Genomic DNA, 56,934 nt, shown 5'->3' with positions numbered 1-56,934 from the left:
GTCCGAGGTGCCGCTCGTCAAGGTCAAGCTGCCGGAGTACAAGACGGGCTGCGACGCCGACGCGGAGAAGATCGCCTGCGACTACCCCGTCTACGAGCTGGACAAGATCGTCAGCGCGAAGTTCGCCAAGTCGGGCAGTCCCGCCTATGACCTGGTCAAGAACTTCACCTGGACCAACGAGGACCAGAACGCCGTGGCGAAGTACATCGCGGTCGACAAGATGACCCCCGAGGCCGCGGCCAAGAAGTGGGTCGAGGCCAACCGCGACAAGGTGGATGCCTGGGTCAAGTAGGCCCTCGGCAGGCCCTTCACGGATGCCCGGTGGGCGGTGCGAGCGGGATGCGCACCGCCCACCGGGCATCGCCGTGTCCGGGCGTGTTTCCCGAGGTCGCGGACCCCTTGACACCCACCTGCACGACGGGCACATTGAGTTGCGCAACCTGAACCAAGTTGCGTGAGCAGCAACTGGATCGGATCGACTGGTTAGCCAACCGGAGGTGCGGCGATGGCGGGTCCCCGAGTGGTCATCATCGGAGCGGGAGTCGTCGGTGCGGCGCTCGCGGACGAGATCTCCGCGCGAGGCTGGACCGAAGTGACCGTGGTCGACCAGGGCCCGCTCCCCGCCACCGGGGGCTCCAGCTCGCACGCCCCGGGCCTGGTCTTCCAGACCAACTCCTCCAAGACCATGACCGAGCTGGCCCGCTACACGGTCGAGAAGCTCTGCTCCCTGGACGTCGACGGCCGGCCGTGCTTCCTCCAGGTCGGCGGCCTGGAAGTGGCGACCACGCCCGAGCGGCTGACGGAACTGCGGCGCCGCCACGGCTGGATCACCGCCTGGGGCATCGAGTCCCGGCTGCTGAGCGCCGAGGAGTGCGTCGAGCAGCACCCCCTGGTCAACCCCGACCGGGTCCTCGGCGGGCTCCTGGTCCCGACGGACGGGCTCGCCAAGGCCGTGCTCGCCGTCGAGGCGCAGATCCGCCGGGCCACCGAACGCGGCGTGCGCTTCCTCGCCCGCCACGAGGTCCTCGACGTCCGGCAGGCCGACGGCCGCGTCACCGGCGTCCACACCGACCAGGGCGAGATTCCCGCCGACATCGTGGTGTGCTGCGCCGGCATCTGGGGCCCGAGGATCGCCCGCATGGTCGGCATGAACCTGCCGCTGACCCCGCTCGCCCACCAGCTCGCCTGGACCGGCCCCGTCCCGGCCCTGGCCGGCCAGGCGGCGGAGGCGGTCCGCCCGATCCTGCGCCACCAGGACGCCGACCTCTACTACCGCGAACGTTTCGACGGCATCGGCATCGGCTACTACGGCCACCGCCCGATGCCGATCTCCGCCGACGACATCCTCTCCGTCGACGAGGCCGACGACATGCCCTCGGTCCTGAAGTTCACACAGGAGGACTTCGAGGACGCCTGGACCGAGACCCGGTCCCTGCTGCCCGCCACGAAGGACGCCAAGGTCGAGGAGGGCATCAACGGCCTGTTCTCCTTCACCACCGACAACTTCCCGCTCCTCGGCGAGTCCCCGGACGTCAAGGGTTTCTGGGTCGCCGAGGCCGTCTGGGTCACCCACTCCGCGGGCGTGGGCCGGGCCATGGCCGAGTGGCTGGTCGACGGGTACTGCTCCTCTTTCGACCTGCACGAGTGCGACGTCAACCGCTTCGAGCCGCACCAGCTCGCCCCGGAGTACGTCCTGGCCCGCGACTGCCAGAACTTCGTCGAGGTCTACGACATCCTCCACCCCCTGCAGCCCTCGGGCGACCCGCGCCCGATCCGCACCAGCCCCTTCCACACCCGTCAGCGCGAGCACGGCGCCTTCTTCCTGGAGGCGAACGGCTGGGAGCGCCCGCACTGGTACGAAGGCAACGCGGCGCTGACCGAGGGCCGTTCAGTCCCCACCCCCAACGACTGGGCCGCGCAGTACTGGTCGCCCATCGTCGGCGCCGAGGCCCAAGTGACCCGCGAGACGGTCGCGTTGTACGACATGACGGCCCTCAAGCGGCTGGAGGTGACCGGCCCCGGTTCGGCGGCCTTCCTGGAGCGGCTGTGCACCGGCAAGGTCGCGAAGTCGGTCGGCTCCGTGACGTACACCCTCCTCCTGGACCACGACGGCGGCATCCGCAGCGACATCACCGTCGCCCGCCTGGCCCGTGACCGGTTCCAGGTCGGCGCCAACGGCAACCTCGACCTCGACTGGTTCACCCGCCACCTGCCCGCCGACGGCACGGTCCAGGTCCGCGACATCACCCCCGGGACCTGCTGCATCGGCCTGTGGGGCCCGCTCGCCCGCAAGGTCCTGCAGCCCCTGACGGACGAGGACTTCTCGAACGACGGCCTGAAGTACTTCCGCGCCAAGCCCGCCTACGTCGGCAGCGTCCCGGTGACGGCGATGCGCCTGTCGTACGTCGGCGAACTCGGCTGGGAGCTCTACACCACCGCCGACCAGGGCCTGAAGCTGTGGGACACCCTGTGGCAGGCGGCCGAGCCGCTGGGCGGCATCATCGCGGGCCGCGGCGCCTTCAACAGCCTCCGGCTGGAGAAGGGTTACCGCTCCTTCGGCACCGACATGACCTACGAGCACGACCCGTACGAGGCCGGCGTCGGCTTCGCCGTCAAGCTCGACAAGGACGACTTCATCGGGAAGGCGGCCCTGGAGCGCCGCAAGGCGGCGGTACGACGGAAGCTGACCTGCCTCACCATCGACGACCCGCAGTCCGTCGTCATGGGCAAGGAGCCGGTGTACGACGGCGACCGCCCGGTCGGCTACGTCACCAGCGCGGCCTACGGCTACACGATCGGCAAGGGCATCGCATACGCGTGGCTGCCGAGCGAACTCACGGCTCCCGGTACGGCCTTGCACATCGGCTACTTCGACCAGCGGGTCGAGGCGGTCGTGGCCGAGGAGCCGTTGTTCGATCCGTCGATGTCCCGGCTCCGCGGGTAAGGGTGTTCAGTCCGGAGACCCCATCCGGTGGCTGATCTCGTCCGCGCCCCTCATCAGCACCGGGGCGAGCTCGTGGATGCGCTCCTCGGTGAGGCGGTACGCGGGGCCGGAGGCGCTGAGGGCGGCGACGACGTCGCCCTCGCGGGACCGGATCGGGGCCGCGACGGCGTGCAGTCCGATCTCGAGTTCCTCCAGCGTCACCGCGTATCCGCGCTCCCGGGTCTCGGCCAGGTTCTTCTCCAGCTTGGTCTTCGCGGTGAGCGTGTGCGGGGTCATCTTCTGCATTCCGGACGCCGCCAGCACCTCGGCGCGCTCCTTCGCCGGCCGGTGGGCCAGCAGGATCTTGCCGCTCGACGTGGCGTGCACCGGGGTCAGCCGCCCGACCCAGTTGTGCGCACCGACCGCTCCCGGGCCCCGTACCTGATAGAGGTTGACGGCGTAATGCTCCTGCAGGACCGCGATGTTGACCGTCTCGCCGATCTCCTCGCTGAGCCGCTCGCACACCGGCCGGCCCTGCTGCGTGATGTCCAGGCGGCTCGTGACCGCGCCCGCCAGCCGCACGATCCCGAAGCTGAGCCGGTACTTGCCCCGCTCGGCCGTCTGCTCGACGAGACCGCGCGACTCCAGCGCACCGAGGAGGCGGAACGCGGTCGACTTGTGGACTTCGATCTCGGCGGCGACCTCGCTGACACCCGCCTCACCGCGCTGAGCGAGGATCTCCAGGACGCTGACAGCACGGTCGACGGACTGCACGCCACTCACCGCGGGACCTGCTGTTTCTCCATCTGCCGCGTGGTTGCTCATAGCGCAACTATACGGCGGCCCCCGAAAGCTGCCCCAAGAATGTGGCCGCGGATGTCGAGAACCCGCGACCTGCTCCGTCCCCGGGGTGAACGCGACCACAATGGGTCGCACCAGCACCGAGGAGAACATCATGGCCAAGTACCTGCTGCTCAAGCACTACCGCGGCGCTCCTGCGGCGGTCAACGACGTGCCGATGGCCCAGTGGGCGCCCGAGGAGATCTCGGCGCACGTGCAGTACATGCAGGACTTCGCGGACCGGCTCGAGAAGTCCGGCGAGTTCGTCGACAGCCAGGCGCTCGCCCCCGAAGGGAGCTGGGTCCGGTTCGACGGTGAGGGGCGCCCGCCGGTCACCGACGGCCCGTTCGCCGAGACCAAGGACCTCATCGCCGGGTGGATGGTGATCGACGTCGACAGCCACGAGCGCGCCGTCGAACTGGCCGGGGAACTGTCCGCCGCCCCCGGCGCGGGCGGCAAGCCGATCCACGAGTGGCTGGAGGTGCGCCCGTTCCTGGGCGCGGCGCCCACCACCACGGAGTGCTCCTTCAAGTGACCTCATCGATCGACGAGGCCCTGCTCAGGAGCCTCACGCCGAGCGTGCTCGCCATCCTCGTCCGCCGCGGAGCCGACTTCGTGGCGGCCGAGGACGCCGTACAGGACGCGCTGGTCGAGGCGTTCCGCGTCTGGCCTGCCGACCCTCCGCGCGATGCGAAGGGCTGGCTGGTCACCGTGGCCTGGCGCAAGTTCCTCGACGCGACCCGGTCGGACGCCGCCCGCCGCCGGCGTGAGGACCTCGTGGACGAGGAGCCCGCGCCCGGGCCCGCGCCCGCGGTCGACGACACGCTCCAGCTCTACTTCCTGTGCGCCCACCCCTCGCTCACGCCGTCGTCGGCGGTCGCGCTCACCCTGCGCGCCGTCGGCGGGCTGACCACGCGGCAGATCGCCCAGGCCTACCTGGTGCCCGAGGCGACCATGGCGCAGCGCATCAGCCGCGCCAAGCGCACCGTCTCCGGCGTGCGGTTCGACCAGCCCGGCGACGTCGCCACCGTGCTGCGCGTCCTCTACCTCGTCTTCAACGAGGGCTACTCCGGCGACCTCGACCTCGCCGCCGAGGCCATCCGGCTCACCCGGCAGCTGGCGGCCGCGATCGACCACCCCGAGGCGGCGGGGCTGCTCGCCCTCATGCTGCTCCACCATGCCCGGCGCGCGTCGCGGACCGGGCCCGACGGCAGCCTGGTGCCGCTGGCCGAGCAGGACCGCGGCAGGTGGGACACCAAGTCGATCGCCGAAGGCGTCGACATCCTGCAGGCGGCGCTCGCCCGCGACCGGCTCGGCGAGTTCCAGGCCCAGGCCGCGATCGCGGCACTCCACGCCGACGCGCCCGTCGCCGAGGAGACCGACTGGGTGCAGATCGTCGAGTGGTACGACGAGCTCACGCGTCTGACCGACAGCCCGGTCGTCCGCCTCAACCGTGCGGTGGCCGTGGGCGAGGCCGACGGACCGCGCGCGGGCCTCGCGGCGCTCGCGGAGCTGGACGGCTCGCTGCCCCGCCACGCCGCGGTGGCGGCGTATCTCCACGAGCGCGACGGCGACCTGGCGACGGCGGCACGGCTCTACGCCGAGGCGGCCCAGCAGGCCCCCAACCTCGCCGAACGCGACTACCTGACCCGCCAGGCCGCCCGCCTCAACACCCGCCGACGACGCTGACGCCCGCGGTGGGCCACCGCCGGCTCACGGCGGCGCCGGGTGCGTGGACTCCGCCGTGGCCTGGCTCTCGTGGTCCCGTTGGGCGCCGACGGTGAACTCGTGGCTGTACGCGGCCTCGTCGATCGTGGCACGCAGCCGGCCGGAGATGCGCTCCACGTCGCCCTGCTCCGCAGGGGGGTGCGGGGCCCCGGCCCGCTCCCTGGTCGCCGCCGCCGTACCGAGCAGACGGATCGCCCGCTCCGTGGCCCCGGCCAGGGAGTGCGCACCCGCCAGGCCCTCGAGGGCCAGGGCGACCGAGCGGGGATCCTTGGTCGTGGCGGCGGCCGCGAGGCCGTCCCGGTGGTACGCGAGCGCCCGTCCGGCGTCGCCGCGCTGCTCGGCGATGAAGCCCAGCTCGGCCAGGACCAGAGCGAGGCCCGGTCCGTCGCCGCGCCGGCGGTTCCAGGCGAGCCAGGGCCGCAGCCACTCCTCGGCGGCGTCCAGCCGGCCCTGGCGCCGGGCGCTGAGCGCGAGGCCCAGCGCGGCGAACTGCTCGGCGGGCTGATTGCCCTGTTCGACCGCGAGCCGCAGGGCACGCGTGTGCAGGTCGTCGGCCTCGTCGTAGCGCTGGGTGAGCACCGCGATCCTGCCGAGGCCCGACAGCTTCGTGGACATCTCCGGCCAGGTCTCCAGAGCCTGGGCGATCCGCAGACTCTCCCGGTGCAGCCGGCCCGCCCGGTCGTAGTCGCCGTTGATCTCGGCGAGCCTGCCGAGCACATCGGTCGTCTTCAACCGGCCCCACAGGTCACCCAGCTCCGCGAACTGGGCGCGCGCCTCCTCGGCGTTGCCGCGCAGCGACTCCAGGTCACCTCGGGCCAGGGCGAAGCAGGCACGTGTGGTCAGTGCGGCGGCGATGCCCCACGCGTCGCGCAGGGTGCGGAAGCGGACCAGGACGCGCTCGACGCGCCGCTCGCCCGCGGCCAACGCCCCCACCGTCCACTGCGCGTGCGCCAGGAACCACTGAGCCCTGGCCGACTCCGGGGTGGACGCGGGATCGTACGCGTCCAGGGCGTCGCACTCCCGGTCGTGCTCGCCGAGCAGCAGGCGGATGCCCGTGTACCAGAACTCCGCCTCCCCGCGCTCCTCGGGCGCGGCCTCGCCCGGTGTGTCCAGGGCTGTGGCCAGCGCCCTGCGGGCCTCACCCAGCCGGCCCCGGACGTACCAGTACCAGGTCAGCGAGTTGACCAGGCGCAGCGCCTCCCGCGCGGCCCCGGCCCGGGCGGCCTCGGCCAGCGCGCGCTGCACATTGCCCGCCTCCAGGTCGAGGTACTGGAACCAGCGGGGCTGCTCCCGCCCGTGCAGGTGCGGCCGGGCGCGCTCGGCCAGGCGGACGCAGTGGCGCAGGTGCCGGGTCGCGGTCTCGGCGTGCTCACCGGACTCGGCGAGCCTGTCACGCGCGTAGACCGCGACGGACTCCAGCAGCCGGTAGCGCGGACCCTGCGGTCCCTCGGTGCGCACTGCCAGTGAGCGCTCCACGAGCAGGCTCAGCGCATCGAGGACGTCGGCGGGGGACACACCGCCCCCGGAACACACGTCCTCGGCCGCCCGCAGGCCGCATCCCTCGCTGAACACCGACAGCCTGCGCAGCACGGTCTGCTCCCGGACGTCGAGCAGGCTCCAGCTCCAGTCGAGCGTGGCCTGAAGGGTCCGGTGCCGTGAAGGGGCGTCCCGGTAACCGCTGTTGAGCACCTTGAAGCGGTCGTCGAGACGGTCGTGCAGCTCCCTGATGCCCAGCGATCGCACCCGGGTGGCGGCCAGTTCCAGGGCGAGCGGGATGCCGTCGAGGCGCCGGCACACATCCGCGACGAGCGGGGCGGTGGTGGCGTCGAGCACGAACTCCGGGTCCGTGGCCCTGGTCCTGTCGACGAAGAGGCGTACGGCGCCCGCGCTCGTCAGCGCGTCGAGGTCCGGCCGGCCCTCCGCGGGGAGCGACAGCGGCGCCACCGGGTACACCGTCTCGTCCCGGGTGCGCAGCGGTTCCTGGCTGGTCGTCAGGATGTGCAGGTGCGGGGCCCGACCCAGCAGCAGGCCGGCCAGCTGCGCGACGGCCTCCACGACGCGTTCGCAGTTGTCCAGCACGAGCAGCAGCCGCCGGCCGGCCAGCGCGCTCGCCAGGCGTTCCGTCGGGTCCTTGGCGTCGTCGTCCGAGGTGTTCTCGCGGATGCCCACCGTCGCCATGACCTGCGCGGCCAGCGACTCGGCGTCGGCGAACCGCTCCATGCCCCCGGCGTCCGCGAGCTCCACCAGCCAGGTGCCCTCGGCGAACGCGCCGGCCAGCTTCTGCGCCGTGGCCTGGGCGAGACGGGTCTTGCCGACCCCGCCAGGGCCCGTCAGCGTCACCAGACGGCGCCGTAAGAGCAGCGTCCGGATCGCCTGCACATCGTGCTCGCGGCCCACCAGGGGCGAGGCCGAACCGGTCGGCCCAGGACCGGCCGGCACCCCCGCGGCCGACTGCGCGGGCGGCGCCGGCCGTGCCAGAACGGGGTCGTGGCGCAAGATGGCCCGCTGCAGTGCCTCCAGGGACGGTCCGGGGGTCAGCCCCAACTCCTCGTCGAGCCGGCGCCGCAGGTCGTTGAAGCAGTCGAGCGCGTCGGAGGAGCGTCCCGCCTGGTACAGCGCCCACATCAGTGCGCCCCGCAGCCCTTCGCGCAACGGATGCTGCTCCACCAGCTCCGTCAACTCGCCCACCAGCAGGCTGTGTTCCCCCAACTCCAGCCGGACCCCGGCGTGTTCCTCCACCGCCGTGAGGCGCTCCTCCTCCAGGCTCGCCGCCGTCGGCCGCACGGACGGCTGGTCCGCGAACTCGGCGAAGGCGGGGCCGCGCCACAGACCCAGCGCCTCGGTGTACAGCGCCGACCGCGTCACCGGGTCCTCGCCGGACCTGGCCCGGGCGACCAGTTCGCGGAACCGCCCGGCGTCGAGCGCTCCGGCAGGGATGTCCAGCACGTATCCGGGTGGCCGGTGCGCGACCAGTGCACGGCCGCCAGGCTCCGCGTCCTCCAGCGCGCGCCGCAGCTGGGACACCTTGGCCTGGAGCGACGCCGTGGGCCGTGCCGTGAACGTCGAGCCGCCCCACAGGCCCTCGATGAGCCGGCCCGCCGGGACGACCTGCCCGTGGTGGGCGAGCAGATCGGCGAGGAGCATCCGCACCTTGACTTCGGGTACCCGCACGACACGTCTGCTGTCCGTGCGCACCTCCAGCGGCCCCAGTACCCCGAATTCCATGATCTCAGCGTAACCGGCTGCCGCCCGCCGCGACTTGCGACGAAAAGGGCTCGGCCACCTGCCCGAAGTGCCTGCACGCAGCGTTTCCGAAGCCGTCCGAAGTGAATCCGAAGGGGCATGCACCAAGGTTCCCCGAGGATGCGGTTCGGCGTCCTGGACCACCGCGTTCCCACCGCAACGCTTTCGCGTGCCGACCCGGTCAGCAAGACCACTTCGTACTGGAGGAACCAATTCATGTGCAGCAACCACACCTCGGTGTCGGTGTCGGTTTCCGTTCTCGGCCTCGGCCTGATGGGGCAGGCTCTGGCCGCCGCCTTCCTGAAGGCGGGTCACGCCACCACCCTGTGGAACCGTTCGGCGGACAAGGCCGACGGCCTCGTCGCGGACGGCGCGGTGCTCGCCGCGAAGCCTGCCGACGCCGTCGCCGCGAGCGACCTCGTGGTCGTGTGTGTGTCGACGTACGACGTGGTGCACGACGTCATCGGCTCACTGGGCGACGCCCTGCACGGCAAGACCGTGGTCAACCTGACCACGGGCTCCTCCGAGCAGGCCCGCCTGACCGCCGAGTGGGCGGAGAAGAACGGCGCCAAGTACCTCGACGGCGCCATCATGATCACCCCGCCCGGCATCGGCGCCGAGACCTCGGTCCTCTTCTACGCCGGCGACCAGGCCGTCTTCGACGCCCACGAGCCCGTGCTGAAGCTCCTCGGCGGCGGGACCACCTACCTGGGCACCGACCATGGCAAGCCCGCCCTGTTCGACGTGTCGCTGCTGGGCCTGATGTGGGGTGCCCTCAACAGCTTCCTGCACGGCGTCGCCATCGTGGAGACCGGCGGCGTCAAGGCGCAGGAGTTCCTGCCGTGGGCACACATGTGGCTCGACGCCATCAAGATGTTCACGGCCGACTACGCCGCCCAGATCGACGCCGGCGACGAGAAGTTCCCGGCCAACGACGCCACCCTGGAGACGCACCTGGGTGCCCTCAAGCACCTCGTCGAGGAGAGCGAGGCGCTCGGCGTCGACACCGAACTGCCCAAGTACTCCGAGGCGCTGATGGAGGGCATCATCGCCCAGGGCCACGCCAAGAACAGCTATGCCAGTGTCGTGAAGGCGTACCGCCGCCCGCAGCGGTGACCGAGTCGGGGTGGCGCTTCACCCCCTGACGAAGGGGCCGGTTCTGAATCCCCCTCGGAGCCGGCCCCTTCCACATGCCCGAACACCTGCGACGCCCTGGCGGGCTCTCCTGCGCCACTTCCAGGCCCCGAGGAACGACGGGGGCCTGGCGAGGGCGTATGCCTCGACAGGCGCGACGCGTTCCGGTATGTCAGTCTGCGTCGGTGCCCCTGGCTCTGACCGTGATCCGCGCGTAGTCGTACCCATCAGGCTCAGGCGACGGGTTGTAGGTGACCGTGAACGTTCGCCGTACGTCGCCGAAGCGGTCGGAGTACGTCACCACGGACGGGCTGGTGCGCTTCGGCTGGGCCGTGATGTCGTACGTACGGAGAAAGTCCTTGACGCTCGAGTCCTGGCTGTTGCCCACCTCGTACCGGAGCACGGCGGCGCCGTCCTTCTCCACCTTGGCGTATGTCGGTATGTAGTAGCGCCCCGCGGGCTGATGCTGATCGTGGTGCATCCCCGCCCTGCGCTCCACTGCCTCCTCCGGACCGTCACCGGCCGGCGTGAGCCACGCGATGGCCGCCCAGGCGATCACACCGAGCGTCCACACCACGCACAAGGCCAGGAACCACACCAGCCACCTGCGCCGGCGCGGCCTCGTGGGGCCCGTACGCGTACTCACCCGTTCCATGTGCGTACTTCGCTCTGTCCGCCCATGTCGTACTCCCTGGCCTGCCCCGACTGGTGGAGCCTGGCCATCTGGGCATCGGACACGTTCCCCATCGCGGGTACCGGAGTCGCCTTGGTCGCGTCCCAGTTGTAGCGGTCGTACACGTGGGTCTGGTAGCGGATCGTGGTCCTGGGCTCGCCGTCCGGGCCCGGGACGACCTCGACCTGGGCGACCGTGTTGTAGTGGAAGGAGCCGACCGCGTGATACCAGTCGGGGTCCTTCTCGGCGGTCCAGCCCTGCCAGCCGGTCTGCTGGACGAACTTCACGGGCTTCCCGGTGCGCTCGTATTCGGCGAGGGCCTGCGCCTCCCAGTTGGGGGCGTTCTCCGCGAGCTGGGCTTCCACGTTGCGATTCATGTCCGGGAGGTCGCCCATCAGCGCGTCCACGTCGATGTCCAGCGGTTCCCCGGTGTTGGAGAGGTAGTGCAGCATGTGCTTGGCCGAGTGGGGGCCACCGAGTACCGCGGGGGAGCCCATGGCGAAGAAGCCCATCTTGTTCTTGATGGCACGGTCCTCGTCGGTGGCCTCGCGGGTGTTGTAATCGCCGGAACCCTTGTCGGGCGCGGGCGGCGGGAGCAGCACTCCGCCCGCACCGGAGAAGACGCGGTTCAGATTCTTGGCACCCTCGGTGTCGGCCTTGACGGCGGCCTTGGTCCGCTCGTCCAGGACGGTGTACGCCACCGCCTTCTTGATGCGTTCGAGTTCGTAGCCGGTGTGCTCGTTGACGTCGGCGGCGTAGCTGAGGGCGGCGGTCGCGTGAGTGAGGAGGCTGTCAGCGTTCTCCTGATCCTGCCGGGCCGCCCCCGCGCTGTCCGGGTCGTTGGGCGGGTAGTCCCGCTCCGGGACGGTGACGCCTCCGCTGTTGTGCAGGGTCAGGTCCTTCGACCGGGCCATCTCCTGGGCCTCGTCGAGCCAGGTGCGAGCGAGCTCGAACCCGCGCTTCGCCGCTTCGAGCGTGGTTGCGGCAGCCTTTGCCTCGCGGTGGGCGATGGTCAATTCGTCATGCAGTACGGACAGTTGGATGCGTGCTGTCATCGCGGTCGGTCCCGCCCAGACGAAGGGCAGCTTGAGCAGGACGTTCTGGACGTGGTCCCGGGCCTCGGTGGCCGCCGCGGCCAGGTCGCCCCACTCGCCCGCCGCCCGCGACCAGGCCTCCGGACGTACGTGTTCCAGTTCCCCGACCGTGATGTCCTGCCGCTCGACCGCATCGGCATGCTCGTGATCCTCGCCCTCGGGCCGGTCGGTGAGCGATGCCATTACGCGTCCCCCTCGAGCGAAGCAAGGATCGCCTGGAAATCCCGCGCCGTACGGTTTTCCTGCGTCGTGTAATTCGTGTGCGTCTGGCGCATCTTGTCGGCCATTGAGCGGCATTGCTTGGCGAGGCGGGTGATTTCGTCGTCCCAATCGCCCGTTGTCGATTTGAGCATGCGTCCGCTGGTGAGCATCTTGTGGACCCGCGCTGTGGTGTCGGATTCCGCCAGGCCCTTGTCGGCCTTCTCGAGGATCTGCGCGGCCAGGTCCAACTCATAGGCCATCTTGCCGAGTTCGGCGTTACTCACTCCGTACCCGTTGTCGTCGGCGCCGTCGGCCTGGGTGGCGGGGGTGCTACTCGGGCCGGCGGCGGCCGACATGGCCCGGATGCGGGGATCCGGGCCGGTGAGCGGGGTCGTGGGTGCCTGGAATCGCGGGTCGGGCGCGGTGTCCGCCCCCGGCATCGGCTGCGGGCCGCCGTGCCGCTCGGGGCCGGGGTAGGTGCCCGGGGACGGGTCGAGGGTGCGGACGTTCGGGCGGGCGTCGGGTGCGGGCATGTCCAGGCGGTGACTGTTCCGGGGATCCGGGCCGGTGTTCGGCGCGGATATGGGCACCACGGAATCGGGCTCAGTACTCACAACTTCCCCCTGTGTCGACGCGGGCCCGCTGCGGGGCAGCACGCTTCAACGGCTCAGCGATCACTCGTGGTTGGACCCTAGCCGCTAGGGGCGGGAACTGCATCGATGCCTCGGCGTACGGCACTACCTGGGGGCGGTCGTGTTAGGTCGCCCTGCCCTTGAGGGGCACGTCCTTGAGCTGGCGAAGCGCCCCTACGAACCAGCGCCACCGAGTGGCCTTGTACTGACCGCCCCCGCCCGCAGCCAGCTGTTCCAGGAACAGCCGCCGAGTGCTGCCGAACAGGTCTGGGAACGACAGGAGCCGAGCACGGTCGGCCCCGCTCGCCCCCACCGCCACCGGGGCCGGTCAGCCCGTCAGGGCCGCGTCCTCCTTCTCCCGGTCCTGCGCGATCGTCGCGATGCGCAACGCTGCCACCAGGTCCCGGTACAGGTCGTCGGTGACGAGCAGTTCCTCGTGCGTTCCGGTGGCCCGGCACATGCCGTCTTCCATGACCAGGATCCGGTCGGCGTCCACGACGGTGGAGAGGCGGTGCGCGATGGTGATCACGGCGCCCCGGGAAGCGACCCGCACGACCGCGTCGTGGATCGCGGTCTCGGTCAGACCGTCGAGCTGGGCGGTCGCCTCGTCGAGGAGAAGGATCTCCGGCTCGCCGACCAAGGCCCGCGCCAGCGCGATGCGTTGCCGCTCGCCGCCGGAGATCACCGTGCCGTCGAGCGGGGTGCCGAGGCCGTTCTCCAGGGTGCGGACACGTTCGTCGAGGCGGACGTCCCGCAGGACCGCCCACAGCGCCTCCTCGTCCGCCTCGGGGTGGGTGTAGAGCAGGTTCTGTCGCAGGGTGCCCGGCACGAGGGGGGTGTCCTGCTCGACGTAGACGATCCGTTTGCGCAGCTCGGACAGGGCGTACTGGTCCAGAGGCACGCCGTCGAGGGTGATGACCCCGCTCTCCGGTTCCAGGAAGCGGAGCACGAGCGAGAACACCGTGGTCTTCCCGGCACCTGACGGGCCGACGACGGCGGTGTGCCCGCGCCGGGCGATGTCGAGGCGGACCCCGTTCAGCGCGCGGGGTGCGTCGGGAGCGTACCGGGCGTGGACGTCGTGGAAGGCGAGCACCGGAGAACCGCTGTCGGCCACGGGGGCCACGGTCCGCTCGGGGATCGCCCTGGTGTCCTCGACCGGCAGGTCCTGGATCTCCCGGATCCGCGCGGCGGCGGCGAGACCGGACTGGAGCAGTGAGGCCGACTGGCTGAGCTGGGTCATCGGATCGACGATCAGGAAGGCGTACAGGAGGAAGGTGACCAGGCCGGAGACGGTCAACTCACCGAGGCTCACCCGCCAGGCTCCGACACCGAGGATCGCCAGGATCGCGCCCTGGAAGCCGACACCGGTCAGCGTCCAGGTGAGCGCCTCGATCCTGACCGCTCGCAGGCGCTGGCGGAAGGACTCCCGTGCCTCGTCGAGGATGCGGTCGTTCTCCCACTTCTCGGCCCGGCTGGACTTCACCGTACGGATGGCGCGCATGGCGCCCTCCAGGACGCCGCCGAGCCGTCCGATCGCGGCCTGCGCTTCCTGTTGGGCCGCCGCGAGCGGGCGCATGACCAGGCCGATCACACCGGCGATCACGACGATCGTGACGAACATGACCAGCAGCAGGACCCAATCCAATGAGGCCATCAGCGCCAGCGAGCCGATGACCGTGATCACCGCGCCGAAGAACTCCAGCGCGGTGGAGGAGGCGGCCTCCCGCAGCAGCAGGGTGTCGGAGGTGACACGGGTGACCAGTTCGCCGGGGGAGCGGCGGCCGAAGCCCCCGATCGGGACGTGCAGTAACCGCTCCACCATGCCGATGCGGGCGTCGAGCACGATCTGCTCGGCCAGTCGGCCGAGCATGATCAGTCGGATCCAGCCCAGGACCGAGCCGACGGCCAGCAGGCCGACCAGCATCCAGATGGCCCGTGCGAGGGGGGAGTCGTCGGCGAGTCCGTCCAGGATTCCCTTGGTGGCCATTGGGGTGGCCAGCGTGGTGCCGGTGGTGATGGCGGTCAGCACGAAGGCCGCCAGCAGGGTCCACCGGTGCGGGCGCACGAACGACCAGAGCACTCGCATGTTGGAGAAGCGCTCCGGCGGCTTCACGGGTGGCGCGGTTACCGCCACCGTCGTGTCCTCCACGTTCACTTGCAGACCCCTTCTGTAGGACAGCGCGTGCAGTACATCCAAGATCCTAAATGGAACATTGATGTCCCAAAATAGCATGTCGGGTGCCTAGGTTGGATGATGATCTGCTACGTTCGGCACATGAGAAGCGCATCTGTGGAGTCCGGAACGCGTGGTCGTACGCGTCGCGCCATCCTTGGGGCGGCCGCCGAGGTGCTCGCCCGGGACCGCGCCGCGACGCTTGCCGACATCGCCAAGGCCGCCGAGGTCGGACGCAGCACGCTGCACCGCTACTTCCCCGACCGGGACGTACTGGTCAGGGCGGCCGTGGCCGACGCCTACCTGGTGATCCAGCAGTCGATCCAGGACGCGGCGGTGGACGAGGGGCCGCCCGCGGAAGCCCTGCGCCGACTGGTTGCGGCGATGGTGGACACGGGTGACCGGCTGCTGTTCCTGTACGGCGACTCCACCGTCCTCGAAGGCTTCGAGGCGGGCGACGAGGAGGCGGGCGCCGGGCCGGATTCCGTGGCCCGGATGATGACCGGCCTGATCAAGCGCGGCCAGATGGAAGGGGTGTTCGACCCGAGCCTCACCGTGCAGTGGATCCAGGACACGCTGTGGGCGTTGGTCTACACCGGCTGCGACTCGGCCAGCCGCGGCGTTCTGCCGCGGCACGGCGTCGCCGCTGCGGTCATCCGCATGCTCGAGAACGGCATCCGAGGGACAGAGTTGAACGGACGTGAAGTGCAGTGACGATCTTGGTGACCGGCGCGACCGGGAACGTGGGCCGGCATGTGGTCGGGGAGTTACTGAAGGCCCGTGAGGATGTACGGGCCCTGACCCGCAGGCCGGACAGTGCCGGACTGCCCGCCGGCGCGCGGGTCGTCGCGGGCGACCTGGCGCGGCCGGGGACGCTCCCGGACGCCCTGGCCGGCCTGGAGAAGATGTTCCTCTTCCCCGTACTGGAAGCGGCCCAGGAGGTGATCGACCTGGCCGTGAAGGCGGGGGTTCGCCGGATCGTGCTGCTCTCCTCCGCCTCTGTCACCGCCGGCTGGGACACCGAGTACCACCTGCCCGTCGAACAGGCCGTGGAGGCGTCCGGCGTGGAGTGGACCCACGTCCGGCCCGGCGAGTTCGCCGTCAACTCCCTGCATATGTGGGGGCCTTCGGTCCGTACGCGCCGCGCCGTCGTCGAGCCGTACCCCGACCGCGTCGGTGTCCCGATCCACGAATGGGACATCGCCGACGTCGTGGCCGCCGCGCTCGTCGAGGACCGGCACGTCGGCACCGCCTACACCCTGTCGGGACCGCAGAAGGTCACCGTCCGCGAGCAGGTGGCCGCGATCGCCGAGGCCATCGGCGAAGAGGTCCGCATCGAGACGGTCACCCCGGCCGAGGCCCGTGCCTTCTACCACGAGCAGGGCGGCTGGGCTGCGGCGAACGCCGACTTCCTCTTCGGCTACGAGGACTACTCCGGCGTCGAGTCGGACCCCGGCACGCCCGGCGACGCGGATCAGGCGGATCAGGCGGAATCCGAGACAGCCCCGGGGGCGGTCACCGCCGAGGTGGTCACCGGCCGGCCCGCGCGCCCGTACACCACATGGGCGCACGACCATGCCGACGACTTCCGCTGACCGCACCCGCGCGGGGGCACCTCCACCGTGATTGAGTCGGTTCCACCGGTACCCGGGAGCCGGACGCGAGGCCGCCCGCCGGGCCGTACGCAGCCAGTCCGCCCCTGCCTTGGCATCTAACGGAAGCCATCGGCGGAGGAATTGGGGACGCGGGCACCGGGTTCGTTCTCGTGGGAGTGCCCAGTCGAGCTCCCGAACCACCACCAGGGCGGCGAGCCCACGCGGGTGGGACACGTTGTAAGGCCCTCCGGTCACGGGCCCGCCGATCCGCGGCGCCGCCTGTGCGGCCCGCGGATGAAGACCGCACGGGTCCGCTGCCTGCGGCTCGGCTTGTCACACAGCTGTCCGCCGCGAAAGGCGCCTGACTAGCATTTCGCAGGTCAGGCGCCCATTTCTGGCGCCTAGAAGAAGCCCAGCTTCTGCGGCGAGTACGACACCAGCAGGTTCTTCGTCTGCTGGTAGTGCTCCAGCATCATCTTGTGTGTCTCACGCCCGATGCCCGACCCCTTGTAGCCACCGAACGCCGCGTGCGCCGGGTAGGCGTGGTAGCAGTTCGTCCACACGCGGCCCGCCTGGATCGCGCGGCCCGCGCGGTACGCGGTGTTGATGTCGCGGGTCCACACGCCCGCGCCCAGGCCGTACAGCGTGTCGTTGGCGATTTTGATGGCGTCGTCGAAGTCGTCGAAGGACGTCACCGAGACGACCGGACCGAAGATCTCCTCCTGGAAGATCCGCATGCGGTTGTCGCCCTCGAAGATCGTCGGCTGGACGTAGTAGCCGCCCTTCAACTCGCCTTCGTGCTCGATGCGTTCGCCGCCGGTGAGAACCCTGGCACCTTCCTGCCGGCCGATGTCCAGGTAGGAGAGGATCTTCTCCAACTGGTCGTTGGAGGCCTGCGCGCCGATCATCGTGTCCGTGTCGAGTGGGTGGCCGCTCTTGATCTGCTCCGTGCGGGCGACCGCCGCCTCCATGAACTCGGCGTACTGGCCGCGCTGGACCAGCGCCCGGGACGGGCAGGTGCACACCTCGCCCTGGTTGAGCGCGAACATCGTGAAGCCCTCGAGCGCCTTGTCCCGGAAGTCGTCGTTCGCCGCCCAGACGTCGTCGAAGAAGATGTTCGGGGATTTGCCGCCGAGTTCGAGGGTGACCGGGGTGATGTTCTCCGAGGCGTACTGCATGATCAGCCGGCCGGTCGTGGTCTCACCGGTGAACGCCACTTTGGCCACCCTGGGGCTCGACGCCAGCGGCTTGCCCGCCTCCACGCCGAAACCGTTGACGATGTTGAGCACGCCCGGCGGGAGCAGGTCGGCGACGAGGCTGAGCCAGAAGTGGATGGAAGCCGGGGTCTGTTCGGCCGGCTTGAGTACGACTGCGTTGCCGGCCGCCAGCGCGGGGGCGAGCTTCCACGTCGCCATGAGGATCGGGAAGTTCCACGGGATGATCTGCGCGACCACTCCCAACGGCTCGTGGAAGTGGTACGCCACCGTGTCGTCGTCGACCTCGCCGAGCGACCCCTCCTGCGCCCTCATCGCGCCCGCGAAGTAGCGGAAGTGGTCGATGGCCAGCGGAATGTCCGCCGCCAGCGTCTCGCGCACCGGCTTGCCGTTCTCCCAGCTCTCCGCGACCGCCAACTGCTCCAGATTCGCCGCCATACGGTCGGCGATCTTGAGCAGGATGTCTGCCCGCTCCGTCACCGACGTCCGGCCCCACGCGGGGGCGGCCGCGTGCGCCGCGTCGAGCGCCCGCTCCACGTCCGCGCCCGTGCCCCGAGCGATCTCGGTGAACGGCTGCCCGTTCACCGGCGACGGGTTCTCGAAGTACTGCCCCCGGATCGGCGGCACGTACTCACCGCCGATGAAGTGGTCGTAGCGCGCCTGGTAGGAGACGATCGCACCCTCGGTGCCGGGCGCCGCGTAACGGGTCATACTGCTCTGCCTCCCGAAGAAGCGCTGCCCGCCGTTGGGCAGCTCTCGGCGCGAGGCTAGGGACGGCGAGGTTGCAAGTACGTTGCGCGCGCCCGGGGTAGGGCCAGTACGTCGAGGGCTCTCGCCCAGGGCCGGAGTTCGGTCAGCGGGACGGGCGGCGCTCCCAAGCGGGCGGTGCCGTGAGTTCGGACTCCAGCGCGGCCAGCCGCGACCGGACCGCCGACGAAGGACGCACCGCCGCGAGGGCCCGCCATACGTCGAGGTCGTCCTCGCCCCACGGCGCGTGCGCCCAGTCGGCCAGCAGGTCGGGATCACGGCGGGCGATCAACGCCGTACGGACCCCGTCCGCGAGGCGCCGCCGGAGCCGCACCACCGCCGGTGCCTGGGAACCGGGCAGCAGCGGGCCGGCGTATGCCATGGCCGCGCCGGTGACCGCACCGGCATCCAGACGGCGTTCGACGACCGTCACGTCCGACTCGACCGGCACCGTGAGCCGGTAGGGTCGGGAGCCGAGCAGCCCGGGGGCGAGGATCCGGCGCAGGCGGGCCAGTTCGGCCCGCAGGGTCACGGGTGTCACCGATTCGTCCTCGTACAGCGCACACAGCAGCTCGTCACCGGTCAGCCCCTCCGGGTGGCGCGCCAGCAGCACCAGGATCTCGCTGTGCCGGCGACTGAGCCTGACCCGGCGGCCCCCGATGCGCAACTGCGCCTCGTCGCGGCCCAGCGCGCACAGCTCGGGGACGTCGTCGGCCGGCACCTGCGGGGCGAGCAGCGCCAGTTGGGACTCCGCGGCACGCGCCACCGCCTGCACGAACCCCAGACTGTGCGGATGCGCGAGCCCGTCGCCGCCGGTGATGTCCACCGCGCCGAGTACCCGCCCCGTGCGCGGATCGTGCACCGGCGCCGCCGCACAGGTCCAGGGCTGCACCCGGCGGATGAAGTGCTCGGCCGCGAACACCTGCACCGGCCGGTCCACCGCGACCGCCGTGCCCGGCGCGTTCGTCCCCACGGCGGTCTCCGCCCACCGCGCACCCGGCACGAAGTTCATCCGCCCCGCCTTGCGCCGGGTCGTCGGATCGCCTTCGACCCACAGCAGCCTGCCGTGCGCGTCGCACACCGCGAGCAGATGCTCCCCGTCGGCGGCGAAGGTGCCCAACAGCTCCCGGAACAGCGGCATCACCCGCGCCAACGGATGCTCAGCGCGATAGGCGCCAAGATCGCCGTCCACCAACTCCACGCTCGCGGTTCCGTCCGGACCCACACCCGCCCGCGCCGAACGCCGCCACGAATCGGCCACCACTGCACGCACCGGCTTCGGCACCGTGCCCACCTCGGTGAACGTCTCGTGGGCATGACGCAGCACCCGTACCCGCTCGGCAGGGTCGGCCCCCGGCTCCAGAGCCACCCATGGATCGGTCAACTCGGCCTCCCGGAAGGCGATGCGGCTGAGGGCATCGTCACTCCGGGTGCGCACGCGGACAACCTTTTCGACCCGGGTCACCCGAACGATGGCCACGCCGGTGACCGCGCGTGAACCCTCAGACCGCGTTGACCAACCGTATGTAGCGCTCCCAGTCCCAGTGCGGGCCGGGGTCGGTGTGGTCGGTGCCCGGCACCTCGTGGTGCCCGATGATGTGTTCGCGGTTCTTCGGTATGCCGTACCTGGTGCAGATGGCAGCCGTGAGCCGGGCCGACGCCGCGTACATGACGGCGGTGAAGTAGGAGGGTTCGTCGACCCAGCCCTCGTGCTCTATGCCGATGCTGCGTGTGTTGTGCTCCCAGTCCCCGGCGTGCCAGGCGATGTCCGCCTCGCGGACGCACTGTGACGTGTGTCCGTCGGCCGACCGGACGACGTAGTGCGCGGACACGTGCTTCCTGGGGTTCTCGAAGACGAACAGGGTCTTGGTGTAGGTGGTCTGCGTCACGTGGATGATCACCCGATCGACTGGGCGGACCGCTGGGTGGTTCGCCACCGTGTAGTTGGCGGTGCTCGCCGGGCGCCACACGGCGAGCGCATAGTCCGGTGCGGGAACATGTGCGCCGACCGGTCGCTCGGGGAGCAGGACATACGGGACGGCGGCGAGTGCGGTGCCTTGGAGGATCAGCCGGCGGCTGGGGCGTGGTCTTGCGCGTTCCAAAGGGGTTTGCCTTTCAGGGCGGAGGATTGCCTTTCAGCGTCAGCGTCAGGGGATTGTGCCTTGGGCACGGAGTGGCCGTGGGGGCTCAACGGTTGAGGTCGGCCGGGGCGCTCAACTCAGAGTCGCTGCCGTCTCCCGAAGTCGTGCGTGCACTCCGCGGTGCGTCTCGTGGGCCGGCAGCCACTGCTTGCGGATCTTGGCCACACACGTGTAGTTGGTGTCGCACACGTTGGCCAGTGGTGACTCGACGGCCTGGGTCGCGAACTGGTAGGCGTCCAGCTCGCTGAAGCCGTAGTCACGCACCAGCCACTGCACCAGGTCGAGCTGGGATATCCGGAACGCGTCCTCCAAAGGCCGGGCCGAGCCCGTCGAGATGATGTGGGTGTCCGACTCGATGCGGGGCCACGGTGTGGCAAGTCCTTTGAGCAGTTCGACGATCACCACGGTGTTCATCGCGCACTCGACCGCGACGCCGCAGGTCTCGCCCTCGCCCTGCCGGGCGTGCCCGTCGCCGAGACTGAGGAGCGCGCCCTCGACGTTCACCCCGAGATAGCAGGTCACGCCCGCCCGCATCTCGGGTGTGTCCATGTTCCCGCCGTGCGCGTCGGGCACCAGGGCGGAGCGGACCTCCAGATTGGCGGGAGCCACACCCACGGTGCCGTGCATCGGATCCATGGGCAGCTCCACCTCGATGTCACTGTCGTGGGCCCGGAACAACGCCGTACGTCGTGTCCGGTCAAGCTGCCATATCCAGACGGTCTCCGGGAGCGGCGGCTGCAGCGTGGCCGTCGTGTGCGTGGAGGTGAGCGCGCCGAAGAGGGGGACTGTGCTCGACGCGGCCCAGTCCCGGGCAGGTTCGATCGATACGAAGTGCACGGCGACGGTGTCCCCGGGCTCGGCACCCTCGATGTGGAACGGTCCGGTTTGCGGGTTGAGGTAGGGAAACTCGCACACCTCGGACACCAGGTCCTTCTCCGACCGCACCCGCCCGGCGAAGCAGTCCTCCGTGTACAGGTCGAGAACCGTGCCGGGGGCGATGCGGGCCACAGGCGGTGCGCCGCCGAACGTCCACGCGTACTGGCCGGGCTCGGGGCGCACGGTCAGGATCCTGGGGTCGCTCATCGCTGCACAGCTCCGTTCTGCGGAAGGCCGGTGGGACAGGTGGATCAGTCGGATCAGGCGGATCAGGTGGGACAGCGGGACGGGTGGGGCAGTGGGGATCGAACGATCGCGCGTCGCGCCATAGCCCTGCGATGACTGCGGCTCGCGTGAATCACGGTACGGCGTCGGCGGGTCGGGCAGAAGCGAGCATCGGTTTCCGTGGACAGCCACGTGATTGTGGATAACTCGCTCACTCACACGAGTGAACTCGGCCTGGAATCGGGCCTGTTGTGGGATCCGAAATCTGGGCCGCCGGGGATTCTGAAATCGGGCCGGCCGTGGATTCGAAGCCGGCTTTCCGCCGCCGGATTCCCGGGAGCCGGCTTGGTTCCGTGCCCAGCTCCGTCGGGGCTCAGGCCCGCTCCGCCACCACCGCGGGATCGTCCAGCACCGCCCGCACCACGGAATGCGCTGCCCCCAGCAACGGCCCCTCCGGCCCCAGCCGCGACACGGACACCGGACAGGCCGGCCCCGCGGTGCGCCGGTCCAGCTCGGCTTCCAGCGACGGCAGCAGCCACGGCGCCAGCCCGGCCAGCGCGCCGCCCAGCACCACACTCTCCGGGTCCAGCAGATTGACCGCGCCCGTCAGCGCGATACCGAGCGCCGTTCCCGCGTCGTGCAGAGCCCGCCGTACGTCCTCGTCGCCGTCGGCGGCACGGTCGGCGAGCAGGCCGACGCGGTCCTCGCCCGGCTCCAGCCCGGCCGCGCGCAGCACCGCCTCCTCGCCGGCGTACTGCTCCAGGCATCCGCGCCCCCCGCACGGACACGCGGGTCCGTCCGGCTGGACCGGTACATGGCCCAACTCGCCCGCGAAACCGTGTGTCCCGCGCAGCAGCCCGCCGTCCACCACGACCGCCGCACCGATGCCGATCTCCGCCGACACGTGCACGAAGTCGCGCGGAGTGCCGTCGCCGAGCCAGAGCTCGGCGAGCGCGCCGAAGTTGGCCTCGTTGCCCACGCTCAGCGGGTAGTCCACGGGCAGCAGACCGCCGAGGTCCGTGTCCCGCCAGTCGAGGTTGGGGGCGCGCACGACCGTGCGGGCGTCCCGCGCCACCAGACCCGGCACAGCTATCGCCAGACCGGCGGGCCACAGTCCCTCGTGCTCGGCCTCGGCCACGACCTGGCGCACCAGCTCGCCGAGTTCCGCGATCACCGGTGCGGGCGCCCGGCCCCGATTCGCCCCGTGTCGCACCTCCCGGGACCGCACCTCGCCCCGCAGATCGACAGCGCAGACCGCGAGATGGTCGACGCCGACCTCCGCACCGATCCCGGCCGGACCGTGTCCGCTGACGGCCAGCGCCGAGCCGGGGCGGCCCACCCGGCCGGGCCGCTCCGGACCGAGTTCCTCCAGTAGACCGGAGCGGATCAGCTCGTCGACCAGGGTGGACACTGCCGCGCGCGTCAGCCCGATACGGGAGGCGACGGCGGCACGCGAGAGCGGACCCTCGGCGCTGACGGTGTGCATCACCCGGGCGAGATTGCGGCGGCGCATGCCCTGCTGGGTGTTCGGCAGCGCGCGCCCGGCTCCGGTCGGGTGGGCCTCGTGCAGCGGTGCGGTCATGCCTCCGTCAATCCTCGTCAGTCCTCAGTGAGTCTCGGGGCTCCGGTCCAGCAGCGGGGCCGCGTCGGAGAGTACCCCGCTGATCCTGGCCAGCGTCTCGTCGTCCCGCTCCACGGCGTCCAGCACGGGCCCGCGCGTGGTGTTCCAACGCCGGGCGACCGCGGCCGGATCCTCGCCGGTCAGCAGGCCGGCCGCCTGGGCGGCGGCTCCGAGCGCGACCAGTTCCCTGGCCTCGGGGACCTGCACCGGGCGCCCCGACAGCCGTCGTACGGTCTCCTGCCAGGCCGTACCCCGGGCGCCGCCGCCGATCAGCAGCAGCGGCGCGGAGCGGTCCGCGTCCTCGTCCAGGACCAGGTCCAGGGCGCCGAGCAGCGCATGGACGGCCCCGTCGTAGGCGGCCTGCAGGAGCTGGCCGGCGGTCGTGTCGTGGCGTAGGCCGTGCAGCAGACCGGAGGCGTTCGGCAGGTTCGGGGTGCGTTCGCCGTCCAGGTAGGGCAGGAGTGTGAGGCCCGTGGTGGGTTCCACGGCCTCGCGGTCGAGGCCCAGCAGGGTCGCGAGGCGGTCGACGGCGAGCGTGCAGTTCAGGGTGCAGGCCAGGGGCAGCCAGTCGCCGTGCGCGTCGGCGAAGCCCGCCACGGTGCCGGTCGGGTCGGTGGGGCGCCGCCTCGATACGGCGTACACCGTCCCCGAGGTGCCGAGACTCAGTACGGGCATACCGGGCCGCAGGCCGAGGCCCAGTGCCGCGGCGGCGTTGTCCCCGGTGCCGGGCGCGACCAGGGTGCCCTTGGAGAACGGCAGCTCGTGGCTGTCGCGCACGGTGCCCGCGATCTCGCCGGGCCGTACCACTCGGGGCAGCATCGCCGGATCGAGCCCCACGCGCGCGAGGATCTCCTCGTCGTACGACTCCGTCCCCGACGCCCACCAGCCCGTACCGGAGGCGTCGCCGCGGTCGGTGGTGCCCTGTCCCGTGAGGCGTTCGGTGAGGTAGTCGTGGGGGAGGCGTACGGCCTTGGTGGCCCTGACGGACTCCGGCTCGTTCTCCGCGAGCCAGGCCCACTTGGTGACCGTGAAGGAGGCGGCCGGGACGGAGCCCGTGCGCTCGGCCCAGAACTTCGCGCCGCCCAGTTCCTCGGTCAGGCGACGGGCCTGCGGCGCCGAGCGCACGTCGTTCCACAGCAGGGCCGGACGCACCGGCTCACCCCGGTCGTCCAGCGTGACCAGGCCGTGCTGCTGCCCGCCGATCGACACCGCCGCGGCCTCGTGCGCGGCGTCGCCGCACTGGCGCAGCGCCTCGCACAGTGCGTCCCACCACTGGCGTGGATCGCTCTCGCGTGCGGCGCCGGAGGACACCGTGTGCGGCGCCTGGCCGCTCGCGACGACCTGCCCGGTCGACGCGTCGACGACCAGCGCCTTGGTGGACTGGGTGGACGTGTCCACGCCGACGACGAGCGGACCCTCGGCTGCTGACATCGGGCTCTCCCTTTTCCGCGGCTCTGCGGGAACCGGCCTGCTGTTTCGAGGGTGCCCGGAGCGTCAAGACCCGGACCTCACCCCTTCGGGGACATCTTGTCCCTTCCCAGGGACGCGTCGGCATACTAATTTGTAAACTGCCATGACGAAATAGTCGTAGCAAGCAGTCGTCAGCAAGCGAGGAGCCGCGGCATGAGCTACCAGCCCACCCCCGAGGACAGGTTCACCTTCGGCCTGTGGACCGTCGGCTGGCAGGGACGGGACCCCTTCGGCGAGGCCACCCGCCGGGCCCTCGACCCGGTCGAGACGGTGCAGCGCCTGGCCGAGCTCGGCGCCCACGGCGTCACCTTCCACGACGACGACCTGATCCCCTTCGGGTCCTCGGACACCGAGCGCGAGGCGCACATCAAGCGCTTCCGCGAGGCACTCGACGCCACCGGCATGAAGGTGCCGATGGCCACCACCAACCTCTTCACCCACCCCGTCTTCAAGGACGGCGCGTTCACCGCGAACGACCGCGACGTGCGCCGTTACGCCCTGCGCAAGACGATCCGCAACATCGACCTGGCAGCCGAGCTGGGCGCCAGGACCTACGTCGCCTGGGGCGGGCGCGAGGGTGCCGAGTCCGGCGCCGCGAAGGACGTACGTGTGGCTCTCGACCGCATGAAGGAGGCCTTCGACCTCCTCGGCGAGTACGTCACCTCCCAGGGGTACGACCTCAAGTTCGCCATCGAACCCAAGCCGAACGAGCCGCGCGGCGACATCCTGCTCCCGACCGTCGGTCACGCGCTGGCGTTCATCGAGCGCCTGGAGCGCCCGGAGCTGTACGGCGTCAACCCCGAGGTCGGGCACGAGCAGATGGCCGGGCTCAACTTCCCGCACGGCATCGCGCAGGCGCTGTGGGCGGGCAAGCTCTTCCACATCGACCTCAACGGCCAGTCCGGCATCAAGTACGACCAGGACCTGCGCTTCGGCGCCGGCGACCTGCGTGCCGCCTTCTGGCTGGTCGACCTCCTGGAGAGCGCCGGTTACAGCGGGCCCCGTCACTTCGATTTCAAGCCGCCGCGGACCGAGGACCTCGACGGCGTGTGGGCGTCGGCCGAGGGCTGCATGCGCAACTACCTCATCCTCAAGGAGCGTTCGGCCGCCTTCCGTGCCGACCCGGAGGTCCAGGAGGCCCTGCGTGCCGCGCGCCTGGACGAGCTGGCGCAGCCGACGGCGGCGGACGGCCTGAAGTCGCTGCTCGCGGACCGCACGGCCTTCGAGGAGTTCGACGTCGAGGTGGCCGCCGCGCGCGGGATGGCCTTCGAGCATCTCGACCAGCTGGCGATGGACCACCTGCTGGGTGCGCGCGGCTGAGGCCACGCGCGCGTGCCCGACCGCGTGTGACCCGCCTGTCCAGAGGCCAGTCACACGCGGGACGGGCAATGAGTGCCGGTAATGGGTGCCGGTGATGGACCGGTCTCCGCGAGGAATGTTCCGGAATCGTGCGCTCCACGGCATGGGCCCGTATCAACTCCTGAGAAGGGCTCGCGTCCTGACCGGGACGACGCGAGTCTTGTCGGTATGGCCATGCCGCCCGTACCGCCTCAGCCGCCAGGACCGCCGGGTGACACGCCGCCACCGGGTGGTGGCTTCGGACCGCCTCCCGGAGGCTACGGTCCCCCTCCGGGGGACAGCGGCCCACCCACGTACGGTGGTTGGCCGCCCCCGGAATCACCCGACGGAGGCGATGGACCGAGGCGGCGGACGCCGCTGTTCATCCTGCTCGCCGCAATCGTGGCCGTCGGGGCAGTCGTGGCCGTGGTGCTGATGTTCTCCGGGAGCGACGACTCGCCCGACGAGAAGTCGCCCGCCGGGAGCACCAGCAGCTCGCCCAAGCCGTCCCTCAGCATCCCGACCGAGCTCCCCAGCAAGCTGCCGAGCGAACTGCCGACATCACTGCCGTCAGGGTTTCCGACCGAACTGCCGTCGGGGTTCCCCTCCGAGCTGCCGAGCGGCTTTCCGAGTGATCTCGAATCGCTGCTCCCGTCGCTCACGGACGAACTGCCCTAGGGCGCCGCTCCCGTCCCGGGCGGGCGAGCTGCCCCAGGTCGTCAGATGCCGCGCGGCAGCCGGACGTAGATCACCGACGTCTCGATACCGCTGTCGACGAGCCTGCCCTGGGCGTCGAACGCGCCGTCGCCGTCGGTCATCCCGAAGTCGTTGTCGTTGATGAGGGCCAGTGTGTCGCGGTCCACGCGCGCGATGCCCTCGATCTTCCCGGGCACACCCTTGACAGTGCCCAGGTCGACGACCAGCCGCTTGGACAGCACCGGCACACCCGAGGCCGCCGGGTCGTCGAGCTGCTCCAGGGACGGTGACGTCGTGTCGTCGTCCCAGGGGCCGCCGAGGATGTTCGCCGCGCGGTCCAGGCGCACCAGGTGCAGCCGCGCGGCCTTGTCGGTGCGCTCCTCGACCAGCAGCCGATTGCTGCCGACGGCCACGACCGAGGAGATCTTCAGCTCGGAGGGGTCGTCCTCGCTCGGGTCCACCACGTTCACCGGGTCGAAGCGGTACGTGTACTCCGCGGTGACCGCTTTCTTCTTCGGCGAGAAGCGCAGCAGGCGCGTGGTGCGAGAAGCCTCCCCGGCATCCGTGTCCGGCAGGGACAGCGGGCTCTGCACGGCCATCACCAGGTCGCCGCCGGGCAGTTGGGCGAGCCCTTCGAAGCCGCGGTTGATCTTCCGGTGCAGCAGGACGGAGGGCAGAGCCTCCACCACCGGGTAGCCCGCGCCGGTGAGGCCGAGCCCCTTGGGGGCGTAGCGCGTGAGGACCTTCCCGCGCGCGGAGACGTGCACAAGGGAGGGCCCGTACTCGTCGACGAGCCAGAAGCTCCCGTCGGCGGCCCGCACGATGCCCTCGGTGTCCAGCCCGTTCGGGTTGTACGCCAGAGGCGTCCGCGCGTCATAGGAGTACGGCGCCTCGTCGCGGCTCGCCTGGTTCGACAGCCCGGTGACGGGCTTCCCGGAGGTGGTCGTGATCGGGATCGCGTCCAGCACCCGCACGTCGCCTCCCGCCACCCGGATCTTCACGATCGCCGGATCGAAGCCGGGCACGGGGAACGTCCGCCGCTTTGTGCCGTCCACCTTGATCTGGCCGTTGGGGCCGCGGTCGGTGACGGTCCAGAACTCGCCCTTGCGGCCCGCCGGGTAGATGTCGCTGCCGATGCCGCCCAGGTCCACATCCCGGTCGTTGCCGATGCTGCCGGGCAGCAGCGCGTTGCTGAACGCGCCGAGCGGGATGTCGCCGAGCGTTGCCGTGTGCACGACGTGTGCGGCGCGGCTCTTGCTCGCGATGCCGCCCTTGTTCCCCGCGCCGGTGGCGGGACCGGCAGCCGCGAGCGCCGCGATCACGGCGAGGGGTACGCCCCCGGCGACGAGACGTTGGGCGTGGCGCCGGCCGGTGGCATGCGGGGACATCGGGCCTCCTGAAGACCAAGTTGTCTGACAGCGGCCAGATTTGAAGCTCAGGCGGAACGCCGTGCGACTGCGGCATGAACGCGGGGCGACGACCGCTCGTCGAGCCGACGTCGGTCTCCCTCGAGTCGGCCGCTCCAAGGAGACCGAACTCGCCCAGCAGCCGTGCTCGTTCGCCGCATGTCGTGCTTCAGGCGGGCACTTGGCGGGGCCGCCCGGCATGACTTACGGCTGTGCCTCCTCGGTCTTGATCTGCGCCGAGGCCAGAGCCGTTGCCGGATCGTGCGCAGGGCCCCCTGCGGGCACCCAACGGCTTCGGTCCTTGCGGTACGGCCACCAGCGTCCGTCCCGCCCCAGGCGTAGCTGACGTGGCGCGCCGACGACCGTCCAGCGGTTGCCCTTCGCCCGCAGAGTCGGCCGTTCGTCCTCGTCCCAGGCCGAGTCGAGGGCAGCACGCGCGCGTGCGAGCGTTTCGCCCTCGACGGTCCACTCCTCGTCGAGCACGGACAGCGCGACGACTCCTCCGAGTCGCCAGGCGCGCACGGCCGTCGCCAGCCCTTCCCGGCCGCGTCCCGATCCGTCGGCCAGCCGCTCCGCCACGTCGGCGACAGGGGCGCCTGCGGCGAGGCGCACCGCGTCCTGGTCGGGCGTCAACTCCACTTCCCCGGCCTGCTGTCCCGGACCCGGCCGCAGCGCCTCCGCGAGCATGCGGTGCGCTTCGGCGGCCGTCCGGGCAGCCAGGAACTCCAAGGCAGCCGGGTCGACACCGGGCGCGGGAGGCGTCTCGGTGTCCAGGGACGGCGGCACTCCCGGCTCAGCGGGCAACTCGGGCAGGGCGGGCAGCGGCGGCAGGATGTCGCCGGTCGCATACGCCTCAGCGGCATCCACGCCTCCCGCCTCGGGCGAGGTTGACGCCTCGGACGACTCGGACGAGGGGGTCGCGGGGGCGGCGCTACGGGCCTGCAGGTCGTCCAGGAGCTCGCGCTCGCCCCGTCCGCGCATCAGGAGCAGGATGAAGGGGTCCTGGTCCAACAGCCGTGCCACCTGGTAGCAGAGGGCCGCCGTGTGCCCACAGTGGTCCCAGGCGCCACAGCCGCACTCAGGCTCCAGATCGCCCATGCCCGGCAGCAGTTCGATGCCCCTGGCGGCCGCGTCCTCCACCAGATGCGGTGGCATGTCGCGGTCCAGCAGCGCGGCGACATGCCCGGCCCGCTCGACGGCCATGTCCAGAAAACGGTCCCACTGTTCCGCGGACATCTCCTCCAGCAGCACGTCGGCCCGGTGCGCCGTACGGTCGCGGCCCTGCACAACCGCCGTGATGCGGCCTGGCCGCACCGACACCGCGCCGACCGCTCCCGCGCGCGCGAGCCTGCGGCCGGCCTTGAGCTGCCCAGAGTCCAGTGCCGACTCCTCCAACGCCTGCAGCCAGGCCCGTCCCCACCATGTCTGGGCGAATCCCCGCCCATGCGCGGGCGGCAGCGCGGCGAACGTGCGCTCCAAGTCACCGTCGTGTCGAGTCATCGGGCGCCCCCTCGCAGTTCCACCAGATCGGCCAGCTCCGCGTCCGTCAGCTCCGTGAGCGCAGCCTCGCCCGCGCCGAGCACCGCGTCGGCCAGCTTCCGCTTGCGGCTCAGCATGTCGGCGATGCGGTCCTCGATGGTTCCCTCGGCGATCAGCCGGTGCACCTGTACGGGCCGGGTTTGGCCGATGCGGTACGCGCGGTCGGTGGCCTGCGCCTCGACCGCCGGGTTCCACCAGCGGTCGTAGTGCACGACATGTTCGGCGCGGGTGAGGTTCAGGCCGGTTCCCGCGGCCTTCAACGACAGCAGGAAGACGGGCACTTCACCGTCCTGGAAGCGCCGCACCAAGGCCTCACGCTCGGCCACCGGTGTTCCGCCGTGCAGGAACTGCGAGGGCATGCCACGAGCCGCCAGATGCTGTTCGATGAGGCGTCCCATGCGCACGTACTGCGTGAAGACCAGGACGCTCGCTCCCTCGGAGAGGATGGTGTCGAGCAGCTCGTCCAGGAGCTCGAGCTTCCCCGAGCGCCCGACGATCCTCGGCCGCTCCTCCTTGAGGAACTGCGCCGGGTGGTTGCAGATCTGCTTCAGGCCCGTCAGGAGCTTCACGATCAGGCCGCGCCGGGCCATGCTGTCGGCGCCGGAGATCTCCGCGAGCGTCTCGCGGACCACTGCCTCGTACAGGCCTGTCTGCTCCGTGGTGAGGGACACGGCACGATCGGTCTCCGTCTTCGGCGGGAGCTCCGGCGCGATGCCCGGATCCGACTTGCGGCGGCGCAGCAGGAACGGGCGTACGAGCCGGGCGAGACGCTCCGCGGCAGCCGGGTCCTGGCCGCCCTCGACGGCCTGGGCGTAGCGCGCGCGGAAGGTGCCGAGGCGGCCCAGCAGGCCGGGCGTCGTCCAGTCGAGGATCGCCCACAGCTCCGACAGGTTGTTCTCCACGGGGGTGCCGGTGAGCGCCACGCGCGCGCGTGCGCCGATCGAGCGCAGCTCCCGCGCGGTCGCCGAATACGGGTTCTTCACGTGCTGGGCCTCGTCCGCCACGACCATGCCCCAGGCCACCCCGGCGAGCCGACGCGCGTCCAGCCTCATCGTGCCGTACGTGGTGAGCACGAACTCCCCGTCCGCCAGGGCATCCAGGTCACGCCGTGACCCGTGGAAGCGGCGCACGCGTGTGCCGGGCGCGAACTTCTCGATCTCGCGCTGCCAGTTGCCCATCAGGGAGGTCGGACACACCACCAGCGTCGGGCCGGCGGACGAGGCGTCGGACTGCCGGTGCAGATGCAGCGCGATGAGCGTGATCGTCTTGCCGAGACCCATGTCGTCGGCCAGGCAGCAGCCCAGGCCGAGGGACGTCATCCGGGCCAGCCAGCTCAGGCCGCGCCTCTGGTAGTCCCGCAGGGTGGCCTCGAGCGCGGCAGGCTGGCCCACCGGGTCCTGCCCCTCCGGGTCCGCGAGGCGCTCGCGCAGCGCCGCCAGCCAGCCCGTGGGCCGGACGTCCACCTGGCGGCCGTCCACCTCGGTGGAGCCCGTCAGCGCGGCGCCGAGCGCGTCGATGGGCGTCACTTTGTGGTCCTGGTGCGCGCGGGCGCGGCGCACCTCCTGAGGATCGACGAGGACCCACTGGTCGCGCAGCCGCACCACGGGGCGGTTCGCCTCGGCCAGCCGGTCCAGCTCCTCGCGCGTGAGCCGCTGGTCGCCCAGTGCGAACCACCAGTTGAAGGCGAGCAGCGCGTCGGCGGTCAGGAACGACGGGGTGTCCGAGGACACCCGGCCCGGCGCGGACTCCTCGTCCGGCGGGCCGATCACCGCGCGGGCGGTGAGGTTGCGGGTCAGCTCCTTGGGCCAGTGCACATCGACGCCGGCTCCGGCGAGGGCCCGAGCGCCCTCCTGAAGGAGGCCGGTCACCTCGTCGTCGGCCAGTTCCACCGCGTCCGGCACGGCCGCCGAGAGCAGCGGCGTGAGCGGCGCCCAGGCGCGAGCCGCGCGGCGCAGTGCCAGCAGGGCGTCCAGCCGCGCGCGTGGGCCGAAGGCGCCGGAACCCGCCCACACGTCGGCGGCGTCGGCGACGAGCGCCGGATCACGCACGCTGTGCAGCTGCAGAACAGCTCGGAACGAGAGAGCCGCGGCATCCTGCGGTGCCGTGGCGAGGCCGGGCACCTCGAGCCGCAGGGAGAGCCGTACGCCCGCGTCGTGGCCCGCGGCGACATCCGCGGCCCATGCGCGCTGTTCGGGCACGTGCTGCGACTCCTGGGCCGCGTAGGCGGGAGCGCCCGTGACGAGTTTCGCCGCGGGGGAGCGGGGGAGTGCGTCGGCGACCGCGTCCAGGAAGGCCCGCAGCAGCCGTTCCGGATCCGGCAGCATCAGCGGCTCCACGTCGCCCAGCGGCACGGCATGCGCCTCGGGAGGCATCGCAGCGGCGAGGGCCCGAACGCGTTCGACGTCCTCGGGGCGCAGAGGGCCGGCGCGCCAGGCGTCGTGATCGTCCGCCGAGAGGCCGGGCAAGAGCAGTCCGCGAGCCACGAGTTGCAGGGCGAATACGGTCGCCGTGCCCCAGAAGACGGCCGCTCGGTGAGCCTGCGCGGACGCACGCGCGCGCGTGAGCACAGGCAGGGCGGCGCGTACCGGCACCAGGACGGTCGGCACGCTCACCAGCTCGACACCGTCCTCGCCGGGCAGGGCGACGGTCAGGTCCTCGACGGTCAGATCCTCGGCGGAACGGGCGGCGGCGAGCGGAACAGCGCCCCCGTCAGCTCGCCAGAAGGCGACCCGGCCGGTGCGGGCCGGGTCACCGGGTACGAACACGGCACAGCAGTCGGCCAGGTCGGAGATCTCGGACGGTGTTGCCTCGGAAAGCCTCGGCACAGCTCTGCAGCACTCCTCAAATTTGACTACCCAGGATCGAGTGGCCGAGGATACAGCAATCGACGGCCCAGTCGAAATGTGAGATCTATGATCTGAGTCACTCTCCGGTCGGCGTGGGTATCCCTCTTGTGCGGAATCCGGCGCGTCGATCGGGCAACGAACATCGGACACTGGCCTTCGGGCATCGGCCTTCGGGCATCGGCCTTCGGGCTTCGGCCAACGGGCAAGGGGCATCGGACAACGGTCGTCACCGGATCTCCGCGACCAGTAAGGGCCGTACCTCAGGGTCGTCTCAGGGTCGCGGTTCGGAACCGCCGGAAGCGCGGGCCCGTTTTCAGGACAGAGAGCGGCAGTGGCCGCGAAGGAGGCGACGCACATGTCGAAGAACGCGAAGATCGCCGCGGGAGGTGTGGCGGCCGGTCTCATCCTGTTGATCTGGCTGCCCTGGTGGGCCGCGCTCCTGATAATCCTGGGAGTCCCGGCCGCCGCCTACCTCACGCTCGACCCGTCCCAGCGGCGCAGGCTGCGCCGCGCCACGCGCAAGGAACTCGGTCGCTGATCATCGCCCGGCCGTTGGTGCGGCCGGGCGGGACAGTGCGCAGGAATTGAGCACATCGCCGCTCGCGGGCCTGCCGACGGTATGGTCCGCGGGCGGTCGGGTGCCCCGCTCCACCCACGCGACCAGCGTGTCGAACGCCGACCGGTAGCAGGGCAGGATCGGCCGGAGCCGGTCCGGATAGGTGTCGTACAGCCCGTCGACATGCGTGCCGCCCGCGATCGTGAAGTACCGGTGCAGTGGGCCCCGCCCGCTCGCGTCCACCATGCCTGCGTACACGTCCGAGTCGGCAGCCTTCGGCAGCAGCGCGTCCAGATCGCCGTGCAGCGTGATCAGCGGTTTGCCGATGCGCCCGGTCAGAGCGACGCGGGCCACAGCGCGACGGACGGACGCCGGGCGCGACGCGTAGTCGTACGTGGCATCGGAGGCGCACGGTGCCAGGATCTGCTCCGGCGTGGTCCCGGCGGACGGGCCTGGACAGCCGGGGTCGTATGCCGGGTCGAACTCGGCACGGTAGATCTTCTGCGTGACGCCCCAGTAGGCCTGCTCGTGGTAGGGCCACAGAAATTCCGAGCCGCGCGCGAAGCCGACCGCGTACAGGTCCTCGTCGCGTGCGGAGCCGAGCATGCGTGCCACTGCGGTGGGCAGCGAGGTCAGCAGGTTGGGGCCGTCAGCGGTCCACAGGGCGCCCTCCCAGTCCACGCCACCGTCGTACAGCTCGGGATGGTTCTCCAGCTGCCAGCGGGTGAGGTAGCCGCCGTTGGAGATACCGGTCATGTACGTACGTCGGGGAGCCTGCCCGTAGCGCTGGGCCACCGCCTTGCGGGCGGCCCGGGTGAGCTGAGTGGTGCGCGCGTTCCACTCGGCGACCGCGTCACCGGGCCGCTTGCCGTCGCGGTAGAAGTCGGAGCCGTTGTTGCCCTTGTCGGTCGCCGCGTAGGCGTAGCCCAGCGCGAGAACCTGATCGGAGATCGCCGTGTCCGTCGCGTACTGCCCGCGGGTGCCTGGGGCGCCGGTGACGACCAGCCCGCCGTTCCAGCGATCCGGGAGCCGGATCACGAACTGTGCGTCGTGACGCCACCCGTGTGTGGCGTTGAAGCGGGAGGAGTCCGGGAAGTAGCCGTCGATCTGAATACCGGGCACTCCGGTCGGGGTCCGGGTGCCCCGTGCCGTGAGGCCGGCCTGGTCGGCCATGTCGGTGTAAGGCGTGCCGGCGAGCCCCGACGTGGTCAGATCCGGAAGGCAGGCGCCCTGCTGGAAGGCCGCGCCGGGCACCCGTACGAGTTCCTGACGGGCGCAGTGCTGCTCGCCGACCGCCGTGGCTGCCGCGGGAATCGGCCGGCTGAGGACGCCGGCCAGCAGTGTGGCGGCGAGGAGCGGAACACCTCGGGACAGGCGCATGACGGCCTCCAGGCAGAAGGGACGGGCACATGAGGGAGCGGAGCCGTGAAGGCTGCCTCATGGTGCGGTCCTTCTGCCGAGCCATCCATGGGTTGGGGCCACATGTGACGCTGCCGCCGAGTGGGGTCACCAGACACCGGCAGGTCCGTCCGGGCACACTGCTGTGCCCCTCGGTGCGCAGGTCAGGAGGGGTTTGGGAGAGCTCAGGAGGGGCGTACCGCCATCTTGTCGAGCGCTTCCAGGAGGCCGGGCAGTTCCGCGCCGCGGCCCACCGGCAGGACCTCGCCGGGCTCGTCGTCGAGGAGCACGAAAGCGATGTCGTCGGTCCTGGCGACCAGCGACCAGCCCGGGCCGTCCGCGCGCAGGGTCCGCGCGTCGCCCGAGGCGAAGGAGGACCGGACGCGACCGAGGGGCGGCGGGGACTCCACGTACGCGCGTGCCTCGGCGAGCACGCGCCGGATACCGCTGTGGCCGCCCTGCTTCTCGGTCTCCTCGGTCTCCTCGGTCTCCTCGGTCTCCTCGGTCTCCTCGGTCTCCTCGGGCTCTTCGGTCTTCTCGGCGTTCTCGGCCTCTGGTCCCTGGACCTCGGCGTCGTCCGCGTCCTTGGCGGTGTCCGCCCCGGCGCCCGGCGTCGCGAAGTCGGCGTCGTCGATCTGTTCGCGCCATGTCGCCCACTGCAGGGCGATCTCGTCGGCGCCCAGCCGCCGCTGGGCCGGCCCCCACACGCTCGTGTCCGGCGGCGCGAGGGGCGGACCGTCAGCGATCTCGGGGTCGGGATCGTGCGGCGCGGGCACATTCGGGGCGGCGACGGCGACCGCGAGGGGCCAGCCGGGCAGCGCGGCCACGACCGTACGTTCGTCGGGCGACAGGTCGTACTCCATGCCGCAGTCCCAGGACGCGATGGCGACCGCGACCAGGGAGACGTCGTCGATGACGACCGTCCACCGGGCGCCGTCGCCGTCCTGGCCGATGACCAGGCCGTATCCGTCGGCGAGCGGCGCGAGACCGAGCGCCGCGCAGGCCTCCGGGTAGTCGTCGCCCAGCACGCTCGGGAACTTCGCCGGCGTCAGCAGCACCGCCGTGAGCACGTACAGCGCATCGTCCTCGGCGGCGACGGCCTCCTCGTCCGTCTCTGCCATCCCAGCCTCCCCATCGGTTCGTCCATCGGCGCGCACCCTAGTGCGACCGGAAGCCGCTTGTCACGACTCCCAGGCACACCCGGAGCTGCAGTTTTCCGGCCGGTCGGGGCGAATCGACCGAGATCGTCCGCGGTGTCAGGCCGCCGGGAGCCCGAGGAGGGTCCGGGCGACGGCCTGCGGAGACTCGTCGCGTTCCCGGGCGAGCGCGATGACGGCCCGGCACGCCAGTTCGCTCACCCCGAACGACAGCGCCTCGGGAGACACCCAGCCGGCGGCCTCGTCGATCTGCTCCTGGTCGTCCTCCGCGCAAGCCGACACATACACGGCGGCGGCCTCGAAGAGGTTGTGCGCACGCTTGTCCTTGCCGGTGTCCGCCTCCGTGCGAAAGGAGCGGAGAACTCTCGCACACCACTCCCGCACCCTGCCCCACATAGTGACCACCTTCCCCCTGCGTGACTGATCGTCCATCTTCCCCTACTCAACGTAGAGTTGGAGCCTCGGCGACAGAAGGGGGACAGCACGGTGAAGCGCTTCGAGCGGCTCGAACAGATCCGGCGGATGGACCCGTTCCGCGAAGCTTCGGAGATCTACCGGCTCACCTCGGCGTACGAATTCCCGTGGGACTTCACGCGGGCGCTCGAGCTCGCGCTCTACCGCACGTACGCCGTGCCAGCCATCGGCCGGCTGCTCGCCGAGACAGCCGAGCTGACCGACCGCACGCAGAAGCGCTACGACGACACCTCGCTGCTCCTGGGTGCCGTCGTCGAGCACGGTTTCGACAGCGAGCAGGGTCGCACGGCGATCCGTCGGATCAATCAGATGCACGGCAGCTACGACATCAGCAACGACGACTTGCGGTACGTACTGTGCACGTTCGTCGTCATGCCCAGGCGGTGGATCGACGCCTACGGCTGGCGCAGGCTCTCCCGCCACGAGATCATCGCCTCCACCGTCCACTACGGCACGCTGGGCGGGTCCATGGGCATCCAGGACGTCCCCGAGTCCTATGAGGATTTCGAGACCTGCCTCGACGCCTACGAGGCGGCCCGCTTCGGCTGGGACGAGAATGCGCGGCGGGTCTCGGACGCGACGCTCGACCTGATGGCCTCCTGGTACCCGCGCCCCCTCGCGCCCCTGCTGCGCGCCTCGACACTCGCCTTGCTCGACGACTCGCTCCTGCGTGCCTTCCGTTACCCGACGCCGAGCGCGGCCACCCGCACCCTCGTGCGACGAGCGGTACGCGCGCGTGGCCGTGCGGTGCGTCTGCTGCCGCCGCGCCGGGCGCCGCACTTCGCGCGGCAGAACTGGGAGATCAAGGGCTACCCGAACGGCTTTCGGCTCGATGATCTCGGCACTCGTCCGGTGCCTGGCGTCCACGGCTGCCCTGTGCGGCAGATCGGCCCGTCAGCCGTCGAGTGAAGCGATCGTCTCGCGCAGCCATGTGAGTTCGGCCCTGGAGGTGGCCCGCGCGATGGTCAGGATGCCGCGCCGGAAGGGATCGTCCAACTCCTCGGCGCCAAGGGGCCGATCACCGTCGTAGAAGAAGCTCGCGGGTTCTTCGAGGAAGGTCAGCCGGCGTCGCAGCACCGCGGACTGGGCCGCCGAGTCGTCCAGGTGCCGCAGGAAGGCGAGCACCGTGAACCACCGGTTCTCGTCGCTGATGTCACGCGGGTCGGGCTCGGCAAGTCGGCGGCGCAGTTCCTGACGGCCCCCTTGGGTCAGCGTCAGGACGTGACGCGGAGCGGCCACTGCCCCGGGCTCCGTGGCGCGGGCGAGCAGGCCGGCCTTCTCCAGCCGCTTGATGGCGGGGTACAGCGTGCTCTCGGCGACCGGTTTCACGTGCCCTGTCAGCGCCGTGAGGCGCTTGCGCAGTTCATAGCCGTGGAGCGGGGTGTCGTAGAGGAATCCGAGGATGGCGAGCTCCAGCATGCTGACATTCTCGCTCACCTCCGTTGTACATCCAACACGGTATACATCGAAGTCTTGATACATCGGCGGCGATGTATATCGTTGAGTCCGTCGACATGACGAAGTCGGCAAGGCGTGGCCGACCAGGTACCCAGGAGGACGCGATGAGGCAGGCCGATTTCGACGGCAAGGGCAGCTGTATCCGCTGGACGGAGACGCCGGGAGAGGAACCCGCGCGCGTGTACGTGCACGGGCTGGGGGCGGTCTCCTCCGTGTACCACGCCCACATCGCGGCGCGGCCCGAACTCGCAGGACGACGGAACCTGTTCGTCGATTTGCCGGGGCATGGCATCAGCGACCGGCCCGAGGGCTTCGGCTACCGGCTGGAGGACCACGCCGATGCCTTGGCCGCGGCTCTGGACGCGGCGGGGGTGAGCGACGCGGAGCTGATCGCGCACAGCATGGGCGGTTCCGTCGCCATTGTGCTGGCCCACCGGCGGCCCGACCTCGTCTCCCGGCTGGTGCTCACCGAGGCCAACCTCGACGCCTCGCCTCCGCCCAGTGCCGGGAGCGCGTGGATCACGGCGTACGGGGAGGTGGAGTTCGTCGGTGAGGCGCACGCGCGCGTGCTGGAAGCGGTCGGGCCCCTGTGGGCTGCCACCATGCGCTTGGCCGACCCGCGCGCCCTGCACCGCAGCGCCGTGGGGCTGCGGCGCGGTTCCGAGCCGATCATGCGCGACATCCTCGAAGGACTGACGATCGACCGCGTGTACCTTCAGGGCGAGCTCACCGGTGAACTCCCGGGCAGTGCAGCCCTGGAGGCTGCGGGCATACATGTGGTGACCGTGCCCGGTGCCGGCCACAACGTCATGCTCGACAACCCGGACGCCTTCGTGGCGGCCGTCGCCGGGCAGAGCTGAGACCTCAGGACTCCCGCACGGCCAGCGCCAGGAAACGGTCGTCCTCGTCGACGTACGACGTCATGCGCCACCCCGACCCCGCCAGCAGCGGCCGGAGGTTGGGCTCGGTCCGCAGGTCGTCCGGGGTGATCTGCCTGCCCTGGCGCGCCGCCAGCGCCGCTCTGCCGATCGGGTGGAACAGCGCGAGCGTGCCGCCGGGGCGCACCACACGTGCCAACTCCCGCAAGTTCTGCGCCGGATCGGGCAGGTGCGCGATGAGGCCGGCCGCGAACACGGCGTCGAGCGACTCCGACCGCAGCGGCAGCACGGCCACGTCGGCAAGCATCAACTGCCCCTCCGCGTCGCGTCCGGCCTGTACGGCGGCCTCCAGCATGGCCGGGGTCAGATCAGCCCCGAGGACCAGTCCCGAGGGCCCCACGGCGGCACGCAGCGGCGGCAGGGCGCGCCCGGTGCCGCAGCCCGCGTCGAGCACGCGATCCCCCTCGCGCAGTCCGAGCGCGGCGGCCGCGGCCGCGTAGGCGGGCCCGTCGTCGGGGAACCGACTGTCCCAGTCGGCGGCGCGGGCCCCGAAGAAGTCCTGCACATGTGTGTGGTCGTCGCTCATGTTCCGCATGATCCCTCACCGTCACGGATGACGCCGCTGTGCACACGTTCGAGCGTGACGCGATCGTTCCGCTGCATCTCCGTGTCATATTCCAACAGCTTTCGAAATGCGCCCCTCGCGCGCGCCCCTGCCCCGGCTAGCGTCCCGGGGCCATGGGACACCTGGACCACGCCGCCCTCGGCTGGCTGACCCCCGTACTGTCGTATGCGATGGCGTGCATAGGCGCCGCGCTGGGGCTTCGTTGCACCGTCCGCGCCCTCGGCGCCACCGGTCGCTCCCGCCGCAACTGGCTCATCACCGCCGCCTCGGCGATCGGCACCGGCATTTGGACCATGCACTTCGTTGCCATGCTGGGCTTCAGCGTCCGCGGCACCGACATCCGCTACGACGTGCCGCTCACCATCGTGAGCCTGCTCGTCGCCATGGCCGTCGTCTGCGCAGGCGTCTTCGCGGTCGGATACAGCCGCGACCGGACCCGTGCGCTCTTCCTCGGCGGGCTCACCACCGGGCTCGGCGTCGCGAGCATGCACTACCTGGGCATGGCCGCCGTACACCTCCACGGCGACGTCACCTATGACGCCGTCCTCGTCGGAGTGTCCGTGCTGATCGCCATCGTCGCGGCGACGGCGGCCCTGTGGGCGGCGCTCAACATCAAGTCGCCCGTCGCTGTCACCATCGCCTCCCTGATCATGGGTGCGGCGGTCAGCAGCATGCACTACACCGGGATGTTCGCGGTCAGCGTGGACGTCACACCCGCCGGTGCGGTCCTGCCCGGGGCCACGGCGATGCAGTTCATCTTCCCCCTCGCCGTCGGCCTCGGGTCGTACCTCTTCCTGACCTCCGCCTTCGTCGCGCTGTCGCCCACCACGGGGGAGCGTGCGGCATCCGCGTCGGCTCAGGGATCGGTCGAGAGCGTCGCCGGCTAGTGGCGGGGCCGGACCGGCGACGGCCAGCGAAGACCCGCCCCGAACCACTTCCGAGCGAGGAGGCCATGCGTACACCCCGTAGGACCACCGCAGCCGGCGCCGGGACGCCGTCACCGCCCCCCGCGCGCGGTCGCCGCGCCCATGCCGGACCGCCGGCCGACGAAGGCCCCGACGCGACCCCGGGCGTGCCGCCCGACGACATACCCACGCGCGCGGAGCGCTGGCGCATCCGTCCGCGCACCGTCCGCGCCAAGATCGTCTGCCTCCTGATGGTGCCGGTCGTCTCGCTGCTGGCCCTGTGGGCCTACGCCACCGTCACCACCGCCCAGGACGTCTCCAGGCTGCGCCAGTTGCAGCGCGTCGACTCCGAGGTCAGGACGCCCACCGCAACCGCCGTCGCTGCCCTGCAGGCCGAACGCGAGGCCGCCGTGCGCTACGCGACCGACCCGTCCGCCGGACAGAGCGACGACCTCAAGAAGCTCGCGCAGGACACCGACAAGGCGGTGGCGCGGCTGCGGCTCGGCGACCGCAACACGGTCGCCGACGGCGAGGAACTCCCCGCCGGAGTCGCCCGACGACTCGAGGCCTTCGTCAGCGGCGCCGAGCAACTGAGCTCCGTACGAAATGCCGTTCTCGACCGCCACGCGGGCTGGGACGAGGTGTACGGGCGGTATACGACGACCATCGCGAGCGCGTTCTCGGTGGGCGGTGCGCTCACCGGCATCCAGGACGCCGAACTCGGCTCCGACGCGCGCGTGCTGCTCGAATTCGCCCGCGCCGGCGAAGCATTGGCGCAGGAGGACGTGGTGCTGGACAGCGCACGTCTCGCCGGGCGCCTCGACGGCGAGCGGCTGCGGCTGTTCACCGGCGCCGTCGACACCCGCCGTACCCTCCTCGAGGCGGCCGTCGCCGACCTGCGCGGCCCGGAAGGCGCGGCCTGGCAGAGCCTCGCAGACGGCAGCGCCTACGCGGCCGTCGTCGCAGTCGAGGACAGGGTCCTGGCCACCGCACCGGGCGCGCGGGCGATCGACGCGGCCGGGGAAGCCACTTGGGGCCAGGCACACGCACACGTACAGGACGCGATGCGGACGATCGAGCAGGACGCCGGGCGCGGTGTCGCCGATCGCGCCGACCCGTTCACCCGCGGTCTGCTCACCCCGGCCGGCGCCGCCGTGCTCCTCGGCCTCGCCGCAGTGGCCGCCTCACTCGTGATCTCCGTCCGCATCGGCCGCGGCCTTGTCGTCGAGCTGGTGAGCCTGCGCAACACCGCCCTGGGGATCGCCCGGCGCAAACTCCCCGAGGCCATGCGGAAGCTGCGCGCCGGCGAGGAGATCGACATCCGGGCCGAGGCGCCGCCCGGGCCCCCCGCCGAGGACGAGACCGGTCAGGTCGGCGAGGCCCTGGGCACCGTCCACCGAGCCGCGCTCCGGGCCGCCGTCGAGCGCGCCGAACTCGCCAGCGGCATCTCCGGCGTCTTCGTCAACCTCGCCCGCCGCAGCCAGGTCCTCGTGCACCGCCAACTGAGCCTGCTGGACAGCATGGAGCGGCGCTCCGACGACCCGAACGAACTCAGCGACCTCTTCCGGCTGGACCACCTCACCACCCGCATGCGACGCCACGCCGAGAGCCTGATCATCCTCTCCGGGGCGGCGCCCGGGCGGGCCTGGCGGATGCCGGTGTCCCTGACGAACGTGGTCCGCGCAGCCGTCTCCGAAGTCGAGGACTACGCGCGCGTGGAGGTACGCCAGCTCCCCGAGGCGTCCGTCATCGGCGGGGCCGTCGCCGACCTCACCCACCTGCTGGCCGAGATCGTCGAGAACGCCGCCCAGTTCTCACCGCCCCACACGCGGGTGCGCATCACCGGCGAGCCCGTCGGCAACGGCTATGCCGTCGAGATCGAGGACCGCGGCCTCGGCATGGGCAAGGAGACCCTCGCCGAGGCCAACCGGCGCATCGAACAGTCCGAGGCGCTCGACCTGTTCGACAGCGACCGGCTCGGCCTCTTCGTGGTCAGCAGGCTCGCGTCCCGGCACGCCATCAAGGTGCACCTGCGCACCTCGCCCTACGGCGGCACCACCGCGGTCGTTCTGCTGCCCACGGCCCTGCTGCACAACGCCGCGGCGGAACGTTCCCCCGAGAAGTCGCAGGGCACCGATCGGCACGCAGAACACGAGTACGCGCGCGTGCCCGCCGCCGAACCACGCCAGGAGGCCGTCCACGCGGTCGCCGACCGGCCCGCGCTGGTGGCGCCCGCACCGGCCGCGGCGCAGCCCCACACCGACACCCCACCTCCGGGAGTCACCACCTTGCGACTGCACCGACCCCCGGACGATTCCGAAGCCTCCGACGACCTCCCGCGCCGCGTACGGCAGGCAAACCTCGCACCCCAGCTGCGCGAGGGACGCCCCGACGAACAGGCAGGGACGACCGCCTCCCACGAGGACGGCCGTCGCACCCCCGAACTCGTCCGGGACCGCATGGCGGCCTACCGCGACGGCTGGGCACGCGGCGGCGGCAGGCAGCCCGGTCGCGGCGTTACGCCCGATTCCAGATCCCGCAGCGACAGCAGCGAAGGAGACCCCGCATGATGCAGGATCCGAGCACGAGGGCCGCCCAGCGGTCCGGTGAACTCGACTGGCTGCTGGACGACTTGGTAATGCGCGTCAGCGAGGTACGGCACGCCGTGGTGCTGTCCAACGACGGGCTCGCCGTGGGCGCCTCCAGCGACCTCCGCCGTGAGGACGCCGAGCACCTCGCCGCGGTCGCCTCGGGCTTCCACAGCCTGGCCAAGGGCACCGGACGGCACTTCGGCGCCGGCGGCGTGCGGCAGACCATGGTGGAGATGGACGACGCCTTCCTGTTCGTGGCGGCCGCGGGCGACGGCTCCTGTCTCGCCGTCCTCACCGCCGTGACCGCCGACATCGGACTGGTGGCGTACGAGATGGCACGACTGGTCAAGCGCGTCGGCGAGCACCTCTACGCACCGCCGCGCGCGGCCGCGCGACCGCCCGCGGCGGGATGAAGCCGGAAGGGCGGTCCGCGCACATGACCGAGGACACGACGGGCGCCCCGCGCGAACAGGGCAGCCAGTGGTACGACGGCGAGGCCGGGCCCCTTGTCCGTCCGTACGCCATGACGGGCGGACGCACCAGACCCGGCCCCACGGGCGTGCGCTTCGATCTGATCGCCCTTGTCACCCTGGACGCCGCCGCACCCGCTGCCGACGACGACACGTCGCTCGGGCCGGAACACCGGGCCCTCATCGAGCTCTGCCGACCGGAGACGCAGTCGGTCGCGGAACTCGCCGCGGGCGCCGATCTGCCCGTAGGGGTCGTCAGGGTGCTCCTGGGGGACCTCCTGGAACTCGGCTGCGTGACCGTCAGCCGTCCGGTACCGCCCGCACAGCTTCCTGACGAACGGATTCTGCGCGAGGTGATCGAAGGATTGCGGGCGCTGTAGATGACATTTCGCAACCAGGCGGCAAGAAGCGGTCCAATCCCACGAAGGGCAACCGCAGTTGTCATGATGCTGACTTCGCACAGTGACCTCGACCGATACCGGCACTCCCGAGAGAAGTGAACGATGGTCTCCGAGCACTCCGACGCCACCGACGGCGAGACCGCGCTGGCGTTGAAGATCCTTGTCGCCGGCGGATTCGGCGTGGGCAAGACCACCCTGGTGGGCGCGGTCAGCGAGATCCGGCCACTGCGCACCGAGGAAATGCTCAGTGAAGCCGGGCAGTGGGTGGACGACACCGACGGCGTGGACCACAAGGTCACCACGACGGTCGCCATGGACTTCGGGCGCATCACGATCCGGTCCGGCCTGTCCCTCTACCTCTTCGGCACACCGGGCCAGGACCGCTTCTGGTTCCTGTGGGACGAACTGTCACAGGGAGCCCTCGGTGCGGTGGTCCTCGCGGACACCCGGCGCCTGGAGGACTGCTTCCCCGCAGTGGACTACTTCGAGCACCGGCACATCCCGTTCGTCGTGGCCGTCAACTGCTTCGCGGGCGCCCGGGCCTACGGCGCACAAGACGTCTCACGCGCCCTCGACCTGGACCGGGGAACACCCGTGGTGCTCTGTGACGCCCGGGACCGCGACTCGGGGAAGGAGGTGCTGATCCGGCTCGTCGAGTACGCCGGGCGGATGCACACCGCCCGGCTGCTCGACTCGGTGGGCTGACCGGCTGCGTGGATCCGGCCGGCTTGGTGAGCCGCCCGGCGCCTCAGCCGCTGTCGGCCCGTGATTCGATCGGCGTTCGCGCCACTGCTATTCGGCGACGCTCTTCTCCGCCAGGACCTTGTCGATCGTGACGCGCACGAGGAGTTCACCCGGCACGCCGTTGCGGGCCCCGAACTCCTCCGCGCGCTCCTCGCCCATGTAGCGCGCGCCGATACGACTCGCCCAGTGACGCAGCTCGTCGAGATCCTCCGAAATCCGGGCGCGGCCCTGCAGCACCACGAAGTCGTACGGCGGCCGGTCGTCGTCCACGCACAGCGCCAGCCGGCCGTCGCGAACCAGATTGCGCCCCTTGACACTCGACTTGCCGGTGTTGAACACCAGCTCTTCCCCGTCGAGCACGAACCAGATCGGCGTCACATGCGGACTGCCGTCGGCTCGCACGGTCGACAGCTTTCCGGTGCGTGTGCCCTGCGAGACGAACGCCCGCCATTCCTCATCGGTCATCTTCTTCGCCATGCCCCCATCCTCCTTGCCCGAGGGCCGGATCGTCGGGAAGGGTGGCGAAGAGTTCCTCCGGTGCAGGGGGAGACATCTACACGGGGAGACCGGATCATGGCGCAGAACCAGGGACTTGGCTGGCTCCTGGACGACCTGACGGAGCGCGTCGATCACGTACGGCACGCGTTGGTGCTGTCCAACGACGGTCTGGTGACGGGCGCGAGTACGGGATTGCGGCGCGAGGACGCCGAGCACCTGGCCGCCGTCTCGTCCGGGCTGCACAGCCTGGCCAAGGGCTCCGGACGGCACTTCGGCGCGGGCAAGGTGCGTCAGACGATGGTCGAGTTCGACGAGGCCGTGCTGTTCGTGACGGCGGCGGGCACCGGCAGTTGTCTGTGCGTGCTCAGCGGCGCGGAGGTCGACATCGGCCAGATCGCCTACGAGATGACCCTGCTCGTCAACCGGGTCGGTGAGCACCTCGACGTGGACGCCCGACAGCCCGAGCGGACACCTCTCACAGATCTCTGACCTGCTGGTTCTTCGTCCCCCGCGGAGTTATCCACAGGCCCGCCACGAGATCCGGCCGAGCGGCTACGGTTTTGTCACGGCGAACGCACAGAGCGTGAGCCATGACTCCACGGGGGAGATCGATCATGTCGGGCGAGACCATTACGAAACCGCACCTCCTGTCCTGCACGCCGAGCCGCGCGACCCGGGAACTGGGAGTGAAACGAGGCGAGCTGGACCTCGCGATCCATCTCGGTCTCATCCGGACCGTGCCCGACGAGGGAGGCGGGGGCCGGCGTGTCCCACGGTCCGAGATCGACCGGGTGAGTTCGGGGCGCGGTTTCCCGGAGTCCCTGGTGGACCGTGTCCGGGTGGTGGGTACGACCGAGGGCGCGGACCTCGTCGATGTGCCCCCCGGCAGGTTCACACGGCTCGCACGGCTGGGCCTGGTGGTGCCGGTGAAGTGGTACTTCAACCGTTATCGAGCCGTGGTCTGGCTGTATCTGGCCGAGGAACTGAAGCAGTTCGCCGCCGACGAGAAGAACAGCCCACTGCTGAACGACCGGCGTATGCCCGAAGGGTTGCGAGGCATGCTGGACGCGGGCGTGGATCTGCGTGCGCGCAACTGGCGGGGCCGGCACCGGGGATTCCTGCTGCGACTGGCCGAGGACCCATGGGAGAGCGCGGGCGCGCTGGCCGCCTTCCTCGATCCCGTCCAGATCGCGGAGCTCGTCCCCGACCCCTATGAGCGCTCTCACGTCAACCGCTTCCGCCCCGGCCCGCCGGTATCCGGCCCACCGGGTTCACCATCCGCGCTCATCGCCGAGAAGCTCATGATGGCGGACGACCCGGACGAGATCAGCCTGCTGCGGGCCGAACTGGCGACGGTTCTGGAGGAGGCGCGAGACAGGCGGCCCGCCCCACGTCCGACTGTGAAGCGGGCCCCGGCTCCGGCGCACCACGCAGGGCACCTCGGCGCCTCCCGGCCCGTAGCGCCGGAACCGCCGCGCGGCCTGCTCAGCTGGCTCCGGCGCAGAACCCCGCGGGCTACAACGCCCTGAACAGTCCCTCCTGGACGACGGACACCAACAGGCGCCCCTCCAGGTCGTAGATCCGCCCACGGGCGAGACCCCGTCCGCCGGTCGCGATCGGGGACTCCTGGTCGTACAGGAACCACTCGTCCGCCCGGAACGGCCGGTGGAACCACATCGCGTGGTCCAGCGAGGCGATGTCGAAACTCCGCGGGCCCCACAGCGGTTCCACCGGGATACGGACGGCGTCCAGGAGCGTCATGTCGCTGGCGTAGGTCAGCGCGCAGGTGTGCACGACCGGGTCGTCGCCGAGCGGCCCGACCGCGCGCATCCACACGGCACTGCGTGGCTCGGCGCCCTTGACGTCCTCGTCGGTCCAGCGGAGCCGGTCCACGTAGCGGATGTCGAAGGGCTGACGGCGCGCCATCCGCTCCAACTGCTCGGGCAGCGTGCCCAGATGTTCCCGGATCTCGTCCGTGACCGTCGGCAGCGACTCCGGGTCCGGAACCTTGCGTGCCGGCGGCAGCTGGTGCTCGAAGCTCCCTTGCTCAGGCTTGTGAAAGGAGGCGGTGAGATTGAAGATCGTGCGGCCCTGCTGCACGGCGGTGACCCGGCGGGTCGTGAACGACCTGCCGTCCCGCACCCGTTCGACCTGGTACACGATCGGCACGCCCGGCCGCCCCGGGCGCAGGAAGTACGCGTGCAGCGAATGCACCGGACGGTCACCGTCCGTGGTGCGCGCCGCGGCGATCAAGGCCTGGCCCGCCACCTGGCCGCCGAAGACCCGCTGCAGGGACTCCTGCGGGCTGCGGCCGCGGAAGATGTTGACCTCGATCTGCTCCAGGTCGAGCAGGTCGACGAGTCTCTCCGCCGGGTTCGTCGTCATGAGTGGGATTCTCCTGTGCTCACAGCTGGCCTACGTCGGTGACGCGGACCACGGCGCGACCCTCCGCGTCGGAGGCGGTGAGGTCGATCTCCGCGCTGATGCCCCAGTCGTGGTCGCCGTTCGGGTCGTCGAAGATCTGACGGACCCGCCACAGGCGGTTCGCCGGTTCCTCCTCGATCACCAGCAGCTTGGGGCCACGGGCGTCGGGGCCGGTGCCGAGGTCCTCGTACTCGTCCCAGTACTTGTCCATCGCCTCGCCCCAGGCATCCGCGTCCCAGCCGGCGTCGGCGTCCATCTCGCCCAGCTCCTCGACATGGTCGAGGGCGGCGAGCTCGACGCGGCGGAACATCGCGTTGCGGACGAGGACGCGGAAGGCACGCGCGTTGGTGGTGACCGGCTTGACCTCGTCGGCCTTCTCCTGGGCCTCCTCGGCGGTCATCTCCTCCGGGTTGGCCAGCTGTTCCCACTCGTCGAGCAGGCTGGAGTCGACCTGGCGCACCATTTCGCCGAGCCACTCGATCAGGTCCTGCAGATCCTCCGACTTGAGGTCGTCGGGGATGTTGTGGTCGAGAGTCTTGAAGGCGCTCGCGAGGTAGCGCAGCACGATGCCCTCGGTGCGCGCCAGCTCGTAGAAGGACACCAGCTCCGTGAAGGACATGGCCCGTTCGTACATGTCCCGGATGACGGACTTCGGCGACAGCGGGTGGTCGCCGACCCAGGGGTGGCTCTTGCGGTACGTGTTGTACGCGTGGAAGAGCAACTCCTCCAAGGGCTTCGGGTACGTGATGTCCTGGAGGCGCTCCATGCGCTCCTCGTACTCGATGCCGTCCGCCTTCATCGCGGCGACGGCCTCGCCCTTCGCCTTGTTCTGCTGGGCGACCAGGATCTGCCGCGGGTCGTCCAGGGTGGACTCGACGACGGACACCATGTCCAGGGCGTAGGACGGCGATTCCGGGTCCAGCAGCTCGAACGCGGCCAGCGCGAAGGTGGACAGCGGCTGGTTGAGCGCGAAGTCCTGCTGAAGGTCGACGGTGAGGCGGACGATGCGCCCCGTGGCGTCCGGCTCGTCGAGCTTTTCGACGATGCCGCCGTCCAGCAGCGAGCGGTAGATCGCGATCGCGCGACGGATGTGCCGCAGCTGCTGCTTGCGCGGCTCGTGGTTGTCCTCCAGCAGGTGCCGCATCGCCTCGAAAGCGTTGCCGGGTCGGGCGATCACCGACAGGAGCATGGTGTGCGTGACCCGGAAGCGGGACGTCAACGGCTCCGGTTCGGAGGCGATGAGCTTCTCGAAGGTGTTCTCCGTCCAGGCGACGAAGCCCTCCGGCGCCTTCTTGCGGACGACCTTGCGACGCTTCTTCGGGTCGTCGCCGGCCTTGGCGAGCGCCTTCTCGTTCTCGATGACGTGCTCGGGGCCCTGGGCGACGACGAAGCCCGCCGTGTCGAAGCCGGCGCGCCCGGCGCGGCCCGCGATCTGGTGGAACTCCCGGTTGCGCAGGGTGCGGACGCGGTTGCCGTCGTACTTGGTCAGGGCCGTGAACAGCACCGTGCGGATGGGGACGTTGACGCCGACACCGAGCGTGTCCGTGCCGCAGATGACCTTCAGCAGACCGGCCTGCGCGAGCTTCTCCACCAGTCGCCGGTACTTCGGCAGCATCCCGGCGTGATGGACACCGATGCCGTGCCGGACGTAACGGGAGAGATTGCGGCCGAACTTGGTGGTGAAGCGGAAGTTGCCGATCAGCTGGGCGATCTGGTCCTTCTCCTCGCGCGAGCACATATTGATGCTCATCAGGGCCTGCGCCCGCTCCACGGCCTGAGCCTGGGTGAAGTGCACGATGTAGACCGGCGCCTGCTTGGTCTCCAGCAGCTCGGTCAGGGTCTCGGTGAGCGGGGTGAGCTTGTACTCGTAGGACAGCGGCACGGGACGGGTCGCCGAGCGGACCACCGAGGTCGGGCGGCCGGTGCGCCGGGTGAGATCCTCCTCGAACATCGAGACGTCGCCGAGCGTCGCCGACATAAGGATGAACTGCGCCTGCGGCAGCTCCAGGATCGGGATCTGCCACGCCCAGCCGCGGTCCCCCTCCGCGTAGAAGTGGAACTCGTCCATGACGACCTGGCCGACGTCCGCCTGCTTGCCGTCGCGCAGGGCGATCGACGCGAGCACCTCGGCGGTGCAGCAGATGACGGGGGCGTCGGCGTTGACGGACGCGTCACCGGTCAGCATGCCGACGTTCTCGGTGCCGAACATCTTGCACAGTTCGAAGAACTTCTCCGAGACCAGCGCCTTGATCGGGGCGGTGTAGAAGGTGACCTCGTCCCGGGCCAGCGCGGCGAAGTGGGCGCCCGCGGCGATCATGCTCTTGCCGGAGCCGGTGGGCGTCGACACGATCACGTTCGCGCCGGAGACCACCTCGATCAGCGCCTCCTCCTGGTGGGGGTACAGAGTCAGACCCCGCTCCTCGGCCCACGACTCGAAGGCTTCGTAGAGGGCGTCGGGGTCGGCGGTCGGCGGCAGCTGATCGATGAGGGTCACCCACCCATCTTGCCTGCCCTCCTGGCCCAGAGGGGAATCGGCTGCGAGCGCGAAGATCGCGAACGCTACGCTGTGTCGCCGACGACACGTCAGCGAACCCGGTCAACTGGACAGCGGCACACGAGGAATGGGGCGGGCAACACCGATGATGGGACCAGCACACTCACTGTCGGGCGCTGCCGCCTGGCTCGGCGTCGGAGCGGCGGCTGCCGCTGCCGGGCACGGAATGCCCTGGCCGGTCCTCCTCGCCGGCGCGCTGATCTGCGCCGGGGCCGCCCTCGCCCCGGACCTCGATCACAAGGCGGCCACCATCTCGCGGGCCTTCGGCCCGCTGTCGCGCTGGCTGTGCGAGATCGTCGACAAGCTGTCGTACGCGGTCTACAAGGCGACGAAGAAGCAGGGCGACCCGCGGCGCTCCGGTGGGCATCGCACGCTCACGCACACCTGGCTGTGGGCGGTCATGATCGGTGGAGGTGCCTCCGCCCTGGCGATCACCGGGGGGCGTTGGGCGGTGCTGGCGATCCTGTTCGCGCACATGGTGCTGGCCATCGAGGGCCTGCTGTGGCGGGCGACCCGGGGTTCCAGCGCCGACGTCCTGGTCTGGTTGCTGGCGGCGACCAGCGCGTGGATCCTCGCAGGCGTGCTGGACAAGCCGGGCAACGGCTCGGACTGGCTGTTCACGGCACCGGGCCAGGAGTACCTGTGGCTGGGGCTGCCGATCGTGCTGGGTGCGCTGGTGCACGACATCGGCGACGCGCTGACGGTGTCCGGCTGCCCGATCCTGTGGCCGATTCCGGTGGGCCGCAAGCGCTGGTACCCGCTGGGCCCGCCCAAGCCCATGCGGTTCCGGGCGGGCAGCTGGGTCGAGCTCAAGGTGCTGATGCCGGCGTTCATGGTGCTCGGCGGGGTGGGCTGCGCGGCAGCGCTCAACGTGATCTGAGCGGGCGGCGGCGGCCAGGTCGGCACGGTGGTGATCGGCCTGCGGCACGCCTTGACCGGCCAGGTCGGGGGACGCCCTGGACCTCCGGAGTGCTCAGGGCCTCCGGTGTGCTCGGCGGATCAGCTGCCCTGTCCGGCTCCGCCGCCGTAGCGCCGCTCGAAGGCAGCGACCCGGCCCTCGGTGTCCACCGTGCGTGCCTTCCCGGTGTAGAAGGGATGGCTCTCGGAGGAGATCTCGACGTCCACGACCGGGTAGGTCTTGCCGTCGTCCCAGTCGATGGTCTGGTCGCTGGTGGCGGTGGACCGCGTCAGGAAGGCGTAGCCTGCGGCGCGGTCGCGGAAGACGACCTCGTGGTAGTCGGGGTGCTTGTCCTGCTGCATGCGAACTCCTCGTTTTGCGGCATCGGCATCGGCATCGGCAACGGCCGACGGCGTGGCGCCGAAGGCGCGTGGACTGTGGCACGGGGGCTGCGGGGGTCAGCCGAGCAGGGGCTGCGGAGGTCAGCCGTAGGACTCCTCATCGACGATGTGCATGGCTGCCTCCTCGGCGGACGCCGCCGCGCCGTCGATGCCCACGTCCGTCGCGACGAGCGCGCTCTCCTCGTCCTCGTGGGCGCCCTCATCGGGTGCGACGAGGCGGCCGGAGCGCGCGGCGCCGACCTCGTTGTCGACGAGCTCCCCGTCGGTGCCCTCGGCGTCGCCGAGGCCGTCGCCGTCGGGGGCGACCAGGTCGGGCTGTTCTTCGGCAAGCCGCTGGTCGAGGGTCTCGCCCTGGTGGCGCTCGGCGGCCGTGACACCGCTGTGCTCCACCGCCCATGGTCGGTCCGGTGGGGACCAGCCGCGGTCCAGGGGGTCGTCGACGCCGTCGTTCTCCAGGGTGTCCTCGGCGTCGAGCAGCCCTGTGTCCTCGCGTTGATCGGATGCGTCGGGCTGGTAGACGTCGTCACCCCATCCGTCGGCGCTGTTCACGGGTACCTCCAGGTGGTGGGGACGGGCCCGAACTCACCGCGGTCGGCGGTGGGCCGCCGCGACGCGGGGCACAGGCCGCACCCGGCGCGAAACCGCGTGGTTCCCGGGTGCTCCCCGAACCGGTGCCGCTATCCAGCCTTCCACCCCTTTTCACCCCGGCGCAACGGCACGGGTGCGCTCCGGTGCGGCGGCTTGGGGCCACGGCGCGGACTCCGGATCCCCGGTCCCGCATCCGTCCCGCCGCGCGGGGCCCGAGCGGACCCGGGCGCACGTCTGCCCCGTCCACGCAGGGCTTGCCCCGGCGGCCCCGCCCCGTGTTCCCGAGCACCGTCCCTGTGCCGGGCCCGGGTCGTTCCGCCCTGTGGCCCTGTGGCCCTGTGGCCCTGTGGCCCTGTGGCCCAGCCAGCCCCGGCTGTCCACGATCCCTGGCCCCCCGGCGCGCTGTGCCCCGCCCCGGGTCAGCACACCTGGCGCCCCCCGAATTGCGACTCCCCCCGGCCGCCCAAGTCACCTGGCTCAGCCCTGCGCGCTCTCAGGCCGGGTGGCACAGGGTCCTGGCCTCACCCGGCCGACCCCGGCCTCACCTGGCCTGCCGGGCCCACCGGACGGGCCCGGCAGGCCAGGGCCCCCGCCCACCGCCCGGCGTCCCCGGCGTGCCCGGCCTCAGCCATCCAGCCCCCGCGCCCCGGCCGGGCCGGCCTCCTCCCGTCCCACCAGCTCACCCATGCCACGACCGCCACAGCGCCGCATACGCCCCGTCCGCCCTGACCAGGTCCTCGTGGCTGCCCAGCTCGCTGATCCGGCCGTTCTCGACGACGGCGATGACGTCCGCGTCGTGGGCGGTGTGGAGGCGGTGGGCGATGGCGACGACGGTGCGGCCGTCGAGGACGCGGGCGAGGGAGCGTTCCAGGTGGCGGGCCGCGCGGGGGTCGAGGAGCGAGGTCGCCTCGTCCAGGACCAGCGTGTGCGGGTCGGCCAGCACCAGACGGGCCAGCGCGATCTGCTGGGCCTGGGCCGGAGTGAGTGCGAACCCGCCCGAGCCGACCTCGGTGTCCAGGCCGTCGTCGAGGGCACGGGCCCACGCGTCCGCGTCCACCGCGCCCAGCGCCGCCCACAGCTCGGCGTCGGTCGCGTCGGTGCGGGCCAGCAGCAGGTTGTCGCGCAGGGAGCCCACGAACACGTGGTGCTCCTGATTGACCAGGGCCACGTGGGAGCGGACCCGCTCGGCGGTCATCCGGGACAGTTCGGCGCCGCCGAGGGTGATCCGGCCATCGCGGGGCGCGTAGATGCCCGCGAGCAGCCGGCCCAGGGTCGACTTGCCGGCACCCGAGGGGCCGACCAGCGCCAGCCTGGTGCCGGGCGCGACCTCCAAGGAGACCTTGCGCAGCACGTCCACGCCCTCCAGGTAGCCGAAGTGCACCCGGTCGGCGTGCACGTCGCGACCCTCGGGCGCCAGCCTGGCGTCCCCGGCATCCGGCTCGATGTCCCGGACCCCGACCAGCCGGGCCAGCGACACCTGGGCCACCTGCAACTCGTCGTACCAGCGCAGGATCAGCCCGACGGGGTCGACCAGCATCTGGGCGATCAGCGCACCCGTCGTCAGTTGACCGACCCCGATCCAGCCCTGCAGGACGAACACCCCGCCGATGATCAGAACGGAGGCGAGCACGGTCACATGCGTGACGTTGATGACCGGAAAGAGCACCGAACGCAGCCAGAGTGTGTAGCGCTCCCACGCCGTCCATTGCTTGATCCGCAGTTCCGACAGCTCGACCCGGCGTCCGCCGAGGCGGTGGGCCTCGACGGTGCGCCCGGCGTCCACGGTCTCGGCGAGCACGGCGGCCACGGAGGCGTATCCGGCGGCCTCCGAGCGGTAGGCGGCGGGCGCACGCTTGAAGTACCAGCGGCAGCCGACCACCAGCAACGGCACCGCGAGCAGTACGGCGGCGGCGAGCGGCGGCGCGGTGACGACGAGACCGCCCAGCAGCAGGACGGCCCACACGACGCCGATCGCCAGCTGGGGCACGGCCTCGCGCATCGCGTTGGCCAGCCGGTCGATGTCCGTCGTGATCCGGGACAGCAGGTCGCCGGTCCCGGCCCGCTCCAGAACACCGGGCGGCAGGCCGACCGAGCGTACGAGGAAGTCCTCGCGCAGGTCGGCCAGCATCCGCTCGCCGAGCATCGCGCCGCGCAGCCGCACCTGCCGGACGAACGCGGCCTGGATGAGCAGGGCGACCGCGAACAGGCCGATGGTGAGCTCCAGATGGAGCTCACGGGTGCCGGTACCGGGGTCGTCCGACACCCGCTCCACCAGCCCGCCCAGCAGCCATGGCCCCGCCATCGAGGCCACCACGGCGACCGTGTTGACGACGACGAGCAGCACGAAGGCACGGCGGTGCCGACGGAACAACTCGACGACATAGGCGCGTACGGTCGCCGGGGCGCCGACCGGCAGCGTGTTCGCCGTCGTCGGGGCCGCCGGGTCGTACGCCGGTGGCGCAACGCCGATCATGCCGATTCCTCGATCTCTTCCAGTTCCTTCAGGACGTCGTTGAGGGCGGACCCTTCGCGCAATCCGCTCTGGCGGGCGGCCCTTTCGGGCAGTGCCTCGTCGCGGGCCGCCTCCTCGTCGGTCTCCCGGGTCACCACGGCCCGGTACCGAGGTTCGGCGTGGACCAGTTCGCGGTGCACGCCGACCGCCGCGACCTCGCCCTCGTGGACGAGTACGACCCGGTCGGCGCGGTCCAGGAGCAGCGGCGACGAGGTGAACACCACGGTCGTGCGGCCCGCCCGCAGGTTCCGCACGCCCTCGGCGATCCGGGCCTCGGTGTGCGAGTCGACGGCCGAGGTCGGCTCGTCCAGGACGAGCACCTCCGGGTCCGTGACCAGCGACCGGGCGAGCGCGATGCGCTGGCGCTGGCCGCCGGACAGGGATCGGCCGCGCTCGGTGATGCGGGCCTCCATCGGGTCCTCGGTGTCGAGCGATCCCTGGACCAGAGCGGCGAGCACGTCCTCGCACTGCGCCGCCGCCAGCGCTTCCTCGGCACCGACGTCGCCGGACCCGGGTACGTCGAACAGTTCGCGCAGTGTGCCGGAGAGCAGTACGGGGTCCTTGTCCTGTACGAGGACGGCCGTACGGGCGTTGTCGAGCGGCAACTCGTCGAGCGGTACGCCGCCCAGGAGTACCGAGGCGCCTTCCTCCGAGGGGTGTCCGCCCAGCCGTTCGGCCAGCCGTCCCGCCGCGTCCGGGTCGCCGCACACCACGGCGGTGAGTCGGCCGGCGGGTGCGAGCAGTCCGGTGGCCGGGTCGTACAGATCCCCGGAGGGCATCTCGGAACCGTCGCGGGACCCGTCGGTGTCGGTGACCCGCTCCAGCGCCAGCACACGCGCGGCCCGCCGGGCCGAGGGCCGGGAGAAGGAGTAGGCCATCGCGATCTCTTCGAAGTGACGGAGCGGATAGGTGAGGATCATGACCGAGCTGTAGACGGTGACCAGTTCGCCGACGGTGACCCGGCCCTGGCGGGCCAGGTGGACGCCGTACCAGACCACCGCGATCAGCAGCAGGCCCGGCAACAGCACCTGGATCGCCGAGATCAGGGACCACATCCGGGCGCTGCGTACGGCAGCGTGGCGCACCTCCTGGGAGGCGCTGCGGTAGCGGTCGAGGAAGAGTTCCTCGCCGCCGATGCCGCGCAGGACGCGCAGGCCGGCGACGGTGTCGGAGGCCAGCTCGGTGGCGCGGCCCGCCTTCTCGCGCTGGAAGTCGGCCCGCCGGGTCGCCCGGGGCAGCAGCGGCAGCACGGCGACCGCCAGCAGGGGCAGCCCCACGGCGATCACCACACCGAGCGCGGGCTGGTAGACGACCAGGCCGACGCAGACCACCACGAGGGTGACCGCCGCCGCCGTGAACCGTGACCAGGCCTCGACGAACCAGCCGATCTTCTCGACGTCACCGGTGGAGACGGCCACGACCTCACCGGCCGCGACGCGCCGGGTCAACGCCGAGCCCAGTTGGGCCGCCTTGCGGGCCAGCACCTGCTGGACGCGGGCGGCGGCAGTGATCCAGTTGGTGACGGCGGTGCGGTGCAGGAAGGTGTCGCCGAGCGCGTTTCCGACGCAGCACAGCGCCAACAGGCCGCCCGCGAGGGCGAGTTGGGTGCCGGAGCGGTCGACGACGGCCTGTACGGCGATGCCCACACAGAACGGCAGCGCGGAGACGGACAGGAAGTGCAGCAGCCCCCAGGCCAGTGCCTTCAGCTGTCCGTCCAGCTGGTTCCGGAAGAGCCACCACAGGAATCGGGGACCCGAGCGTGCGTCCGGCACACCTGGATCGGGATACGGAAGGTCTTGAATCTGCATGACGTCCCAGTGGCTCGTGTCAGTGGGGGGATCAGGGATGGGGATGAAGAGTGGTTCGGGTGCCGATGCGGGGAGCGGGCAGCACTCGGCGGATCGGCGCCGCGGAGCAGCAAACCGTGACAGATTCGCGTCGCAGCGTGGCCGGACGCAAGCGGTTTTCCCGGCCGCCGCACAGATCCGGCTGCCGGTCCGGTCCCTGGAAGGGCCACGGCTCCGGCTGCCGCTCCGGTCCCGAGAAGTGATGAGAACTCCGGCTGCCGGTCCGGCCCGGGGAAGCCGTTGCGGCTCCCGCTGCCGCTCAGGCCCCAGCGGCGGTTGGGGCTTCCGCCGCCGGTCCGCCCCTGCGAGGCCGTAGCCGCGCCCGTCGGCGCTCTGGCTCCTGAGGCCGGTGCCACCCTCGCGGCGGCCCTCACCTCACCGCCGGTCGGCCGCCGCCGCTCATGCTGCCGCCAGGGCAGTCGCTCTCCCCGACGGTTTGCTGCCCCGCGCCCTCGGTCGGCTGCCACCCAAGCCCTCGGTCGGCTGCCGCCCACGCCCCCGGTCCGCTGTCGCTCCCGCCGTCACCCCGACCCCGGTGCGACCATGGACCGATGCGGAACGGCGGACTACGGCGAGCCACGGTCGCGGCGGCGGCCCTCGGCTGCTCCCTCCTGACGGCCCTCACGACCCTGACCGCCTGCGGCGGCCCGCAGCACGGCGCCGGTCCGGGTGGCGGCAAGGCCGTGCCCACACGATCGGCCACCACCGTGGACCCGACGCGTATCCCGGGCGTCGGCGACCGATGGCAGCGCCGTATCCCCGCCGAGTCGCGCCAGGTGGTGGCGGTTTACGGCGAGGGCAAGAACTCCCCGGACGCCACGGTCGCGCTCTACACCAAGCGCGGCTCCGCCTGGGACCGCATCCGCAGTTGGCCCGCGCACAACGGCAAGAAGGGCTGGACCACCGACCACCACGAGGGCGACAACCGCAGTCCCGTAGGGGTGTTCACGCTCAGCGACGCGGGCGGCGTGCTGGAGAACCCCGGGTCCAGGTTGCCGTACACGCGGTCAGCTGCCTTCGCCGCGCCGCGCTGGTGGGCGAAGTCGTACCGGCACGACTTCGACCACGTCATCGCCATCGACTACAACCGCGTCACGGGCACCCCGCCCAACGACCCCACCCGCCCCGAGGGCCAGGACAAGGGCGGCAGTATCTGGCTGCACATGGACCACGGCAGCGGCACGTCGGCCTGCGTCAGTC

At 71.1% G+C, this 56,934-nt stretch carries 48 protein-coding genes (2 of these 48 cut by a window edge); 21 read left to right on the top strand and 27 right to left on the bottom strand.

The features are described 5' to 3' along the window. Window positions 1-292: the 3' end of an ABC transporter substrate-binding protein gene (locus ACZ7M7_RS20350; RefSeq protein ID WP_383629388.1), read on the top strand. Its footprint begins 680 nt before the window's first position; 292 of the gene's 972 nt are visible here — the last part of the coding sequence; the start codon falls outside the window, past its left edge; its stop codon occupies window positions 290-292. A gap of 213 nt (window positions 293-505) precedes the next feature. Next, the gene (locus ACZ7M7_RS20345; RefSeq protein WP_472118766.1) at window positions 506-2,944 is read left to right on the top strand and encodes a GcvT family protein; all 2,439 of its coding nucleotides are present in this window, start codon (window positions 506-508) and stop codon (window positions 2,942-2,944) included. Between the two features lie 6 nt (window positions 2,945-2,950). Here ACZ7M7_RS20345 and ACZ7M7_RS20340 read toward each other — a convergent pair whose 3' ends face one another. Beyond that, a complete protein-coding gene (locus ACZ7M7_RS20340; RefSeq protein WP_472118763.1) occupies window positions 2,951-3,748 on the bottom strand; it encodes an IclR family transcriptional regulator in 798 nt (265 codons plus the stop codon). A 130-nt stretch (window positions 3,749-3,878) separates the two neighbouring features. On the opposite strand from ACZ7M7_RS20340, the gene ACZ7M7_RS20335 reads away from it, so the two are divergent. After that, window positions 3,879-4,298: a YciI family protein gene (locus ACZ7M7_RS20335; RefSeq protein WP_472119275.1), complete on the top strand. Its 420-nt coding sequence runs from the start codon at window positions 3,879-3,881 to the stop codon at window positions 4,296-4,298. 8 nt (window positions 4,299-4,306) lie between these two features. Continuing rightward, window positions 4,307-5,452: an RNA polymerase sigma factor gene (locus ACZ7M7_RS20330; protein WP_472119272.1), complete on the top strand. Its 1,146-nt coding sequence runs from the start codon at window positions 4,307-4,309 to the stop codon at window positions 5,450-5,452. A 24-nt stretch (window positions 5,453-5,476) separates the two neighbouring features. On the opposite strand, the gene ACZ7M7_RS20325 is transcribed toward ACZ7M7_RS20330, so the two are convergent. After that, window positions 5,477-8,716: an AfsR/SARP family transcriptional regulator gene (locus ACZ7M7_RS20325; RefSeq protein ID WP_472118760.1), complete on the bottom strand. Its 3,240-nt coding sequence runs from the start codon at window positions 8,714-8,716 to the stop codon at window positions 5,477-5,479. Between the two features lie 234 nt (window positions 8,717-8,950). On the opposite strand from ACZ7M7_RS20325, the gene ACZ7M7_RS20320 reads away from it, so the two are divergent. Further along, window positions 8,951-9,850 carry an NAD(P)-dependent oxidoreductase gene (locus ACZ7M7_RS20320; protein WP_472118757.1) on the top strand — a complete coding sequence of 300 codons (900 nt, stop codon included), beginning with the start codon at window positions 8,951-8,953 and terminating at the stop codon, window positions 9,848-9,850. Between the two features lie 190 nt (window positions 9,851-10,040). Here the strand turns inward: ACZ7M7_RS20320 and ACZ7M7_RS20315 are convergent, their stop codons facing one another. The 4 genes from ACZ7M7_RS20315 to ACZ7M7_RS20300 form a co-directional block, all read right to left on the bottom strand. After that, on the bottom strand, window positions 10,041-10,514 hold the full coding sequence (locus tag ACZ7M7_RS20315; protein ID WP_472118754.1) for a hypothetical protein: 474 nt from the start codon (window positions 10,512-10,514) through the stop codon (window positions 10,041-10,043). Then, a complete protein-coding gene (locus ACZ7M7_RS20310; protein ID WP_472118751.1) occupies window positions 10,511-11,818 on the bottom strand; it encodes a hypothetical protein in 1,308 nt (435 codons plus the stop codon). The genes ACZ7M7_RS20315 and ACZ7M7_RS20310 overlap by 4 nt, the downstream gene beginning before the upstream one ends. Continuing rightward, window positions 11,818-12,369 carry a hypothetical protein gene (locus ACZ7M7_RS20305; RefSeq protein ID WP_472118748.1) on the bottom strand — a complete coding sequence of 184 codons (552 nt, stop codon included), beginning with the start codon at window positions 12,367-12,369 and terminating at the stop codon, window positions 11,818-11,820. The genes ACZ7M7_RS20310 and ACZ7M7_RS20305 overlap by 1 nt, the downstream gene beginning before the upstream one ends. A gap of 427 nt (window positions 12,370-12,796) precedes the next feature. Then, entirely contained in the window at window positions 12,797-14,623 is a 1,827-nt protein-coding gene (locus ACZ7M7_RS20300) for an ABC transporter ATP-binding protein (RefSeq protein WP_472118744.1), read from the bottom strand. A gap of 120 nt (window positions 14,624-14,743) precedes the next feature. Here ACZ7M7_RS20300 and ACZ7M7_RS20295 point away from each other — a divergent pair, with 120 nt between their 5' ends. Beyond that, window positions 14,744-15,355, top strand: a complete 612-nt coding sequence (locus ACZ7M7_RS20295; protein WP_472118741.1) for a TetR/AcrR family transcriptional regulator — start codon at window positions 14,744-14,746, stop codon at window positions 15,353-15,355. After that, window positions 15,352-16,236, top strand: a complete 885-nt coding sequence (locus ACZ7M7_RS20290; RefSeq protein ID WP_472118738.1) for an SDR family oxidoreductase — start codon at window positions 15,352-15,354, stop codon at window positions 16,234-16,236. Before ACZ7M7_RS20295 ends, ACZ7M7_RS20290 begins: the two co-directional genes overlap by 4 nt. Window positions 16,237-16,637: 401 nt before the next feature. Here the strand turns inward: ACZ7M7_RS20290 and exaC are convergent, their stop codons facing one another. From exaC to xylB, 6 genes are all read right to left on the bottom strand, one after another. Further along, a complete protein-coding gene (exaC, locus tag ACZ7M7_RS20285; RefSeq protein WP_472118735.1) occupies window positions 16,638-18,161 on the bottom strand; it encodes an acetaldehyde dehydrogenase ExaC in 1,524 nt (507 codons plus the stop codon). 142 nt (window positions 18,162-18,303) lie between these two features. Further along, window positions 18,304-19,581: a GAF domain-containing protein gene (locus tag ACZ7M7_RS20280; RefSeq protein ID WP_472119269.1), complete on the bottom strand. Its 1,278-nt coding sequence runs from the start codon at window positions 19,579-19,581 to the stop codon at window positions 18,304-18,306. Between the two features lie 118 nt (window positions 19,582-19,699). Further along, window positions 19,700-20,299: an N-acetylmuramoyl-L-alanine amidase gene (locus ACZ7M7_RS20275; protein ID WP_472118733.1), complete on the bottom strand. Its 600-nt coding sequence runs from the start codon at window positions 20,297-20,299 to the stop codon at window positions 19,700-19,702. Window positions 20,300-20,410: 111 nt separating this feature from the next. Beyond that, entirely contained in the window at window positions 20,411-21,421 is a 1,011-nt protein-coding gene (locus ACZ7M7_RS20270) for an acetamidase/formamidase family protein (protein ID WP_383629394.1), read from the bottom strand. A 391-nt stretch (window positions 21,422-21,812) separates the two neighbouring features. Further along, on the bottom strand, window positions 21,813-23,021 hold the full coding sequence (locus ACZ7M7_RS20265) for an ROK family protein (RefSeq protein ID WP_472118729.1): 1,209 nt from the start codon (window positions 23,019-23,021) through the stop codon (window positions 21,813-21,815). Window positions 23,022-23,045: 24 nt separating this feature from the next. Then, window positions 23,046-24,491, bottom strand: coding sequence for a xylulokinase (gene xylB, locus ACZ7M7_RS20260; RefSeq protein ID WP_472118726.1), 1,446 nt, complete (start codon window positions 24,489-24,491; stop codon window positions 23,046-23,048). Window positions 24,492-24,683: 192 nt separating this feature from the next. On the opposite strand from xylB, the gene xylA reads away from it, so the two are divergent. Both xylA and ACZ7M7_RS20250 read left to right on the top strand, forming a co-directional pair. Next, window positions 24,684-25,850, top strand: coding sequence for a xylose isomerase (gene xylA / locus ACZ7M7_RS20255; RefSeq protein WP_472118722.1), 1,167 nt, complete (start codon window positions 24,684-24,686; stop codon window positions 25,848-25,850). Between the two features lie 420 nt (window positions 25,851-26,270). Then, a complete protein-coding gene (locus tag ACZ7M7_RS20250; protein ID WP_472118719.1) occupies window positions 26,271-26,546 on the top strand; it encodes a hypothetical protein in 276 nt (91 codons plus the stop codon). A gap of 41 nt (window positions 26,547-26,587) precedes the next feature. On the opposite strand, the gene ACZ7M7_RS20245 is transcribed toward ACZ7M7_RS20250, so the two are convergent. The 3 genes from ACZ7M7_RS20245 to ACZ7M7_RS20235 form a co-directional block, all read right to left on the bottom strand. Further along, window positions 26,588-27,952 carry an esterase-like activity of phytase family protein gene (locus ACZ7M7_RS20245; protein ID WP_472118716.1) on the bottom strand — a complete coding sequence of 455 codons (1,365 nt, stop codon included), beginning with the start codon at window positions 27,950-27,952 and terminating at the stop codon, window positions 26,588-26,590. A 222-nt stretch (window positions 27,953-28,174) separates the two neighbouring features. Further along, window positions 28,175-29,470 carry an SWF or SNF family helicase gene (locus tag ACZ7M7_RS20240; RefSeq protein ID WP_472118713.1) on the bottom strand — a complete coding sequence of 432 codons (1,296 nt, stop codon included), beginning with the start codon at window positions 29,468-29,470 and terminating at the stop codon, window positions 28,175-28,177. Continuing rightward, window positions 29,467-32,334 (bottom strand): DEAD/DEAH box helicase, encoded by a 2,868-nt coding sequence (locus ACZ7M7_RS20235; protein ID WP_472118711.1) that lies wholly within the window; start codon window positions 32,332-32,334, stop codon window positions 29,467-29,469. Before ACZ7M7_RS20235 ends, ACZ7M7_RS20240 begins: the two co-directional genes overlap by 4 nt. A gap of 376 nt (window positions 32,335-32,710) precedes the next feature. On the opposite strand from ACZ7M7_RS20235, the gene ACZ7M7_RS20230 reads away from it, so the two are divergent. Continuing rightward, window positions 32,711-32,893 carry a hypothetical protein gene (locus tag ACZ7M7_RS20230; protein WP_031114931.1) on the top strand — a complete coding sequence of 61 codons (183 nt, stop codon included), beginning with the start codon at window positions 32,711-32,713 and terminating at the stop codon, window positions 32,891-32,893. Here ACZ7M7_RS20230 and ACZ7M7_RS20225 read toward each other — a convergent pair whose 3' ends face one another. The 3 genes from ACZ7M7_RS20225 to ACZ7M7_RS20215 form a co-directional block, all read right to left on the bottom strand. Next, window positions 32,894-34,291: a tannase/feruloyl esterase family alpha/beta hydrolase gene (locus ACZ7M7_RS20225; protein ID WP_472118708.1), complete on the bottom strand. Its 1,398-nt coding sequence runs from the start codon at window positions 34,289-34,291 to the stop codon at window positions 32,894-32,896. It lies immediately after the preceding gene. Window positions 34,292-34,494: 203 nt separating this feature from the next. Continuing rightward, entirely contained in the window at window positions 34,495-35,430 is a 936-nt protein-coding gene (locus tag ACZ7M7_RS20220; RefSeq protein WP_472118706.1) for a hypothetical protein, read from the bottom strand. Between the two features lie 135 nt (window positions 35,431-35,565). Next, window positions 35,566-35,862, bottom strand: coding sequence for a hypothetical protein (locus ACZ7M7_RS20215; RefSeq protein WP_383599090.1), 297 nt, complete (start codon window positions 35,860-35,862; stop codon window positions 35,566-35,568). A 90-nt stretch (window positions 35,863-35,952) separates the two neighbouring features. Here ACZ7M7_RS20215 and ACZ7M7_RS20210 point away from each other — a divergent pair, with 90 nt between their 5' ends. Beyond that, entirely contained in the window at window positions 35,953-36,849 is an 897-nt protein-coding gene (locus tag ACZ7M7_RS20210; RefSeq protein WP_472118703.1) for an oxygenase MpaB family protein, read from the top strand. Here the strand turns inward: ACZ7M7_RS20210 and ACZ7M7_RS20205 are convergent. Then, window positions 36,835-37,359 (bottom strand): PadR family transcriptional regulator, encoded by a 525-nt coding sequence (locus ACZ7M7_RS20205; protein ID WP_383599085.1) that lies wholly within the window; start codon window positions 37,357-37,359, stop codon window positions 36,835-36,837. The genes ACZ7M7_RS20210 and ACZ7M7_RS20205 overlap by 15 nt on opposite strands. Before the next feature lie 143 nt (window positions 37,360-37,502). Here ACZ7M7_RS20205 and ACZ7M7_RS20200 point away from each other — a divergent pair, with 143 nt between their 5' ends. After that, entirely contained in the window at window positions 37,503-38,258 is a 756-nt protein-coding gene (locus ACZ7M7_RS20200; RefSeq protein WP_472118699.1) for an alpha/beta fold hydrolase, read from the top strand. 4 nt (window positions 38,259-38,262) lie between these two features. Here ACZ7M7_RS20200 and ACZ7M7_RS20195 read toward each other — a convergent pair whose 3' ends face one another. Then, window positions 38,263-38,862 carry a class I SAM-dependent methyltransferase gene (locus tag ACZ7M7_RS20195; protein ID WP_472118696.1) on the bottom strand — a complete coding sequence of 200 codons (600 nt, stop codon included), beginning with the start codon at window positions 38,860-38,862 and terminating at the stop codon, window positions 38,263-38,265. Window positions 38,863-39,014: 152 nt separating this feature from the next. Here ACZ7M7_RS20195 and ACZ7M7_RS20190 point away from each other — a divergent pair, with 152 nt between their 5' ends. The 5 genes from ACZ7M7_RS20190 (at window position 39,015) to ACZ7M7_RS20170 (ending at window position 43,973) form a co-directional block, all read left to right on the top strand. Continuing rightward, window positions 39,015-39,788, top strand: a complete 774-nt coding sequence (locus ACZ7M7_RS20190; RefSeq protein WP_472118693.1) for an MHYT domain-containing protein — start codon at window positions 39,015-39,017, stop codon at window positions 39,786-39,788. A gap of 65 nt (window positions 39,789-39,853) precedes the next feature. After that, window positions 39,854-42,376, top strand: coding sequence for a sensor histidine kinase (locus tag ACZ7M7_RS20185; protein WP_472118690.1), 2,523 nt, complete (start codon window positions 39,854-39,856; stop codon window positions 42,374-42,376). Then, entirely contained in the window at window positions 42,373-42,810 is a 438-nt protein-coding gene (locus ACZ7M7_RS20180; protein ID WP_383599072.1) for a roadblock/LC7 domain-containing protein, read from the top strand. Before ACZ7M7_RS20185 ends, ACZ7M7_RS20180 begins: the two co-directional genes overlap by 4 nt. 23 nt (window positions 42,811-42,833) lie before the next feature. Beyond that, a complete protein-coding gene (locus ACZ7M7_RS20175) occupies window positions 42,834-43,247 on the top strand; it encodes a DUF742 domain-containing protein (protein ID WP_383599069.1) in 414 nt (137 codons plus the stop codon). Between the two features lie 123 nt (window positions 43,248-43,370). Beyond that, window positions 43,371-43,973 carry a GTP-binding protein gene (locus ACZ7M7_RS20170; protein WP_383599067.1) on the top strand — a complete coding sequence of 201 codons (603 nt, stop codon included), beginning with the start codon at window positions 43,371-43,373 and terminating at the stop codon, window positions 43,971-43,973. An 87-nt stretch (window positions 43,974-44,060) separates the two neighbouring features. Here ACZ7M7_RS20170 and ACZ7M7_RS20165 read toward each other — a convergent pair whose 3' ends face one another. Then, window positions 44,061-44,489, bottom strand: coding sequence for a PPOX class F420-dependent oxidoreductase (locus tag ACZ7M7_RS20165; RefSeq protein ID WP_328429320.1), 429 nt, complete (start codon window positions 44,487-44,489; stop codon window positions 44,061-44,063). 96 nt (window positions 44,490-44,585) lie between these two features. Between ACZ7M7_RS20165 and ACZ7M7_RS20160 the strand changes: the two genes are divergently transcribed. After that, window positions 44,586-44,999 (top strand): roadblock/LC7 domain-containing protein, encoded by a 414-nt coding sequence (locus tag ACZ7M7_RS20160; protein WP_383599064.1) that lies wholly within the window; start codon window positions 44,586-44,588, stop codon window positions 44,997-44,999. A 125-nt stretch (window positions 45,000-45,124) separates the two neighbouring features. Then, window positions 45,125-46,039, top strand: a complete 915-nt coding sequence (locus ACZ7M7_RS20155; RefSeq protein WP_472118684.1) for a DUF6397 family protein — start codon at window positions 45,125-45,127, stop codon at window positions 46,037-46,039. Here ACZ7M7_RS20155 and ACZ7M7_RS20150 read toward each other — a convergent pair. Further along, a complete protein-coding gene (locus ACZ7M7_RS20150) occupies window positions 46,026-46,895 on the bottom strand; it encodes an acyl-CoA thioesterase (RefSeq protein ID WP_328429323.1) in 870 nt (289 codons plus the stop codon). The two genes, ACZ7M7_RS20155 and ACZ7M7_RS20150, sit on opposite strands and share 14 nt — an antisense overlap. A gap of 19 nt (window positions 46,896-46,914) precedes the next feature. Further along, window positions 46,915-49,428 (bottom strand): DEAD/DEAH box helicase, encoded by a 2,514-nt coding sequence (locus tag ACZ7M7_RS20145; RefSeq protein ID WP_472118681.1) that lies wholly within the window; start codon window positions 49,426-49,428, stop codon window positions 46,915-46,917. 145 nt (window positions 49,429-49,573) lie between these two features. Between ACZ7M7_RS20145 and ACZ7M7_RS20140 the strand changes: the two genes are divergently transcribed. Beyond that, the gene (locus ACZ7M7_RS20140; RefSeq protein WP_383599055.1) at window positions 49,574-50,368 is read left to right on the top strand and encodes a metal-dependent hydrolase; all 795 of its coding nucleotides are present in this window, start codon (window positions 49,574-49,576) and stop codon (window positions 50,366-50,368) included. 119 nt (window positions 50,369-50,487) lie between these two features. On the opposite strand, the gene ACZ7M7_RS20135 is transcribed toward ACZ7M7_RS20140, so the two are convergent. The 4 genes from ACZ7M7_RS20135 to ACZ7M7_RS20120 form a co-directional block, all read right to left on the bottom strand. After that, a complete protein-coding gene (locus tag ACZ7M7_RS20135; RefSeq protein WP_383599052.1) occupies window positions 50,488-50,748 on the bottom strand; it encodes a type B 50S ribosomal protein L31 in 261 nt (86 codons plus the stop codon). A gap of 120 nt (window positions 50,749-50,868) precedes the next feature. Further along, the gene (locus ACZ7M7_RS20130; RefSeq protein WP_383599049.1) at window positions 50,869-51,336 is read right to left on the bottom strand and encodes a DUF5709 domain-containing protein; all 468 of its coding nucleotides are present in this window, start codon (window positions 51,334-51,336) and stop codon (window positions 50,869-50,871) included. A 718-nt stretch (window positions 51,337-52,054) separates the two neighbouring features. Beyond that, entirely contained in the window at window positions 52,055-53,848 is a 1,794-nt protein-coding gene (locus tag ACZ7M7_RS20125) for an ABC transporter ATP-binding protein (RefSeq protein WP_472118676.1), read from the bottom strand. After that, entirely contained in the window at window positions 53,845-55,695 is a 1,851-nt protein-coding gene (locus ACZ7M7_RS20120; protein ID WP_383599044.1) for an ABC transporter transmembrane domain-containing protein, read from the bottom strand. Before ACZ7M7_RS20120 ends, ACZ7M7_RS20125 begins: the two co-directional genes overlap by 4 nt. Window positions 55,696-56,285: 590 nt before the next feature. On the opposite strand from ACZ7M7_RS20120, the gene ACZ7M7_RS20115 reads away from it, so the two are divergent. Further along, window positions 56,286-56,934: the 5' portion of a hypothetical protein gene (locus ACZ7M7_RS20115; protein ID WP_472118673.1), read on the top strand. Its footprint extends 101 nt past the window's final position; 649 of the gene's 750 nt are visible here — the first part of the coding sequence; the start codon lies at window positions 56,286-56,288; its stop codon lies beyond the right edge, outside the window.

This window comes from Streptomyces sp. NPDC111606, assembly GCF_055656945.1.
This window is presented reverse-complemented; position numbering and strand designations above follow the sequence as displayed.

Coding starts and splice junctions, on each gene's coding strand:
- ACZ7M7_RS20155 (WP_472118684.1), top strand. CDS start 45,125: ATGTCGGGCGAGACCATTACGAAACCGCACCTCCTGTCCTGCACGCCG.
- ACZ7M7_RS20170 (WP_383599067.1), top strand. CDS start 43,371: ATGGTCTCCGAGCACTCCGACGCCACCGACGGCGAGACCGCGCTGGCG.
- ACZ7M7_RS20345 (WP_472118766.1), top strand. CDS start 506: ATGGCGGGTCCCCGAGTGGTCATCATCGGAGCGGGAGTCGTCGGTGCG.
- ACZ7M7_RS20310 (WP_472118751.1), bottom strand. CDS start 11,818: ATGGCATCGCTCACCGACCGGCCCGAGGGCGAGGATCACGAGCATGCC.
- ACZ7M7_RS20305 (WP_472118748.1), bottom strand. CDS start 12,369: ATGCCCGCACCCGACGCCCGCCCGAACGTCCGCACCCTCGACCCGTCC.
- ACZ7M7_RS20180 (WP_383599072.1), top strand. CDS start 42,373: ATGATGCAGGATCCGAGCACGAGGGCCGCCCAGCGGTCCGGTGAACTC.
- ACZ7M7_RS20205 (WP_383599085.1), bottom strand. CDS start 37,359: ATGCTGGAGCTCGCCATCCTCGGATTCCTCTACGACACCCCGCTCCAC.
- ACZ7M7_RS20140 (WP_383599055.1), top strand. CDS start 49,574: ATGATGGGACCAGCACACTCACTGTCGGGCGCTGCCGCCTGGCTCGGC.
- ACZ7M7_RS20200 (WP_472118699.1), top strand. CDS start 37,503: ATGAGGCAGGCCGATTTCGACGGCAAGGGCAGCTGTATCCGCTGGACG.
- ACZ7M7_RS20320 (WP_472118757.1), top strand. CDS start 8,951: ATGTGCAGCAACCACACCTCGGTGTCGGTGTCGGTTTCCGTTCTCGGC.
- ACZ7M7_RS20120 (WP_383599044.1), bottom strand. CDS start 55,695: ATGCAGATTCAAGACCTTCCGTATCCCGATCCAGGTGTGCCGGACGCA.
- ACZ7M7_RS20190 (WP_472118693.1), top strand. CDS start 39,015: ATGGGACACCTGGACCACGCCGCCCTCGGCTGGCTGACCCCCGTACTG.
- ACZ7M7_RS20245 (WP_472118716.1), bottom strand. CDS start 27,952: ATGTCCCCGCATGCCACCGGCCGGCGCCACGCCCAACGTCTCGTCGCC.
- exaC (WP_472118735.1), bottom strand. CDS start 18,161: ATGACCCGTTACGCGGCGCCCGGCACCGAGGGTGCGATCGTCTCCTAC.
- ACZ7M7_RS20215 (WP_383599090.1), bottom strand. CDS start 35,862: ATGTGGGGCAGGGTGCGGGAGTGGTGTGCGAGAGTTCTCCGCTCCTTT.
- ACZ7M7_RS20265 (WP_472118729.1), bottom strand. CDS start 23,021: ATGACCGCACCGCTGCACGAGGCCCACCCGACCGGAGCCGGGCGCGCG.
- xylB (WP_472118726.1), bottom strand. CDS start 24,491: ATGTCAGCAGCCGAGGGTCCGCTCGTCGTCGGCGTGGACACGTCCACC.
- ACZ7M7_RS20335 (WP_472119275.1), top strand. CDS start 3,879: ATGGCCAAGTACCTGCTGCTCAAGCACTACCGCGGCGCTCCTGCGGCG.
- ACZ7M7_RS20225 (WP_472118708.1), bottom strand. CDS start 34,291: ATGCGCCTGTCCCGAGGTGTTCCGCTCCTCGCCGCCACACTGCTGGCC.
- ACZ7M7_RS20240 (WP_472118713.1), bottom strand. CDS start 29,470: ATGACTCGACACGACGGTGACTTGGAGCGCACGTTCGCCGCGCTGCCG.
- ACZ7M7_RS20125 (WP_472118676.1), bottom strand. CDS start 53,848: ATGATCGGCGTTGCGCCACCGGCGTACGACCCGGCGGCCCCGACGACG.
- ACZ7M7_RS20325 (WP_472118760.1), bottom strand. CDS start 8,716: ATGGAATTCGGGGTACTGGGGCCGCTGGAGGTGCGCACGGACAGCAGA.
- ACZ7M7_RS20175 (WP_383599069.1), top strand. CDS start 42,834: ATGACCGAGGACACGACGGGCGCCCCGCGCGAACAGGGCAGCCAGTGG.
- ACZ7M7_RS20220 (WP_472118706.1), bottom strand. CDS start 35,430: ATGGCAGAGACGGACGAGGAGGCCGTCGCCGCCGAGGACGATGCGCTG.
- ACZ7M7_RS20135 (WP_383599052.1), bottom strand. CDS start 50,748: ATGCAGCAGGACAAGCACCCCGACTACCACGAGGTCGTCTTCCGCGAC.
- xylA (WP_472118722.1), top strand. CDS start 24,684: ATGAGCTACCAGCCCACCCCCGAGGACAGGTTCACCTTCGGCCTGTGG.
- ACZ7M7_RS20185 (WP_472118690.1), top strand. CDS start 39,854: ATGCGTACACCCCGTAGGACCACCGCAGCCGGCGCCGGGACGCCGTCA.
- ACZ7M7_RS20270 (WP_383629394.1), bottom strand. CDS start 21,421: ATGAGCGACCCCAGGATCCTGACCGTGCGCCCCGAGCCCGGCCAGTAC.
- ACZ7M7_RS20230 (WP_031114931.1), top strand. CDS start 32,711: ATGTCGAAGAACGCGAAGATCGCCGCGGGAGGTGTGGCGGCCGGTCTC.
- ACZ7M7_RS20295 (WP_472118741.1), top strand. CDS start 14,744: ATGAGAAGCGCATCTGTGGAGTCCGGAACGCGTGGTCGTACGCGTCGC.
- ACZ7M7_RS20150 (WP_328429323.1), bottom strand. CDS start 46,895: ATGACGACGAACCCGGCGGAGAGACTCGTCGACCTGCTCGACCTGGAG.
- ACZ7M7_RS20160 (WP_383599064.1), top strand. CDS start 44,586: ATGGCGCAGAACCAGGGACTTGGCTGGCTCCTGGACGACCTGACGGAG.
- ACZ7M7_RS20195 (WP_472118696.1), bottom strand. CDS start 38,862: ATGAGCGACGACCACACACATGTGCAGGACTTCTTCGGGGCCCGCGCC.
- ACZ7M7_RS20165 (WP_328429320.1), bottom strand. CDS start 44,489: ATGGCGAAGAAGATGACCGATGAGGAATGGCGGGCGTTCGTCTCGCAG.
- ACZ7M7_RS20340 (WP_472118763.1), bottom strand. CDS start 3,748: ATGAGCAACCACGCGGCAGATGGAGAAACAGCAGGTCCCGCGGTGAGT.